General features: G+C 65.2%; 41 protein-coding genes and 1 other annotated feature. Of the genes, 26 read left to right on the top strand and 15 right to left on the bottom strand.

Annotation, left to right across the window (positions count from 1 at the left end):
* The 5 genes from C7455_RS20455 to pobA form a co-directional block, all read right to left on the bottom strand.
* A partial coding sequence (locus C7455_RS20455; protein WP_146199944.1) for a 3-keto-5-aminohexanoate cleavage protein occupies positions 1 to 92 on the bottom strand: 92 nt, incomplete at its 3' end.
* A gap of 1 nt (position 93) precedes the next feature.
* Positions 94 to 711, bottom strand: coding sequence for a protocatechuate 3,4-dioxygenase subunit alpha (gene pcaG / locus C7455_RS06990; protein WP_109666804.1), 618 nt, complete (start codon positions 709 to 711; stop codon positions 94 to 96).
* A 1-nt stretch (position 712) separates the two neighbouring features.
* Positions 713 to 1,438 carry a protocatechuate 3,4-dioxygenase subunit beta gene (pcaH, locus tag C7455_RS06985; RefSeq protein ID WP_109666802.1) on the bottom strand — a complete coding sequence of 242 codons (726 nt, stop codon included), beginning with the start codon at positions 1,436 to 1,438 and terminating at the stop codon, positions 713 to 715.
* The gene (gene pcaC / locus C7455_RS06980; protein ID WP_109666800.1) at positions 1,435 to 1,815 is read right to left on the bottom strand and encodes a 4-carboxymuconolactone decarboxylase; all 381 of its coding nucleotides are present in this window, start codon (positions 1,813 to 1,815) and stop codon (positions 1,435 to 1,437) included. The genes pcaH and pcaC overlap by 4 nt, the downstream gene beginning before the upstream one ends.
* Positions 1,816 to 1,837: 22 nt before the next feature.
* The gene (pobA, locus tag C7455_RS06975; protein WP_109666798.1) at positions 1,838 to 3,007 is read right to left on the bottom strand and encodes a 4-hydroxybenzoate 3-monooxygenase; all 1,170 of its coding nucleotides are present in this window, start codon (positions 3,005 to 3,007) and stop codon (positions 1,838 to 1,840) included.
* Positions 3,008 to 3,191: 184 nt separating this feature from the next.
* Between pobA and C7455_RS06970 the strand changes: the two genes are divergently transcribed.
* The gene (locus C7455_RS06970; protein ID WP_109666797.1) at positions 3,192 to 4,112 is read left to right on the top strand and encodes a C40 family peptidase; all 921 of its coding nucleotides are present in this window, start codon (positions 3,192 to 3,194) and stop codon (positions 4,110 to 4,112) included.
* Positions 4,113 to 4,351: 239 nt separating this feature from the next.
* Here the strand turns inward: C7455_RS06970 and C7455_RS06965 are convergent, their stop codons facing one another.
* From C7455_RS06965 to C7455_RS06950, 4 genes are all read right to left on the bottom strand, one after another.
* Positions 4,352 to 5,356 carry a DUF3179 domain-containing protein gene (locus tag C7455_RS06965; protein ID WP_109666795.1) on the bottom strand — a complete coding sequence of 335 codons (1,005 nt, stop codon included), beginning with the start codon at positions 5,354 to 5,356 and terminating at the stop codon, positions 4,352 to 4,354.
* Between the two features lie 96 nt (positions 5,357 to 5,452).
* Complete coding sequence (locus tag C7455_RS06960) at positions 5,453 to 5,905, bottom strand: hypothetical protein (protein ID WP_109666793.1); 453 nt, start codon at positions 5,903 to 5,905, stop codon at positions 5,453 to 5,455.
* 70 nt (positions 5,906 to 5,975) lie between these two features.
* Complete coding sequence (locus C7455_RS06955) at positions 5,976 to 6,830, bottom strand: universal stress protein (protein ID WP_211315458.1); 855 nt, start codon at positions 6,828 to 6,830, stop codon at positions 5,976 to 5,978.
* A 10-nt stretch (positions 6,831 to 6,840) separates the two neighbouring features.
* Positions 6,841 to 8,331 (bottom strand): SulP family inorganic anion transporter, encoded by a 1,491-nt coding sequence (locus C7455_RS06950; RefSeq protein WP_109666789.1) that lies wholly within the window; start codon positions 8,329 to 8,331, stop codon positions 6,841 to 6,843.
* Between the two features lie 67 nt (positions 8,332 to 8,398).
* Positions 8,399 to 8,457, bottom strand: a sequence feature (sul1 is cis-regulatory element that is thought to sense ions involved in sulfur or methionine metabolism; They are found in Alphaproteobacteria).
* A 128-nt stretch (positions 8,458 to 8,585) separates the two neighbouring features.
* On the opposite strand from C7455_RS06950, the gene C7455_RS06945 reads away from it, so the two are divergent.
* The 6 genes from C7455_RS06945 to C7455_RS06920 all read left to right on the top strand — a co-directional run bounded on the left by C7455_RS06945 (position 8,586) and on the right by C7455_RS06920 (position 15,616).
* A complete protein-coding gene (locus C7455_RS06945) occupies positions 8,586 to 9,353 on the top strand; it encodes an SDR family NAD(P)-dependent oxidoreductase (RefSeq protein WP_109666869.1) in 768 nt (255 codons plus the stop codon).
* Complete coding sequence (locus tag C7455_RS06940; protein WP_109666787.1) at positions 9,350 to 10,627, top strand: flavin-dependent oxidoreductase; 1,278 nt, start codon at positions 9,350 to 9,352, stop codon at positions 10,625 to 10,627. Before C7455_RS06945 ends, C7455_RS06940 begins: the two co-directional genes overlap by 4 nt.
* A 126-nt stretch (positions 10,628 to 10,753) precedes the next feature.
* Positions 10,754 to 11,752 (top strand): Gfo/Idh/MocA family protein, encoded by a 999-nt coding sequence (locus C7455_RS06935; RefSeq protein WP_109666785.1) that lies wholly within the window; start codon positions 10,754 to 10,756, stop codon positions 11,750 to 11,752.
* Positions 11,753 to 11,756: 4 nt separating this feature from the next.
* Entirely contained in the window at positions 11,757 to 13,328 is a 1,572-nt protein-coding gene (locus C7455_RS06930; RefSeq protein ID WP_109666783.1) for an acyl CoA:acetate/3-ketoacid CoA transferase, read from the top strand.
* Positions 13,325 to 14,092, top strand: coding sequence for an enoyl-CoA hydratase/isomerase family protein (locus C7455_RS06925; RefSeq protein ID WP_109666782.1), 768 nt, complete (start codon positions 13,325 to 13,327; stop codon positions 14,090 to 14,092). Before C7455_RS06930 ends, C7455_RS06925 begins: the two co-directional genes overlap by 4 nt.
* Positions 14,093 to 14,095: 3 nt before the next feature.
* On the top strand, positions 14,096 to 15,616 hold the full coding sequence (locus tag C7455_RS06920; protein WP_109666780.1) for an aldehyde dehydrogenase family protein: 1,521 nt from the start codon (positions 14,096 to 14,098) through the stop codon (positions 15,614 to 15,616).
* 2 nt (positions 15,617 to 15,618) lie between these two features.
* Here C7455_RS06920 and C7455_RS06915 read toward each other — a convergent pair whose 3' ends face one another.
* Complete coding sequence (locus C7455_RS06915; protein ID WP_109666779.1) at positions 15,619 to 16,647, bottom strand: LacI family transcriptional regulator; 1,029 nt, start codon at positions 16,645 to 16,647, stop codon at positions 15,619 to 15,621.
* Positions 16,648 to 16,886: 239 nt separating this feature from the next.
* Between C7455_RS06915 and C7455_RS06910 the strand changes: the two genes are divergently transcribed.
* The 12 genes from C7455_RS06910 to C7455_RS06855 all read left to right on the top strand — a co-directional run bounded on the left by C7455_RS06910 (position 16,887) and on the right by C7455_RS06855 (position 29,824).
* Complete coding sequence (locus tag C7455_RS06910) at positions 16,887 to 18,137, top strand: ABC transporter substrate-binding protein (protein ID WP_425450629.1); 1,251 nt, start codon at positions 16,887 to 16,889, stop codon at positions 18,135 to 18,137.
* Positions 18,138 to 18,233: 96 nt separating this feature from the next.
* Positions 18,234 to 19,133 (top strand): carbohydrate ABC transporter permease, encoded by a 900-nt coding sequence (locus C7455_RS06905; RefSeq protein WP_109666777.1) that lies wholly within the window; start codon positions 18,234 to 18,236, stop codon positions 19,131 to 19,133.
* The gene (locus C7455_RS06900) at positions 19,133 to 20,014 is read left to right on the top strand and encodes a carbohydrate ABC transporter permease (RefSeq protein WP_109666775.1); all 882 of its coding nucleotides are present in this window, start codon (positions 19,133 to 19,135) and stop codon (positions 20,012 to 20,014) included. Before C7455_RS06905 ends, C7455_RS06900 begins: the two co-directional genes overlap by 1 nt.
* Before the next feature lie 103 nt (positions 20,015 to 20,117).
* Positions 20,118 to 21,233 carry an ABC transporter ATP-binding protein gene (locus C7455_RS06895; protein WP_109666774.1) on the top strand — a complete coding sequence of 372 codons (1,116 nt, stop codon included), beginning with the start codon at positions 20,118 to 20,120 and terminating at the stop codon, positions 21,231 to 21,233.
* A gap of 99 nt (positions 21,234 to 21,332) precedes the next feature.
* A complete protein-coding gene (locus C7455_RS06890; protein WP_109666772.1) occupies positions 21,333 to 22,808 on the top strand; it encodes an FAD-dependent oxidoreductase in 1,476 nt (491 codons plus the stop codon).
* Complete coding sequence (locus C7455_RS06885; RefSeq protein ID WP_109666770.1) at positions 22,805 to 23,545, top strand: 3-ketoacyl-ACP reductase; 741 nt, start codon at positions 22,805 to 22,807, stop codon at positions 23,543 to 23,545. The genes C7455_RS06890 and C7455_RS06885 overlap by 4 nt, the downstream gene beginning before the upstream one ends.
* Positions 23,546 to 23,554: 9 nt before the next feature.
* Complete coding sequence (locus tag C7455_RS06880; protein WP_109666769.1) at positions 23,555 to 25,141, top strand: GMC family oxidoreductase; 1,587 nt, start codon at positions 23,555 to 23,557, stop codon at positions 25,139 to 25,141.
* Between the two features lies 1 nt (position 25,142).
* Positions 25,143 to 26,306: a dihydrodipicolinate synthase family protein gene (locus C7455_RS06875; protein ID WP_109666767.1), complete on the top strand. Its 1,164-nt coding sequence runs from the start codon at positions 25,143 to 25,145 to the stop codon at positions 26,304 to 26,306.
* A gap of 9 nt (positions 26,307 to 26,315) precedes the next feature.
* Positions 26,316 to 27,329: a LacI family DNA-binding transcriptional regulator gene (locus C7455_RS06870; RefSeq protein WP_109666766.1), complete on the top strand. Its 1,014-nt coding sequence runs from the start codon at positions 26,316 to 26,318 to the stop codon at positions 27,327 to 27,329.
* Positions 27,330 to 27,352: 23 nt separating this feature from the next.
* On the top strand, positions 27,353 to 28,558 hold the full coding sequence (locus tag C7455_RS06865; protein WP_109666865.1) for a glycerate kinase type-2 family protein: 1,206 nt from the start codon (positions 27,353 to 27,355) through the stop codon (positions 28,556 to 28,558).
* A 3-nt stretch (positions 28,559 to 28,561) separates the two neighbouring features.
* The gene (locus C7455_RS06860; protein ID WP_109666764.1) at positions 28,562 to 28,870 is read left to right on the top strand and encodes a Dabb family protein; all 309 of its coding nucleotides are present in this window, start codon (positions 28,562 to 28,564) and stop codon (positions 28,868 to 28,870) included.
* Positions 28,871 to 28,930: 60 nt separating this feature from the next.
* Positions 28,931 to 29,824 (top strand): glycosyltransferase family protein, encoded by an 894-nt coding sequence (locus tag C7455_RS06855; RefSeq protein WP_109666763.1) that lies wholly within the window; start codon positions 28,931 to 28,933, stop codon positions 29,822 to 29,824.
* 4 nt (positions 29,825 to 29,828) lie between these two features.
* On the opposite strand, the gene C7455_RS06850 is transcribed toward C7455_RS06855, so the two are convergent.
* The gene (locus C7455_RS06850) at positions 29,829 to 31,046 is read right to left on the bottom strand and encodes a PP2C family protein-serine/threonine phosphatase (RefSeq protein ID WP_245904248.1); all 1,218 of its coding nucleotides are present in this window, start codon (positions 31,044 to 31,046) and stop codon (positions 29,829 to 29,831) included.
* Positions 31,047 to 31,259: 213 nt separating this feature from the next.
* Between C7455_RS06850 and C7455_RS06845 the strand changes: the two genes are divergently transcribed.
* On the top strand, positions 31,260 to 31,586 hold the full coding sequence (locus C7455_RS06845; RefSeq protein ID WP_109666760.1) for an Hpt domain-containing protein: 327 nt from the start codon (positions 31,260 to 31,262) through the stop codon (positions 31,584 to 31,586).
* 6 nt (positions 31,587 to 31,592) lie between these two features.
* Here C7455_RS06845 and ilvA read toward each other — a convergent pair whose 3' ends face one another.
* On the bottom strand, positions 31,593 to 32,840 hold the full coding sequence (gene ilvA / locus C7455_RS06840; RefSeq protein ID WP_109666758.1) for a threonine ammonia-lyase IlvA: 1,248 nt from the start codon (positions 32,838 to 32,840) through the stop codon (positions 31,593 to 31,595).
* Positions 32,841 to 32,879: 39 nt separating this feature from the next.
* Positions 32,880 to 33,668, bottom strand: coding sequence for a hypothetical protein (locus C7455_RS06835; RefSeq protein WP_109666756.1), 789 nt, complete (start codon positions 33,666 to 33,668; stop codon positions 32,880 to 32,882).
* Between the two features lie 83 nt (positions 33,669 to 33,751).
* Here C7455_RS06835 and C7455_RS06830 point away from each other — a divergent pair, with 83 nt between their 5' ends.
* Positions 33,752 to 34,978, top strand: coding sequence for an argininosuccinate synthase (locus C7455_RS06830; protein WP_109666755.1), 1,227 nt, complete (start codon positions 33,752 to 33,754; stop codon positions 34,976 to 34,978).
* An 11-nt stretch (positions 34,979 to 34,989) separates the two neighbouring features.
* Here the strand turns inward: C7455_RS06830 and smc are convergent, their stop codons facing one another.
* Positions 34,990 to 38,445, bottom strand: a complete 3,456-nt coding sequence (smc, locus tag C7455_RS06825; RefSeq protein WP_109666753.1) for a chromosome segregation protein SMC — start codon at positions 38,443 to 38,445, stop codon at positions 34,990 to 34,992.
* Positions 38,446 to 38,793: 348 nt separating this feature from the next.
* Between smc and rsfS the strand changes: the two genes are divergently transcribed.
* Positions 38,794 to 39,183, top strand: a complete 390-nt coding sequence (rsfS, locus tag C7455_RS06820; protein WP_245904254.1) for a ribosome silencing factor — start codon at positions 38,794 to 38,796, stop codon at positions 39,181 to 39,183.
* A 12-nt stretch (positions 39,184 to 39,195) separates the two neighbouring features.
* Positions 39,196 to 39,666 (top strand): 23S rRNA (pseudouridine(1915)-N(3))-methyltransferase RlmH, encoded by a 471-nt coding sequence (rlmH, locus tag C7455_RS06815; protein ID WP_109666750.1) that lies wholly within the window; start codon positions 39,196 to 39,198, stop codon positions 39,664 to 39,666.
* On the opposite strand, the gene C7455_RS06810 is transcribed toward rlmH, so the two are convergent.
* Positions 39,663 to 40,433, bottom strand: coding sequence for an ABC transporter permease (locus tag C7455_RS06810; protein WP_245904247.1), 771 nt, complete (start codon positions 40,431 to 40,433; stop codon positions 39,663 to 39,665). The genes rlmH and C7455_RS06810 overlap by 4 nt on opposite strands.
* 281 nt (positions 40,434 to 40,714) lie before the next feature.
* Here C7455_RS06810 and C7455_RS06805 point away from each other — a divergent pair, with 281 nt between their 5' ends.
* From C7455_RS06805 to C7455_RS20600, 3 genes are all read left to right on the top strand, one after another.
* Positions 40,715 to 41,905, top strand: a complete 1,191-nt coding sequence (locus C7455_RS06805; protein WP_109666749.1) for a KpsE/RkpR family capsule polysaccharide export protein — start codon at positions 40,715 to 40,717, stop codon at positions 41,903 to 41,905.
* A gap of 12 nt (positions 41,906 to 41,917) precedes the next feature.
* Positions 41,918 to 42,571, top strand: a complete 654-nt coding sequence (locus tag C7455_RS06800) for an ABC transporter ATP-binding protein (RefSeq protein WP_109666747.1) — start codon at positions 41,918 to 41,920, stop codon at positions 42,569 to 42,571.
* Between the two features lie 144 nt (positions 42,572 to 42,715).
* Positions 42,716 to 44,501 (top strand): M10 family metallopeptidase C-terminal domain-containing protein (locus tag C7455_RS20600; RefSeq protein ID WP_170119016.1); only part of this gene is annotated, 1,786 nt, incomplete at its 3' end.

Raw genomic sequence — 44,501 nt, 5'->3', positions numbered from 1 at the left:
TGTTCCGAAACCGTGATCGGAACCGCCGGATTGTTCGCTTTTGTCGGAAGCGAGCCGGTGATGGCAACGCAGATGATGCAAGGGTTGGTCATGTCAGATCTCGAAAAAGACGGTTTCTTGGTCGCCTTGGATGCGGATGTCGAAACGGTAGACTGCTTTGTCGTCACGGTCAGCCCGACGGGCGATCAGGGTAGGCCTGCGCCTTTCCCACTCGATGCCGTTGAGAATCGGGTCGGCGGCGTTGGCCGCGCCTTCGTCCTCGAAATAGAGCCGCGTGTGCAGTCCAAGATTGATGCCGCGCGCGACGATCCAAAGGCTGATGTGCGGGGCCTGAACGGTGCCATTGCGGCCTGGTACCGGGCCGGGCTTGACCGTGTCAAAGCCCCACTGGCCCGTGTCGAAATCGGTGATGACCCGGCCCCATCCGCGAAAGCCGTCCTCGACCTTGCCGCCGCCCTCGGGATGGGCGTAGTGGCCCGCGGCATTGGCCTGCCACGCCTCCAGCAGCACATCCTTGATCGGGCTGCCCGTGCCGTCGATCACCAGCCCCTCGACGCGGATGCGCTGACCGGCAGCGTTGGGTCCGGCAATGTCCCAACCCAGTTCACGCTCGTAAATGTCGAAGCCGGCCGCACCCGGTGCCAGCCCTATATGGACATAGGGGCCGGCGGTCTGGGATGGGGTTTCCTTGAGATAGGGAAGGTGAGGCATCTCAGTTTCCTTCCAATTTGTTTTCAAAGAGCGTCGAGCGCCGCCCGCGCAGCACGATGTCGAAGCGGTAGGCGATGCTGTCCAGCGGAATCGAGGCGTTCATGTCGAGCCGGGCGATGAGCGCGTTCACGGCGTCGGTGTCGGGGATCGTCTGCACGATGGGGCAGAGTGGGATCAGCGGATCACCCTCGAAATAGAGCTGGGTGATCAGGCGCTGCGAAAAGGATGCGCCGAAGACGCTGAGATGGATGTGGGCGGGGCGCCAGTTGTTGATCTGGTTGCGCCATGGGTAGGCACCGGGCTTGATGGTGCGGAAGAAGTAATGGCCATCGGCATCGCTGATCGTGCGCCCGCAGCCGCCGAAATTGGGGTCGACGGGGGCAAGATAGGTGTCCTTCTTGTGGCGATAACGCCCGCCTGCATTGGCCTGCCACAGTTCCACCAAGGTATGGGGCACGGGGCGCGCGTTTTCATCCAAGACCCGGCCGTGCAAGATGATCCTCTCGCCGATGGGATCGCCGGTGGTGGCGTAATTGCGGATCAGGTCATGGTCGAGCGGACCGATATCGGAATGACCGAAGGTCGGCCCGGTGATTTCGCTGACCGTCTGCTCGAGGCTGATCCGCGCAAGCCGCGGGCTGCGTGCGACGGAGGTCTTGTATGCGGGCGTCAGCGCGGGCGGATGCCGGTTCAGGTCGCGCTGGTAGTATTCGGCGGGCGGCTTCATCGCTGATCCTCCATCTCGGCCAGTGTCGCCTTGGCCAGCTTGATCGCGTGGTTGGCCTTGGGCACGCCCGCGTAGATCGCCACATGCAAGAAGGCCTGCATGATGTCATCGGGGCTGGCCCCGGTGCGGGCGGTGGCGCGGATGTGCATAGGGATCTCGTCGAAATTGCCGGTCGCGGCAAGCAGCGCCAGCGTCAGCATCGACCGCTCTCGCAGGCTGATCGTGTCATCGGACCAGACCGTGCCCCAGGCGCCTTCGGTGATCAATGTCTGGAAGGGCGTATCGAAATCGGTCCTTGCGGCCTCGGCACGGTCGACATGGGCATCGCCCAGAACCGCGCGACGGGTCTTCATGCCTTGGGTGTAGCGGTCGGTCATGGGCAGGGTCCTTTCAGCCGTCTCAATAGGGTAGGCCCACATAGTTTTCCGCCATCGCCCGTTGGGCGGCGCAGTTGGAGCGCAGGAATTCCAGCTCGGCCACCTGAATGCGCAGGTCGAACTCGGACTGGTCGGGGTAGCGGTGCATGAGCGACGAGAACCACCAGCTGAATCGTTCCACTTTCCACACGCGGGCCAGCGCCTTGGCACAATAGCTGTCGATGCCGTCGGTCGACCCGTTCTCGTAGAACTGGCGCAAACCGGTGTAGAGATACCGGACATCGGAGGCGGCGGTGTTCAGCCCCTTGGCCCCCGTGGGCGGCACGATATGGGCCGCATCGCCGCACAGGAACAACCGGCCCCAGCGCATCGGCTCGGTCACGAAGGAGCGCAGGGGAGCGATGGATTTCTCGATCGAGGGGCCGGTCACGAGGCGGTCGGCCTGATCACTGGGAATGCGGCGCTTGAGTTCTCGCCAAAACGCGTCATCGGTCCAGTCCTCGGACCTGTCGCTGAGCGAACACTGGATGTAGTAACGGCTCAGGTTCTCGTTGCGCATCGAACACAGCGCAAAGCCACGAGGGGAATTGGCGTAGATCAGTTCCGCGTTCACCGGCGGGGTCTCGGACAGGATGCCAAGCCAGCCGAAGGGATAGACCTTCTCGTATTCGCGTCGCGCGCTCAGCGGAATGGCCTGACGGCTGACACCATGGAACCCGTCGCAGCCGGCAATGAAATCGCAGTCGATGCGGCGCGCCTCGCCCGCGACATTGTAAGTGACATGGGGCGCGTCGCTGTCGGCCTCGTGGATCGTCACATCCTCGACGTTGAATTCGATCACGCCGCCCGCCACCTCGCGCGCGGCGTAGAGATCGCGGGTCACCTCGGTCTGGCCATAGACGATGACGGGGGTGCCGGTCAGCGCGCTGAAATCAATGCGGAACATCTCGTCGCCGTAGGCGATCAGCGCGCCATGATGGGCGTGCCCTTCGGCGTGCAGGCGGTCGGCGCATCCGGCCTCTTCCATCAGGCGCACGAGACCTTGTTCCAGAACGCCTGCACGGATGCGGGACAGGACGTAATCCTTGGTCTTGCGTTCAAGCACGACACTGTCGATGCCGCGCTTGTGCAAAAGCTGCGCCAGCAACAGGCCCGAGGGCCCGCCGCCAATGATGGCGACCTGTGTGCGCATGATGTCCCTCTCCCTTGAGGGCATCCTAGGACGGTCGCCCGGGATGGGAAAGGTGCGCGTTGTGGGGCCGAGCGCTTCACCCGGCGATCACGCGCGGTCACGACTTGGCGCGTCGCACACAGATGAGTGGACGGCCCGGGGGCGGTGGCGTTTCCCTGATGGCAGACGGGTCGGAGACAGGTCCATGACACACACGAACGACACCTTGCTGGATCGCGCGCTGGACCGGATCGGGCATCGCCTTGCGGCCAAACTGAACGCGCCGGGATCGGGTTACAAGCCGTTCACACCGTCCGATACGGAGACGCTGTGCCGGGTCATGCGGCCGGGCGACGTGCTGTTGGTGGAGGGGGGCGAGCGGGTGTCGACTGCGATCAAATATCTGACGCAATCGACCTGGTCGCATGCGGCGATGTTCGTGGGCGCACATCTGCCCGACCCGGGGCCGGGCGGTGTGCGGCACCAGCTCGTCGAGGTGAACCTTGGCTACGGCTGCGTGTCGGCGCCGGTGTCGAAATACGCCAGCCACAACACGCGCATCTGCCGGGCCGTAGGCTTGTCGGACGAGGAGCGGCGGGCGGTGGCGCGGTTCATGATCGCCAAGATCGGCTTGAAATACGACCTGCGAAATGTTTTCGACCTTGCGCGGTATTTCCTGCCTACCCCGCCGGTGCCGGTGCGCTGGCGACGGCGGATGCTGGCGCTGGGGTCGGGGGATGCCACGCGGGCGATCTGTTCCTCGCTGATCGCGCAGGCGTTCCAGTCAGTGCGCTATCCGATCCTGCCCGATGTGATGCGCGCCGAAGGGTCGGAGGCGGGGCGGGCCGAGATCCTGCACATCCGGCACCATTCACTGTTCGCACCGCGCGATTTCGACCTGTCACCCTATTTCGAGATCGTGAAACCCCATATTGCAGGCGGGTTCGATCACCGGTCGTTGGTCTGGGCCTCAGCGACGCAGGACCCGCGCGGCGAGGACGGTCAGAACGACGGTCGCAGACCCGGCGAGGACGAACCAGCCGAGATACCACAAGCGTCCGGCCAGCGCGTCGCTTGCGAAGGAGGCGACGAAGCTCTGCTTTCCGAAATGCGCTGCAAGGGCTGAGGCGACCAGCGCCATCGCCGCGACCAGCCCGAGGCGACCTGCGCCCACCCCCAGCGCCCGCAACGCGCCGTAAAGCGCGAGCCCCCCCGCGGTACCGACCAGGCCGGACTGGATCGCCCACCAGGGATGCGCGCCAAGCGCCGCGGTCGCACCCGCCAGCGTGGCCGCAGCGAGGAGGAAACCGGCGGTGGCGGCAATGGCGATCTCAGTCTGGGGGGCGCGGGTCGTGGCCATGGCGGTCAGTTCCCCAGCATCCAGCGCCCGTTCGGGTGGAAGGCGTGGAAAGCGAAGGCGAAGGGAATGTCATGCGCCACGTCGCGTCCCGCGCCGTCGCGAACGCGGACATTGCCGACCTCGCGCCCGTCCCCGAGGTTGGAGGTGTCGAGCGCCGAGGCCTGTCCCACAGCCCATGTCAGGGTCACGCCCGCCTCGGTGATCGTGCCTTCGCGTGAAAGGCGGGTCATCGGCCAGGCGCGGTCGCCCACGCGCACCACGCGTTCCAGCGGGGGAATGCCATGCGGCGGGTCCTCGCCGGAATAGAGGAAGGGTCGGGTGGTGTCGTAGCTGCGATAGGGGTTGGTGCCATAGGCGCGGCGCCAGTCGGGTTCCCCCATCACCAGCCCGTCGGGGTGGGCTGTGCGAAAGGCGGCCCAGCTTTCCATCCATGCGGGCAACTGGGTCAGCTCGCGCCCGGTCATGGCGCCTGCGATCCCCTGCCCGGTCGCCTGCTGCCACCAGCTTTCGGTCTGGTGGTCGTACATGATCATGTCGGAATGCCGCAAAAGGCCCGAGACGCCGAAGGTATGGGCCTGCCCGCCCAGCCGCGCGTCGAAGACCATGCCGGTGTTGCACAGCGGGCAGAAAGTGACGGCTACGGGCAGGCCATCGACCACGTCGTTCACAATCTCATGCCACATCAGGTAGCGGATCGGATAGGCGCGGGCGGGGCCATTCGCGGGCTGGTAGGTCAGCACCGGCTCGCGGTCGTGGAGCGCCCGCTCCCTGCTTGCCGGACCGAATGTGGGGTCCAGGATCGCGGGGATGCCGTCGCGCGGAGGGCCGCCCGAGATCACCTCGGTCAGGTCGACAGCGAGACGGGTGAAATCGGTCTGGGGCCAATCACCGGCGAAACGGTTGGTCTGCGCCGGGGCAGCGGCTGCCACCAGGGATAGGGCCAGCGCGAGGGCGGCGCGGTGCAGGACGGGCAAGGCGGCGGCCCTGCGGCCGGGTCTGGGTGTCAACATGGACGATCCTCCTGCGCGAAAGGATAACAGGCCGCGCGCAGGGTGGGCCGCAGTTTTTGCCCGGTTCAAGCAGGTGTGACGCGCCGTGTGGTCGCGTTATTGCAAGGTCGCGTCGATCTCGATGACGGTGCGACCATCCTCGCTGGTCACGCCCGCGACGATCTTGGCGTTGCTGATGCCCCGGCCTGAGAACTCGATCGACCGTTCCAGCAGATCGTCGGCACCTTGGTCTATCGGAAAGCCCCCGTCGCGCAGCGCCGCTTCCCATGCCTCGAACAGGGCATCAACATCGGCACCCGTGGAAAACGAGAACATGCGCACGGTCGACCCGATCTCCCGATCCGTCAGCAAAGTGGCGTCGGCAGGGACTTCGAGGACCGGAGGAACCCAATCCTGCGTCCACGCCTCGATACGGTCCTGCGCCTGCAGCAAGGCTGTGGCGGACAATACGAGGATGGCGGCAAGAAGTCCGTCGCGCCAAGGCAGGAGACGGATCAGACGGGATAGGGAGCGGAACGGGTTGGCGGGCAAGGCTTGGGCATATGTCATGACGCATAGGCTAACGCGTCAGCGGCTGAGGTCAAACCTTTCGGCACAGTCTTGCCTGCCGCGGCGGCGTTCAGCGCATCAGCACAACAGGCACCTTGCACGACCGGACCATTTCCGTGGTGGTCGAGCCGATCACAAGGCTGCGGATGCGCGAATGGCCATAGGCGCCCATCACCAACATGTCGAAGCCTTCGGTATCCACGAGTTTGCCCAGAACATCGTCGGGCCGACCTTCGACAATGCGGGTGTCTGCGGTTATCCCTGCGGCCTTGAGCAGCGCCCGCGCATCTTCAAGGCCCTTGCGGGTCTCGGGGGTGTCGGGGCCCACGGTCACCACCGTCACCGACAGACCCGAAAACAGGGGGCTGCGGGCGATATGGTCGACCGCCTTCATCGCGGACCGGCCACCATCATAGGCGACCAGCACCTTTTCGATAGGTCGGAAGGCGCGCGAGGCGACGAAAACCGGCCGGTGTGCGGCGCGAACGATACGTTCGAGGTTGGACCCCAGATGGCCCTTGGCGAAATCCGCATCCTCGCCCCGCTTGCCGATCAAGATGACGCGGGCGTCCTCCTCGATCTCGGCGATGGCTTCGACCACGTCGCCATGGCGCAGTCGGGTGGTGATCTCGGTCACGCCGTCCTGATCGACGATGGCGCGCGCATCTTCAAGGATGGCGCGGCCCCGTTGGCCGACCAGCTTGGCGCGCTGCGCATCCAGATCGGCCAGTTCTTGCAACAAGGCCGTGCGCGCGCCCAGCCGGATGGACCCCGACAAGTCGCGGTTGCCCGTTCCCTCGGCCCGGCCCAGCACATGGACCAGTTCCACCGGGGCGCCGGTTGCTTTCGAGATCCACGCGGCATGGTGGCAGACGCTTTCGGAATAGACCGACCCGTCGATCAGCGCGATGATCTTGCCTGTCATTTCCGTCATCTCAATGCTCCATCAGCTTGTCCATGGCGCCCGGCTTGTCATGGGTGGCCAGCTTGTCGACCAGCGTTTCCGTGGCTTCGTTCATGCCCACCACCTCGACCTCGGCCCCGTCGCGGCGGAATTTCAGGATCGCCATATCAAGCGCTTGAACCGATGAGATGTCCCAGATATGGGCCCGGCTGACGTCGATCACGACGCGCTCGGGCGCCTCCTTGAAGTCGAAGGCGTTCATGAAATCCTCGACCGAACCGTAAAATAGCTGCCCCTCGACATGGTAGGTGCGCAGGCGGCCATCGGGGCTGATCACGGACCGGACGGTGAAAAGCTGCGCGATCTTCGCCGCGAAGAAGATGCCCGACAAAAGCACGCCGACCAGCACCCCGATGGCGAGGTTGTGGGTCCAGACCACGGTGGCAACCGTCGCCAGCATGACGATGGAGGACGACCGGGGATGCACCGCAAGGTTCGTGATCGAGGACCATGAAAAGGTGCCGATCGACACCATGATCATTATCGCGACCAGTGCGGGCATGGGGATGATGCTGACCAGATCGCCCAGACCGACGACGAGGATCAGCAAGAACACGCCCGCGACAAAGCACGACAGCCGCCCGCGCCCGCCCGATTTCACGTTGATGATCGACTGCCCGATCATGGCGCAACCCGCCATGCCGCCGATGAAGCCGGTGGCGGTGTTGGCCAGCCCCTGCCCCACGCATTCCTGATTGCGGTTCGATTTCGTGTCGGTCAGGTCGTCGACGATGTTTTGCGTCATCAGGCTTTCCAGAAGGCCCACAACGGCGACGGCGACGGAATAGGGAAAGATGATCTGCAACGTCTCGAAATTCAGCGGGATGTCGGGGATCAGGAAGACCGGCAGCGTGTCGGGCAGCGCGCCCATGTCGCCCACGGTGCGCACGTCTAGGCCCATGGCAACCGTCAGCGCGGTCAGCACCACAATTGTGACAAGCGGCGAGGGGATCGCCTTGGTGAGCAGCGGAAACAGGTAGATGATGGCAAGCCCCGCGGCCACCAGCAGATAGGTCAGCCATGTGACGTTGCGCGGATCAAGCTCGGGCAGTTGCGCCATGAAGATCAGGATGGCGAGCGCATTCACAAAGCCCGTCATCACCGATTTCGACACGTAGCGCATGACGAAGCCGAGCCGCAGGATGCCCATGGCGATCTGCAGGAGACCTGCGAGGACCGTTGCTGCCAGCAGGTATTGCAGCCCGTGATCGCGCACCAGCGTGACCATCAGGACGGCGGTGGCAGCGGTGGCCGCCGAGATCATGCCGGGCCGTCCGCCCGCGATGGCGGTGATGACCGCAATAGAGAAGCTGGCGTAAAGCCCGACCTTGGGGTCGACGCCTGCGATGATGGAAAAGGCGATGGCCTCAGGGATGAGGGCCAGCGCCACGACAAGACCCGCCAGAAGATCAGCGCGTATACTGCCGAGCCACTGGGCGCGGTATGCGTCGAAAGACATCATGGAATGTTTGTCCGAACCCGACCGCTTATTTCTGCGCGGCCAGCGTGCGAGAGGCACGTTTGGTCATCGTGGTCCGGCGGATCGGCGGCCGGAAGAGCCACCCGGGAGGCAAGGCCCGGGTCCATGTTCGCTGCATTGCGGAATAGGACCAAATGCAGGAAAGGGCAACCTTGTGGTTTTGTCACCTGCCCGCAAAGGCTTGTGGGATGCGCGCGGAGGGCACAGAAACGGCCAGCAGCAAACGGGGTTTTGGGATGCAGGATTGGGCAGGCATGGCAGCCATCGTGACCGGCGGGGCCTCAGGATTGGGTGCGGCGACTGCGGCGCGACTGGCGGCAGGCGGTCTGAAGGTCGCAATCTTCGATCTCGACACGGCGCGCGGGGCGGCACAAGCTGGCGCTCTGGGGGGCATGTTTGCCGCGGTCGACGTGTCGGACACGGCGTCGGTCGCGGCGGGGATCGACGCCGTGGAGGCGGCCTTTGGCGTGCCCCGGGTGCTTGTGAACTGCGCGGGCATCGGGCCTGCGGCCAAGACCGTGTCCCGCGGGGCGGCACATGATGCCGGGCTCTTCGACAGGGTTGTCAGGATCAATCTGATCGGCACGTTCAATTGCGCGTCCCAAGTAGCTGCGCGCATGGTTGCGGCGGACCCCATGGACGGCGATGGCGCGCGGGGCGTGATCGTGAACACCGCCTCGGTCGCGGCCTATGACGGGCAGATCGGGCAGGTCGCCTATGCCGCGTCCAAGGGGGGTATCGTGGGCATGACCCTGCCGATGGCGCGCGATCTGGCCGACAAGGGGATAAGGGTCTGCACCATTGCGCCGGGCCTGTTCCTGACGCCGCTGTTGCAGGGCCTGCCCGCCGAGGTGCAGGCCTCGCTCGGCGCGCAGGTGCCGTTCCCCTCACGGCTGGGCGACCCGGATGAGTATGCCGCGATGGTCGAGCATATCACCCGCAACCCGATGTTGAACGGCGAGGTCATCCGGCTGGACGGCGCGATCCGGATGGCCCCGCGATGACGGTCGGCCCGGTCCTGATCTTGGGCGGCGGTATCGCCGGCCTGACCATGGCACTGACGCTGCACCAGATCGGCGTGCCGTTTCATGTCTTCGAATCCAGCCGCGAGATGAAGCCGCTGGGGGTGGGGATCAACCTGCAACCCAATGCCGTGCGCGAACCGATCGACCTTGGCATCACCGAGAGCGATCTGAACACTGTCGGCCTGCCCGCGTTGGAATGGGCGCTGGTGGGCTTGAACGGGCGCGAGGTGCATGCCGAGCCGCGCGGGCGGGCTGCGGGCTATCACTGGCCGCAATATGCCGTGCATCGCGGACGTTTTCACATGCTGCTTTATCACCGCCTGCTGGACCGGGCGGGGCGGGAGTGCATCACGCTAGGGGCGCGGGTGACCGGCTATCGCCAAGACGCGGGCGGTGTGATTGCCGAGGTGTCGCGTGCCGATGGCATGACCGCGCAGGTCAAGGGCGCGCTGCTGCTGGGCGCGGACGGCATCCATTCGCGCATCCGCGCGCAGATGCACCCCGATCAGCCGCCGATCAACTGGGGCGGCGCAGTGATGTGGCGCGGCACGGTCCGGGCAAGGCCGTTGCGGACCGCGTCGTCCTTTGTGGGTTTGGGAACGCACCGGCACCGGATGGTGATCTACCCGATCACGCCGGTGGGGCCCGACGGCACCGCGCTGGTCAACTGGATCGCCGAGGTGACGGTCGACAATTCCGGCGGTTGGCCCGATGACGCATGGTTCCGCCCCGTGGAGGTCGCTGATTTCGTTCATCATTTTGAGGGCTTCCGCTACGACTGGCTCGACGTGCCCGCGATGCTGAAAGCCGCCGATTGCGCCTATGAAAACCCGATGATCGACCGCGATCCGGTGGCGACATGGGTAGATGGCCAGGTGGCGCTGATGGGCGATGCGGCGCATGCGATGTATCCGACCGGGTCGAACGGGGCGAGCCAGGCGATCGTGGATGCCCGCGTGATCGGGGCCAAGATGCTGGCGCATGGTGCGACACCCGATGCGCTTGCGGCCTATGATGCGCAATTGTGTGGTCCGGTGTCGGAACTGGTGTTGCGTAACCGGGGCGCCGGGCCGTTCGGCCTTCTGAGCTTGCTCGACGAACGGTGCGGCGGCGTGTTCGAGGACATCGAGAGCATCCTGCCCGAGACCGAGCGGCGCGATTACATGGCCGGATACAAGGCGGCCGCCGGGTTCGCCATCGACACCCTGAACGCCGCCCCGCCGACCATCCCGCCCGGTGCGCGCGTCGCCTGATACTGCATCGCCTGTGGCCGAAAGTCTGCCCGGACCCTGTTGACAGGGGAATTGGATCGTTCCAAAAAGCCCGTAGACAAGTGATCGCCCCGAGTCGGGTGGTCAGAAGCAAGGGGAGGGACCCGGATGCGTTGGGGATTGATCGGCGCGAGCAACATCGCCGCAAACCACATGATCGGGGCCATCCGCGGAGCGGGCGGCGATATCCGCTCGGTCCTGAGTTCCTCGGGCGCGCGGGCGGCGGCCTATGCGGCGGAGCACGGCATCCCGCGAGGCTCGGACGATCTGGAGGCGCTGCTGGCCGCCGATGATCTGGAGGCCGTATATATCTCCACCACCAATGAAAAGCATTTCGTACAAGCCATGGCCGCCATCGCGGCGGGCAAGCATGTGCTGTGCGAAAAGCCTTTGGCGATGACCGTGGGCGATGCCGTGACCATGGTGCGCGCGGCACAGACCGCTGGCGTGGTCTTTGCCACCAACCACCATCTGCGCAACGCAGGCTCGCATCTGGCGATCCGCGCGGCGTTGCAGGCTGGGCGCATCGGCGATGTGTTGAGTGTGCGGGTGTTCCATGCTGTCCATCTGCCGCCCTTCCTTCGGGGTTGGCGCATCGACAACCCCGCCGCTGGCGGCGGGGTGATCCCCGATATCGTGGTGCATGACGCGGATACCGTGCGCTTCCATCTGGGTGAGGACCCGGTGGAGGTCGTGGCGATGTCCGGTGCGTCGGGCATGGGCAAGGGGGTGGAGGACAGCTGCATGTCGGTCTGGACCATGCCGTCGGGTGCGATGGTCATGGCGCATGAGAGCTTTACCCATGCTTTCGCCAAGACCGGGTTCGAGCTGCATGGCACCAAAGGGTCGATCGTCGCGCGAAATGTGATGACGCAAGCGCCAGTGGGCGAGATCTTGCTGCGCACGGGGTCGGGGGAAGAGGCGTTGAGTTTCTCCGATCACAACCTCTACGGGCGCGCGGTGGGGCTTTTCAACGATGCTTGCGCGGGCAACGGGCGGCCTGCGGCCGATGGCATCGACGGGGTCAAATCGCTGGCTGTCGCCGCCGCGGTGGCCGATGCCGCCGCGACCGGGCAGCGCACGGCCGTGAATTACGGGGGCATCTGACGCCATGGGCAAGCATGTCACCGCCACCGAGGCTGTCGCGCGCATCCCTGACGGGGCGGTCGTCACGGTGTCGTCGTCCTCGGCTTTGGGCTGCCCCGATGCGGTGCTGAAGGCGCTGGGCGAGAGGTTCGCGACCGAGGGGCATCCCCGCGGGCTGACCACGCTGCACCCGATCGCGGCGGGGGACATGTATGGCGTGAAAGGCGTGGATCACATCGCCAAGGACGGGCTGCTGGACCGCATCATCGCGGGCAGCTATCCGTCCGGACCCTCGTCGTTGCCGATGCCCGAGATCTGGAAAATGGTCGTAGAGGACCGCGTCGCGGCATACAATGTGCCATCCGGCATCATGTTCGACATGCACCGCGACGTGGCGGCACGGCGGGCAGGAGTTTTCACAAAGGTGGGGCTTCAGACCTTCGTCGATCCAGTCCGCGAGGGCTGTGCCATGAATGCGCGGGGGGCTGCGGCGCCCATCGTGGAGCGACAGGAATTCGGAGGCGAGACGTGGCTGCATTTCCCCAACATCGTGCCGCAGATCGCCATCATCCGCGCCACCACCGCCGATGAGCGCGGCAACCTGACCTATGAGCACGAGGGCGCCTATCTGGGCGCGCTGGATCAGGCCATTGCCGTGCGCAACCACGGCGGGCTGATCATTGCGCAGGTCAAGCGGATGACGGCAGCAGGGTCCTTGCGCCCGCATGACGTGCATGTGCCGGGGCATCTGGTGGACCTGATCGTGGTGGACCCCGACCAGAAGCAGACGACCGAAACACTCTATGATCCGGCCATCTCGGGCGAGATCATGCGGCCATGGGACAGTTTTTCGCTGGCAGAACATAGCGTCGAAAAGATCATCGCGCGGCGCGCGGCGATGGAATTGCGGCGCGGCCAGACAGCCAATCTGGGCTTCGGCATTTCCGCCATGGTACCGCGCATTCTTCTGGAAGAAGGTCATGCGCAGGCGGTTACATGGGCGATCGAGCAGGGTGCCGTTGGGGGCATGCCGCTGACCGGCTTTGCCTTTGGCTGCGCGTCGAATGCCGATGCCTTCGTCCCCTCGCCCAACCAGTTCACCTATTTTCAGGGCGGCGGCTTTGACCTGACCTTCCTCTCCTTCCTTGAGGTCGATGTGGAAGGGAATGTGAATGTCTCGAAGCTGGGGAAAAAGCCCTATCTGACCGCGGGCTGCGGTGGCTTCGTCGACATCACGGCGCATGCGAAAAAGATCGTGTTTTCCGGCTATTTCGAGGCCGGGGCGGAGCTGGACTTGAGCGACACCGGCCTCAGGGTCGCCAAGCCCGGCAAATTCACCAAGATGGTGGAACAGGTCGAACACGTGACCTTCTCAGGGGCACGCGCGGTCGAGCAGGGGCAGGATGTGATCTATGTCACCGAGCGCTGCGTGATCCGGTTGACCGCTCAGGGCCTTGTGGCGACCGAGATCATGCCGGGGATGGACCCCGCGCGCGACATCGTGGCGGCAAGCCATGGCCGTGTTGCCGTGGCCGAGAACGCCACGGCCCTGCCCCTGTCGATCCTGCGCGATGCGCCCATGGGGCTGACCCTGTGAGCGGGGTGCATCTGTCCGTCGAAGGGGCGCTGGCGCGGCTGACGCTGGACAATCCGGCCAAGCTGAACGCCTTCACCCCCGCGATGCTGGCGCAGTTGGACGCGCATTGCGCTACGCTGGAGCGCAGCGCCGATGTGATGTGCGTGCTTGTCCAAGCGACTGGGGACCGCGCCTTTTGCGCAGGTGCCGACATTGCCGAATGGGCACCGCTGTCGCCGTTCGAATTCGCGCGAAACTGGGTGCGCGAGGGGCATCGGGTGTTTGACCGGCTGGCGCGGCTGTCGAAGCCCACCATCGCCGTCCTGCAGGCCCATGCCTTTGGCGGCGGGCTGGAACTGGCGGCGTGCTGCGACATCCGGGTGATGGCGCCGGGGGCAACGCTTGCCCTGCCCGAGGCGCAGGTGGGCATTGTGCCGGGTTGGTCCGGCACGCAGCGTCTGGCGCGGCTGCTGCCGGAACCTGTCTTGAAGGAAATGGCGCTGTTCGGGCGGCGGCTGGACGCAGGCCGCGCCCATGCCTTGGGCTTTGTCGCCGAGGTGGCCGACGACCCGCTGACTGTCGCCGAAGGGATCGCGGCGGGCATGGCCAACGCCTCGCCCCGCGCGGTCGAGGTCGCGAAATACCAGATCCATGCAGGCGTCGGCGAAGACCCATCCGCCATGATCGAGGCGCTGGGCGCGGGCATGATCGGCGCCAGCGCCGACAAGGCCGAGGGCGTCGCGGCATTCGCCGCCAAACGCAAACCCGAATTTCCCGGAACATGACCCATGCCTGACCTGACCGTCATTCCCGCCACCAACGCCGCGTTGCCCGACGCGCCGGTCGCCCTGCAGCACTGGATCGGCGGTGTATGGCTGGACAGCGCCGATGGCGCGACCAGCGAACGCCGCTCGCCTGCGCATGGGGTCGCAGTGTCGGTCGCGGCCAAGGGTGGCAGGCCAGAGGCCGAAGCCGCGATTGCGGCGGCACGCGCTGCATTCGATGCGGGCGCATGGTCGCGGTCGTCGGGCAAGGACAGGGCGACATTGCTCCTGCGCGTCGCCGATCTGATCGACCGCGACCGGGCGGCGATTGCCCGTCACGAAGTGCTGGAATCGGGCAAGCCGATCACGCAGGCCATGGCCGAGATCGAGGGCGCGGCGGATCTGTGGCGCTATGCGGCTGCGCTGGCGCGTACGATGCATGGCGATAGCCACAACAGCCTTGGCCCCGACATGCTGGGGCTGGTGCTGAAGGAACCCATCGGGGTCGTGTCGCTGATCTGCCCGTGGAATTTCCCGTTTCTCATCGTGTCGCAAAAACTGCCCTTTGCGCTTGCTGCGGGCTGCACGGCGGTGGTGAAACCCTCGGAACTGACGCCGGGCACCACCGTGATGCTCGGGCATCTGCTAGAAGAATCTGGGCTGCCCGCAGGCGTGTGCAACATCGTGCTGGGCTACGGCGACCCGGTGGGCGCGGTGCTGTCGACCGATCCCCGTGTGGACATGGTGTCCTTCACCGGATCGACCGGCGTGGGCAAGCGGATAGCCGCAGCGGCCAGTGCGACGCTGAAAAAGGTGTCGCTCGAACTGGGCGGCAAGAACCCGCAGGTCGTGTTCCCCGATGCGGATCTGGATCAGGCGGCCGATGCCATCGCCTTTGGCGTCTATTTCAACGCGGGCGAATGCTGCAATTCGGGCAGCCGGATCATCGTGCATGCGGATGTGGCGGACGCGCTGGTGGCCAAGGTCGCGGCGCTGAGCCGCCGCGTGCCCTTTGGCGATCCGCTGGACCCGCGCACGCAGGTGGGCGCGATCATCAGCTCTGAGCATCTGGCCAAGATCGACGGCTATGTGCGGGGCGCGGTGGCGGCGGGCGCGCATGTGGCCTTGGGCGGCGCCGCGCTTGAGGTGGGCGGGCTTGGCGGGCAGTTCTACCAGCCGACCATCGTGACCGGGGTCACCCCCGACATGGCCATCGCCCGCGAGGAGGTGTTCGGCCCGGTCCTGTCGGTGCTGACCTTCCGCACGTTCGACGAGGCCATCGCGCTGGCCAATTCTGCCGCCTACGGGCTTTCGGCGGGGGTCTGGAGCCGCGATGTCTCCACCTGCCTCGATTTCGCGCGCAAGGTGCAGGCGGGAACGGTCTGGACCAACACCTGGATGGACGGGTTCGCGGAACTGCCCTTCGGCGGGTTCAAGGAAAGCGGTCAGGGCCGCGAACTGGGCCGCTACGGGCTGGAGGAGTTTCTGGAGGTCAAGACCGTGCAGATGCGCATCGGGCAGACCCGGGGGACATGGGTCGCATGATCTCACGCCACCGGATCGGGCTGGAACAGGCGGTTGAGCGTCTCGGGCGGCGCACCCGCCATGCGGCCCAGCAGCATTTCCGCCATGGCTCGACCGGTGGCGCGCAGATCCTCGAATACGGTGTCGATGCGGGGGCGGATGTTGTCGAAGATCGGCGAGGCGCGTTTTGCCACGATATCGGCATCGATCCCATGCACCGCGCCGGTATCGGCCAGCGCGGCCAGCGCCACCAGCGCCGTCACCTCGCCGACGCAGACATACCCGTCTGGCGGGTTCGGGCCGTGGCGAGCAGCGGTCAGGGCGGCGGCAATTGCGGCGGTCGGGCTGTCGAGGGTCACGCCCGGAACGATCTCATGGTAGATCCCTGCCGCGCGGGCGGCCGAGACGAAGCCGTAGCGCAGATGCTGGGTGAAGGTGAACTGGTCACCCGGCAGGACCATGCAGATCCGCCTGCGCCCTTTGGCGGCCAGATGGGCGACGGCGGCGCGGGCAAAGGCCTCGTTGTCGAAATCCACCCATGGATGCGGCGCGCTGAATTCCGTGCGGCCATGGCTGACGAAGGGGAAATCGGCCTCCATCAACAGGCGGACGCGGGGGTCGAAGGCCTCGGTCCGGGTGAACAGCAACCCATCGGCGAGGTTGTTGCGCAGGATCGTGCGGACGGGCGCAAGCCGGTCGTCGCCGGGCTGGTCGGGCACGACCGTCACGGAATAGCCGGTGCCGACAAGCGTCTCGGTAATGCCGGTCAGGAACTCGTGGGTGAAGCCAAGAAACTCGTGTTCCGTGTTGAGCAGGAGCGAGATGACCTGCGTGCGGCCCGTGCGCAGGCGGCGCGCGGCACGGTCGGGGATGTAGCCCAGCCGTTCGGCAGCGGCAGCGACCGTCGCGCGCGTCTTGACGGCGATTCGCGGATCATCGGCCAAGGCGCGCGACACGGTCGCCACCGAGAACCCCGTGACGTGAGCCAAGGTGCGCAGCGTGGGCCTTTCGCCCTGCCCATGCAGGGCGGCAAGGGGGCTGTCATGGGTCATGGGTCACTGCGGCAGCTTATTTCCGTCGCGGTCATATTGACCGACATTTCAAACGTTTCAACAAGAATTCCGTTGCATCTGAAAATGCTGCGGCGCGGAAAAATGCTGCGTTTGCAGGAAGTTTGTTGAAATTTCGTGAGCTTGAACAGGAAATTTCCAGTTGACGGATGAAGGATTTATAACGTTTTAATTCTGCAGAGCCCGTCAAGGGCGTTGGTCACCAAGGGAGGAACCTAACCATGACCATGATGAAGAAACTCTACATGTCGGCCGCTGTGCTGGCGCTGTCGACCGCGACGGTCACAGCGCAAGAGGTGGAAGTGCTGCATTGGTGGACTTCGGGCGGCGAAGCTGCCGCCGTGGGCACGCTGCGCGACACGCTGGCCGCGGGTGGCATCGGCTGGCAGGACATGCCGGTCGCAGGTGGCGGCGGTTCGGATGCCATGACCGTGCTGCGCGCCCGCGTCACCGCAGGCAACCCGCCGACCGCCGTGCAGATGCTGGGCTTCTCGATTCAGGATTGGGCGGCCGAGGGCGCGCTGGCCAACCTTGATGCGCTGGCCGCCGAACAGGGCTGGGCCGATGTGGTGCCCGCCGCCCTTCAGGCGTTTTCGACCTATGAGGGCAGCTGGGTTGCCGCACCCGTCAACGTTCACTCGACCAACTGGGTCTGGGCCAACACCGCCCTGATGGCGGAACTGGGCATCGAACAGCCGACCAGCTGGGACGAATTCGTCGCCGCGATGCAAGCCGCGCAGGATGCGGGCTACACCGCGCTCGCCCATGGTGGCCAAGCCTGGCAGGATGCGACGGTGTTCGAATCCATGGTGATGGGCGTCGGCAGTCCGGAGTTCTATCAGGCGTCGATGGTCGATCTGGACCCTGAGGCGCTGGGATCGGCCACCATGGTCGAGGCGTTCCAGCGTATGGAAACGCTGCGCGGGTTCGTCGATGACAACTTCTCGGGCCGCGACTGGAACCTCGCGTCGGCCATGGTCATCAACGGCGAGGCGCTGTTCCAGATCATGGGCGATTGGGCCAAGGGCGAATTCGTCAATGCGGGCATGACGGCCGGCAACGAGTTCCAGTGCTTCCGCGTGCCGGGCACCGAAGGCACCGTGACCTTCAACTCGGACCAGTTCGCCATGTTCAACGTGTCGGATGCCTCGGCTCAGGCCTCGCAGTTGGCCATGGCCAGCGCCGTGATGAGCCCCGAGTTCCAGGTGACCTTCAACCTCGTCAAGGGCTCGGTGCCCGCGCGCACCGACATCCCTTCGGATGCCTTTGACGCCTGCGGACAGCTTGGCATGGCGCAACTGGCCGAAGCCGCGGCAAGCGGTGGCCTGTTCGGGTCGATGGCGCATGGCCACGCCAACAACCCGTCGATCCAGAACGCGATGTATGACGTGATCACCGCGCATTTCAACGGCGAGTACGACGCCGAGACCGCGGCAGCCGAACTCGTCACCGCCGTCGAGATCGCGCAGTAACCTGCGCAGACGCGACCGGCCCTGCCGCGCGCAGGGCCGGTCCATATTCCGGGCCTGCGGGTCTCGGGTCAGTCACCAAAAAGGGGGGAGGGGGCCATGGCCGCAACGACCGACACGGGCGTGGATTTCCGCACACGCCTTCAGACATGGCTGCCCAAGCTGGTGCTGTCGCCATCCCTCGCCGTGATGCTGATCTTCGTCTACGGCTTCATCGCTTTCACGATCTACCTCAGCTTCACCGACAGCCGGATGCTGCCGTCCTACAACTGGGTGGGCTGGGACAACTACGAACGCCTTTTCCGCGTGCGTGAATGGAACATCGCGCTAACCAATCTTGCGATCTTCGCCTCGCTCTACATCATCATCTGTACGCTGATCGGCCTGACGCTGGCCATCTTGCTCGACCAGAAGATTCGCGGCGAAGGCGTGCTGCGCCCGATCTTCCTTTACCCCATGGCGCTGTCCTTCATCGTGACCGGCACGGCGTGGAAATGGATGCTCGACCCCGCCATCGGGCTTGAGAACACGATGAACCTCTGGGGGTGGGAAAGTTTCACCTTCAACTGGATCAAGGACCGCGAGATGGCGATCTACACCATCGTCATCGCCGCGGTCTGGCAATCCTCGGGCTTTGTCATGGCGATGTTCCTTGCCGGCCTGCGCGGCATCGACAACGAGATCCTCAAGGCCGCGCAGATGGATGGCGCATCGAATTTCCAGATGTATCGCCGGATCATCCTGCCGCAATTGCGCCCGGCCTTTTTGTCGGCCTTCGTGATCCTGAGCCATCTGGCGATCAAGTCCTATGACCTTGTCATCGCCCTGACCGGCGGCGGGCCGGGCAATGCCACGGCGCTGCCCGCGACCTTCATGTATTCCTACACCTTCACGCGCAACCAGATGGGCATCGGTGCTGCCTCGGCGGTCATCATGCTGATGACCATTGCCGCGATCATGGTACCCTACCTCTACGCCGAACTGCGGGAGAAGAAGTGATGGCTGCTGCCTCGACTGAAAACGCCATGCGGTCCTCCGGCTTTGCGAGGGTGCTGATCTACCTGATCTTGATCCTCTTCGCGCTGTTCTACCTGCTGCCCTTCGGCATCATGCTGATCAACTCGCTCAAGCCTCTGTCCGAGATCACGGGCGGCAACATGATCGCCCTGCCCCGTGACTGGACCATCGCACCTTGGCTGTCAGCCTGGTCGACGGCGCAGATCGGGGTCGAGCCAACCGGTCTGCGCCCCTATTTCATCAATTCGATCGTGATGGCTGTGCCCGCCGTGCTGCTGTCCACCATCGTGGGTGCGCTGAACGGATATGTCCTGACCAAGTGGCATTTCCGGGGTGCAACGATCATCTTCGGGCTCTTGCTGTTTTCGTGCTTCATCCCGTTCCAGATCGTGCTGATCCCGATGGCGCGCATCCTTGGGATACTCGACATTGCGGGCACCACGCCGGGGCTGATCTTGGTGCATTTCGTCTACGGGATCGGGTTCACCACGCTTTATTTCCGCAACTACTATGCTGCCTTTCCGACGGAACTGGTGCGGGCGGCGCAAATCGACGGGGCGGGGTTCTTTCAGATCTTCTGGCGGATCATGTTGCCGTCGTCGGGGCCGATCATCGCGGTCAGCTTCATCTGGCAGTTCACCAACATCTGGAACGACTTCCTGTTCGGGGCTTCCTTTGCCAGCGGGGGTGGTGCGCCCATGACGGTGGCGCTGAACAACCTTGTCAACTCGTCCACGGGGGTGCGCGAATACAACGTGCATTTCGCAGGCGCCATCATGGCCGCCGCCCCCACGCTTCTCGTCTACATCGTCGCTGGTCGCTATTTCGTACGCGGTCTGATGGCCGGCTCGGTCAAGGGGTAAGGAATGGTTTTGTGTAACAAAATTAAAGGCGCCAGTGGCGCGTTTCAAATTCCGAACGCGCGGAGCACCTGCACCGCGCCGGGCAATCCGGAGGATTGAAGCCATGGGCTTTCTGGATATCAACAACGTCACCAAGTCCTACGGCGCGGTCGAAGTTCTGCACAAGGTCGACATCTCGGTCGAGGAAGGCGAGTTTCTGGTGCTGGTCGGCCCGTCCGGCTGCGGCAAGTCCACCCTTCTGAACATGATCGCGGGGCTGGAGGGAATTTCCTCAGGCGAGATCAAGATCAAGGACCGGGTGATGAACGGCGTCCACCCGTCGCGGCGCAACATCGCGATGGTATTCCAGTCCTACGCGCTCTACCCCAACATGACAGTTGGCCAGAACATCACCTTTGGCCTCGAGATGCATGGCACGCCCAAGCCCGAGCGCGACAAGGCGATGGCCGACGTGGCCAAGCTGCTGCAGATCGAAAACCTGCTGACGCGCAAGCCCGGCCAATTGTCGGGCGGCCAGCGCCAGCGGGTCGCGATGGGCCGGGCGCTGGTGCGCAACCCCGATGTGTTCTTGTTCGACGAACCGCTGTCGAACCTTGACGCCAAGCTGCGGGTCGACATGCGGACCGAGATCAAGAAGCTGCACCAGAAGCTGGGCACCACCATCGTCTACGTCACCCACGACCAGATCGAGGCGATGACGCTGAGCACGCGGATTGCGGTAATGTACAACGGCTATGTTCAGCAGTTGGGAACACCCAAGGAGATCTACGACAACCCCGCCAACCTGTTCGTGGCAACCTTCATGGGCAGCCCTGCGATGAATGTGCTGACCGTCAGGCTTGAGGATCGCAACGGCGCGCTACACGCGCTGACCACCGGCGCCGACGGGCAAGAGCGGGCACTGAGGATCGATAATGCGTCTGCCGCCTATGCCGCCTACAAGGGGCGCGAGGTGATCCTTGGCATCCGCCCCGAGGCGATCACCGACCCCGAAGGCGCCGACCGCAACGCGCGCAACATTCAGGCGCTGACGAACACGGTGGGCGTGACGGAACCGGCGGGGGCCGATACCTTCGTGACCATGACGCTGGCCGGCAAGGATTGCATCGCGCGGATGCGGGCCGATGCAGATGTGCGCTCGGGCCAGCCGTTTGATTTCGCGGTGAACATGGACAAGGCCGTCTTGTTCGATCCCAAGACCGAGGATCGCATCGCCTGACACCACGCCCGCGCGCCGGATGGCAGCGGGCGTCTCTTTATGCTGGAATTGGAACGATCCAAAAGTTATGAGAGAGACAGTGAAAAGGATCGTGGGCGGATGAGCGACGCCGACATCATCATCGTCGGCTCCGGCATGGGCGGGGCGACGCTGGCCGCCGGGCTGGCGCCGTCGGGAATGCGCGTGCTCATCCTCGAGCGGGGGGAACGTCTGGCCGATTGCCCTGAGGCGCGCGACCCGGTGGCGATCTTCGGGCGCGGGCATTTCCGGCCCCGCGAGAATTGGCTGACGCCCGAGGGCGTGCCGTTCAACCCCGGCAACTATGCCTTCGTTGGCGGCAATTCAAAGTTCTACGGCGCCGTGATGCTGCGCTACCGCGAAGCCGATTTCGCGCCGATCCGGCACATCGGCGGCACGACGCCCGGCTGGCCCTTTCCCTATGCCACGCTTGCACCCTGGTATGACCGGGCCGAGGCGCTTTATCAGGTACGGGGCGATGCGGGCCCTGACCCCACCGAGCCCGCCCATGGCGCGCCCTATCCCTTCGGTCCGGTGCCGCACGAACCGGCGATTGCCGATCTGGACCGGCGATTGCGGGCCGCGGGCCTTCACCCCGCGCCGCTGCCGCTGGCCGTGGACCTCGACCGTTGGCTGGCGCGGTCAGCGACGCCTTGGGACGCGTTTCCCGACACCACGGGCGGCAAGCTCGATGCCGAAACGGCGGCGCTGGCGCTGGCTTTGCGTCACCCCAATGTGCAGCTGCAGACCGGCGTGACGGTGGAACGGCTGGAGACGGAGGGGGGGCGGATCACCCGCCTGCTGACCAGTGCGGGGCCGATGACGGCGCCGCGCGTCGTGCTGGCGGCGGGCGCGGTGATGACGGCGGCGCTGCTCCTGCGCTCGGCCGATGCGGACCACCAGCGGGGGGTGGCGAACGGCTCCGATCAGGTCGGGCGGAACTTCATGAACCACAACGCCTCGGCCGTGCTGGCGCTGTCGGGGCGGCGGAACCGCTCGGTCTATCAAAAGACGCTGCAGATCAACGACTGGTACCTGACCGGCGGGCCGCAGGGCGAACCGCTGGGCAATGTGCAGCTTCTGGGTCGGGTTTCGGCACCCATCCTTGCGGCGCAGGCCGGGTTGCCAGGGCCTGTGGCAAAAGTGATCGCAGACCGTGCCATCGACTTCTACGCCATGTCCGAGGATCTGCCCGATCCCGAAAGCCGCGTGACGGTAAAGGGTGACGCCATCGTGCTCGATTGGCGGCGGTCGAACTGGGATGCGCATCTGGCCTTGGTGGCCGCCTTGAAACAGGCGCTGCGCCGCGCGGGATTTCCGGTTGTTCTGGCCAAGGCCTTTGACCGTACGACACCCTCGCATCAATGCGGGACGGCGAGGCTGGGCGATGATCCGACGGCAAGCGTAACGAACACGTTCGGGCGCTGCCACGATCACCCAAATCTCTGGATCTGCGACGCCTCCCTGTTGCCGACATCCGCGGCGGTGAACCCGTCGCTGACCATCGCGGCGCTGGCGCTGAGGCAGGCCGACCGGATCGCACAGGAGGCGACATGAAACGCGCGTTGATCACTGGGGGACAACAAGGCATCGGGCTGGGCATCGCCGAGGCCCTGCACACGGCGGGGTGGCAGGTGGCGCTGGCCGCCGAGGTCGTACCCGACTCAGAGGTGGTTCAGGCCGCACTGGCCGCGATGCCGGGGGCGACCTATCACCGGCATGATCTGGCGGATGTCTCGTCAGTCGCCGCATTGATGGACGCGGTAGGGCCGGTGACGACGCTTGTGTCTAATGCGGGCGTTCCGGCGATGGTGCGGGGCGATCTGCTGGACATGAGCGTCGAGAGCTTCGACCGCTGCATCAGCGTCAACCTGCGCGGGGCCATGTTTCTTGCACAAGAAGCGGCGCGGCGGATGCTTGCCCTGCCAGCCGATCCCTATCGCGCGATCTGTTTCATCACCTCGGTCAGCGCCAGCATGGTCTCGCCCGACCGGGCGGAATACTGCATCTCCAAGTCAGGCGCGGCGATGATGGCGCAGGCCTTTGCGGCCCGCCTTGCGCCTGATGGTATCGGAGTCTTCGACATTCGCCCCGGCATCATCGCCACACCGATGACGGCGCCCGTGCGCGACCGCTATGACGCGCGCATCGCCGACGGCCTTGTGCCGGCCCGCCGCTGGGGTAGGCCCGCTGATATCGCGCAGACCATCGTGCCGCTAGTGCGCGGCGATTTCGCCTTTGCCACCGGTACCGTCATCCCCGTCGATGGCGGGCTGTCCATCCACCGGCTCTGAGGGAGCACCATGGCCGAAGGCTACGACTACATCATCATCGGCGGCGGCAGCGCGGGCTGCGTGCTTGCGGGCCGGCTGTCCGAGGACCCGGCCACGCGTGTCCTGCTGCTGGAGGCGGGCGGGCGCGACCGGCATCCGTTCTATCACCTGCCCGCAGGCTTCGCCAAGATGACCAAGGGCATCGGCTCCTGGGGTTGGGAGACAGTGGCGCAGCGGCACATGAAGGGGCGCGTCTTCAACTACACACAGGCCAAGGTGATGGGCGGCGGATCGGCGATCAACGCGCAGATCTACACGCGGGGAAATGCGCAAGATTACGACGAATGGCGGCAGATGGGCTGTGACGGCTGGGGCTACGAGGACGTGCTGCCCTATTTCCGCAAGGCCGAGGATAACGACACCCACGACAACCGCTACCACGGCAAGGGGGGCCCAATGGGCGTATCACAACCCAGCGCCCCCTTGCCCATCTGCGAGGCCTATTTCGAAGCGGCGAAGGCGCTGGGCATCCCGCGGAACATGGACGTGACCGGCGAAACGCAGGACGGCGTGGCCTTTTACCAGCTGACGCAAAGGCACGCGCGCCGGTCATCTGCCGCGATGGCCTATGTGACGCCGAACCTTGGCCGCGCGAACCTGACGCTGCGGACCGGCGCGCAGGTGCGGCGGATCACGGTGGAGGCCGGTCGCGCAACGGGGGTGGAGCTGGTGGACGGCACGCGGATCACGGCGACGCAGGAGGTGCTCTTGGCTTCGGGTGCCATCGGTTCGCCGCGCCTGTTGCAGCTGTCCGGGATCGGGCCAGCAGATCATCTGCAAGATCTGGGCATCCCCATCGTGCTGGACCAGCCGCAGGTGGGGGCGAACCTGCAAGACCACCTCGACCTCTATTGCATCGTGGAACTCAGCGGGCCGCACAGCTATGATCGCTACGCGAAACCGCACATGGCCGCGCTGGCGGGGCTGCAGTATCTGTTGACGCGCAAGGGGCCGGTGGCGTCCTCGCTGTTTGAAACCGGCGGGTTCTGGTATGCTGATTCCGATGCCCGATCCCCCGACATCCAGTTTCATCTTGGCCTTGGCACCGGGATCGAAAAGGGCGTGGCGGTGATGCCGCAAGGGGGCGTGACGCTGAATTCCTGCTACCTGCGCCCCCGGTCACGCGGCACTGTCCGGCTGGCGTCCAGCGATCCGGCCAAGGCCCCGCTGATCGACCCCAACTACCTGCAAGATGCCCGCGACCGCGAGATGTCCATTCGCGGGCTCAAGCTGACGCAGGAGATCATGGGACAGACGCCACTTGCCAAATTCGTCAAGGCCGAACGCCTGCCGGGACCGGATGTGCGGACCGATCAGGAGTATTTCGATTTCATCTGCGAACATTCCAAGACCTCGCACCATTGCGCAGGGACCTGCCGCATGGGGTCGGACCCGGCGGCGGTGGTCGACACCCGCCTGCGCTTCAACGGGATCGACCGGCTGCGTGTGGTGGACAATTCCATCATGCCGACCGTGATTTCCTCCAACACCAATGCCGCAGCGATCATGATCGGCGAAAAGGCCGCCGACATGATCCGCCAAGACGCGAGAGGCTGAGATGTGGCTTCCGACCTATGACAAAACGCTCGAGGACTATCGCCTGACCGGCGAGCCTTTGATGCCGCGCGCGCCCTCTGTCACGCTGACCCGCACGGCCTTTGCCGCCGCCCATGTGATCAGCGACCCCTTGGCCGAACGCGACCCGTGGCAGGGCCGCCCGGCGGTGGATTGGGACGCGACATTGGCCTTTCGCCGGAGCCTCTGGGATCAGGGGCTGGGGCTGGCCGAGGCGATGGATACCGCGCAGCGCGGCATGGGTGTGGATTGGGCGACGGCCAAGGAATTGATCGTGCGCACCATGCGGGAGGCCAAGGCCCACCCGATGCGTCCGCGCGTGGCCTGTGGGGCGGGGACGGATCATGTGGCGCTGGTAGAGTTGACCAGCACCGACGCGATCATCGCGGCCTACCGCACGCAGATGGCGGCGATCGAGGCGGCAGGAGGGCAGATCATCTTGATGGCCACCCGCGCGCTGCCCGCGATCAAGGCGGGGCCGGAGGACTATGCCCGGGTTTATGATATTCTTATACAAGATTTAAAGGAACCGGTCGTCCTGCACTGGCTGGGCGCCATGTTCGACCCGGCCCTGACCGGATATTGGGGCGCGGCAGATATCGAGACGGCGAACAGCGTGGTTCTCGACCTCATCAACCGCCACGCGCCCAAGATCGACGGCATCAAGATCAGCCTGCTGGATCAAGCGCATGAAGAGGCGTTTCGCGCGAAACTGCCCGCGGGTGTGCGCCTCTATACCGGCGACGATTTCAACTATGCCGCACTGATCGAGGGGGACGGCACGCATCATTCCCACGCGCTTCTGGGCATCTTCGCCGCCATCGCGCCCGCCGCCGCGCAGGCGTTGGAGGCCTTGGCCAAGGGCGACAGCGCGACCTATCATGCGCTTCTGGCCCCCACCGTGCCGCTGAGCCGCGAGATTTTCAAACCGCCGACGCAATACTACAAGGCAGGCATCGCATTCTTGAGCTGGCTGAACGGCACGCAGCGGCATTTCATCATGCCCGCGGGCTTCCAGTCTTCGCGCGAGATCACGCATTACGCGCAGGTCTACCGACTGGCCGATCAGGCGCGTCTGTTGCAAAACCCCGACCTTGCCGAAGGTCGCATGCGAACGCTCTTGGCCTTGCACGGCATCGGAGGCTAACCTGCCGGCATGATCCGCCGCCCCACCATCCTCGATGTCGCCGCCCGCGCGGGCGTGTCGAAATCCACCGTCTCGCTGGTTCTTCAGGGCTCAAAACAGGTGCGCCCGGAAACGCGGGAGGCGGTAGAGAAGGCGATGGCCGAAATCGGCTATGTCTACAACCGCGCGGCGGCAAATCTGCGCTCGGCCTCGGTCGGGTTGGTGGGGCTGGTCATCAACGACCTGCGCAATCCGTTCTTCACCGAATTCGCCACCAGCCTGCAGATGGCGCTGGCCGCCGAGGGCTATGCGACCGTCATCGCCAATTCCGACGAGGATGCGGAGCTGCAGGCCAAACTGGTCGGCTCGATGATTGAACACGGCGTGTCGGCGCTGGTGATCTCGCCCGCATATGGCGCAGCGAGCGATACCTTCGACCAGCTGGCCCGCACCGGCCTGCCGGTGTTGCAGGTGCTGCGCAAGATGGATGAGCGGACCAGCATCTTTCCCTTTGCCAGTTTCGACTATGCCAGCGGAAGCGCCAAGGCGACGCGGCACCTTCTGGAACAGGGTGCGGCCAGCGTCGCCTTTGTCGGTGGTCTTCCGGGCCGGGCGATCACGCGCGAGCGCAAATCGGGCTGGCGCGAGGTGCTCAAGGCCGAGGGGATCGAGGAAATCGCGCTGCACGGCAAATCCAGCCGCGCTTTCGGGATGCAGGCGGCGGATCAATTGATGGCCGACTACCCAGACGTGGACGCCGCGCTGTGTTTCAACGACCTTGTGGCGCTGGGTCTGATGGCGGGATTTGCCCGCGCGGAGCGGCCTGTCGGCAGCGGGTTCCACGTCGTGGGCTTCGACGATATCGAGGAAGCAGCGCAAAGTTGGCCACAGTTGTCCTCGGTCGCATGCGATATCTCAGGGTTCGCCCGCGATACCGCCGCGCGCCTGCTGCACTGGATGGTCGAGGGTCAGAGGCCCGAGCCCGAGTTTCGCAGCCCGGTCCGGCTGATCTCCCGTGCCTCAAGCTTGGGGCCGACCGAGTGACGCCGCCCGACCTGCTGCGCGCGATGTTCGACCGTGCGGTCGCCGTCGCCGACCCGATGCAGAGCCTTGCCGCAAGCCTGCCACCCAAGCCTGATGGCAGGGTGATCGTCATCGGCGCGGGCAAGGCTAGTGCCCGGATGGCCGAGGCAGTGGAGGCCGCATGGGGACCCTGTGAGGGGCTGGTGATCACGCGCTACGGCTACGGGCGACCCTGCGCGGGGATCGAGATCGTTGAGGCGGCGCACCCCGTGCCCGATGCCGTGGGCGTGGCCGCGACAAGGCGGATTCTCGACCTGCTTGCGGGCCTTGGTGAGGGGGATTTCGTTCTCGCGCTGATCTCGGGCGGCGGCTCGGCGCTTTTGTGCGCGCCGGCGGATGGCATCGCGCTGGCGGAAAAACAGGCGCTGACGCAGGCGCTCTTGGCCTCGGGCGCGCCGATCGGGGATATCAACGGCATCCGCAAGGAAATCTCGGCCGTCAAGGGCGGAAGGCTGGCCGCCACCGCCCATCCGGCGCGGATGCTGGCGCTGATGATCTCCGACGTGCCGGGGGACGATCCGGGCGATATCGCCTCGGGCCCCACCGTGGGCCACCGCGGCGATGCGGCGCGCGCGCTGGCCACTCTGGCGCGGTGGGGGGTGGTGCCGCCCGCGTCCATCGCCGCTTTCCTGACAGCCGGGGGCGACCCGCTGCCGCCTGACGATCCGCGCCTCGCCCGCGTGAAGAACGTCATCTATGCCGCGCCAGCACAATCGCTGGCGGCCGCTGCCGATCTGGCGCGGGCCGCTGGCTATGACGTCGACATCCTTGGCGACGCGTTGGAAGGTGAGGCCCGCGAGGTGGCCATGACTCATGCCGCGCTGGCAAGGGCCGCGAAGGGACCGCGCGTGATCTTGTCGGGCGGCGAATTGACGGTAACGCGGCGCGGTGATGGCGTGGGCGGGCCGAACGCGGAATATGCGCTAGCGCTGGCCATCGCTTTGGATGGCGCGCCGGGCATCCATGCCATTGCCTGCGATACGGATGGCGTTGATGGCGCAGCCGAGGTCGCCGGGGCGGTGATCGGGCCTGATACGCTCGGGCAGGCGGCCGGGCTGAGCGTCGATCCTACAGAGGCGCTGGCCCGCAACGATGCCCATAATTTCTTCTATAAAATTAAGGGGCAGGTGGTGACCGGCCCCACCCTCACCAACGTCAACGATTTCCGCGCCATCCTAATCGAGGGGTAAGCCATGCTGCATCATATCGTCTTGATGGAACCCGACAGTGACGCGGGCCTGCGCCGGATCGAGGCCGCCATGCCGATCCTTGTCGCTCTATGCGACGCGCTGCCCGGTGCGACCGGCTTTACCCATGGCCCGAACCGGGATTTCGAGCGGAAATCGGCGCGCTATGCCTATGGCTTTTCGGTGATCTTCAGCGACCGCGCGGCGCATCTCGCCTATGAGGCGCATCCAGAGCACCTCCGCGCGGGCGGCATGCTGGTCGCGGCCTGCCGAGGTGGGCACGAGGGGATTTTCGTTGCCGATCTGGAGGTCTGATCTGGCCAGCGCAGCGCTTTGCGGGCATGTTTCCGCGAAACCGGGCAGGACCACACAGGCATGACCGACACGCATATCTTTTTCGTCGCCGATGGCGCGCGGCTGGATTGGCAATCCTGGCTGCTGGCCGCAAGTCTGGCGCAGGCACACGCGGGGCAGCCGGGCGTGCACCTCTATGCCTATGCAGGCGCCGATTGGCTGCCGCAAATCGGCCCCGTCACCCGCGCGATCTATTCCGAGACCGGGGTCGAACTGCGCCCCCTGCCCCAAGCCCCCGAATGGGCAAAGCCCTACCCGCATGGCAACAAGATCGTGGCTGCGACCGACCGGCGGGGGGATGGGCGCGGGATTTTCCTCGACACCGACATGATCTGCCTGAAACCTTTGACAGCCTTGGCCGCCCTACCCGACACCCATGTCGCTGCAGCGCCCGAGGGGCGGCCGACATGGGGGCCCGACGACCGCTGGCAGCGCGCCTATGACCATTTCCGGCTGCCCCTGCCCGAGGCGCGCGTGCGCCTGCTGCGCGGCAAGCGGCCCGAGCATCTGCCCTATTTCAACGCAGGGCTCATAGCGATGCCCGAAGAGGTCGGGCCCGACGGCAAGCGCTTTGCCAACCATTGGCTGGAGACGGCGCTGGATTTCGACCACCGCTGCGCCATTGCGCAAAAGCGGCCATGGCTTGATCAGATCACCCTGCCGCTGACCATGGCCCGCTTTGGCTATACTGCGCATGTGCTGGACGAGACGTGGAACCACTCGCTTTCCCATCGCGGCGACAGCATCGTGGACACGCCGGACGTGCATATCCTGCATTATCACCGCTGCATGTTCCTTGAGGCGGCACCGCAATGGCCAGGCATCTTGTCGCGCTTCTTCGATCTGGTGCCGAAAGCGCATCATGCCGCCGCCCGCGATGGCCTACGGGAGCTTGGACTGACCGTTGGTCTGTGACGGCTCAGCCGGTTCTGTCCGGCCCGACATAGTCGATGACCACCACAGAGGCGTCATCGCCCAGAGTGTCGGTGCCCGCGAACCGCGCCAGCCCGTCTTCCAATGCGCCAAGGAAGGCAGGGCCGCGCAGATCGGCGTGCTCCGCCACCAACCGCGCCAAACCGTCTTCATCAAGCGTTTCCCCTTCAGCATTGACGCATTCGGTCAGGCCATCAGAATAGATCAGCATCCGGTCGCCCGACCCCAATCCGACGTCGAAACTGGAATAGACGGCTTCGCGCACCAGACCGATCGGCAGGCCACCCTCCCCCACGGTTTCGACCCGGCCATCGGCGCGCAGGACCAGCGGGTGCGGGTGACCCGCCTGCACCATCCGCATCCGACCGGTGCATAGGTTGAGAAAGCCGAGGCACAAGGTGAAGTACCGGTCGCTGCGGATCTCGCTCAGGATCATCTTGTTGAGCCTTGCGGCGGCCATGTCGGGCGACAGGGGGCGCAGGCTGCCATCCTCCATCCGGGTGAGAGCGATGTTCTGATCGGGCGTCGCGGCGCTCAGGATGCCCGAGACCCGCGCCGCGATCATCGCCGACGCGACGCCATGGCCCGAGACATCAAGGCCGAAGGCACCGATCACTGTGTCGTTGACCGGGAAACAGCCCACCATGTCACCCCCGATGGGTCCCGACGCCTTGAGCCACAGCGACACCTCGACCGGGCCGAAACGGCGGAAGCGGTCCTGCATCTGAGCCTGCTGCAGGCGACGCGCCTCCTCCAGATCCTGGTCAAGCGCCGCGTAGAGTGTCCGGATCTCGCCCAGCGCATCGGTCAGCAGGCGGTTCTTGTCCATCACCTCACGCTGCATGGCCACGATGCGTGCGCCGGCGTTCAAGCGGGCGCGCAACTCGGGCGCGCGCACAGGCTTGGTCAGGAAGTCGTCGGCCCCGGCCTCCAACCCTTCGGTCAGCGCACCCTCTTCGGATTTGGAGGTCAGCAAGATGACATAGGCGTAGCCGTCGCGTCGCATGCCACGCAGGCGGCGGCAGAAATCGGGGCCGGTGAGGCCGGGCATCATCCAGTCGCTGATGATCAGGCCGATCGACGGGTCGCAGGCCACATCCAACGCCGCCAGAGCGCTGTCGCATTCCACCACGTCATGCCCCCAGCGGCGCAAGAGCGCGGCCAACATCATGCGTTGGGCGCGGCTGTCCTCAATCACCAGCACCCTCTCGGGGGGGGCGGGGGGCGCGTCGGCAGGCCAACTGGATCTGTCGGGTCGGTGCAACATGGGGTCATCAGTCCGAAGGATCGCACCGCTATGCGCGTCATGTCTTAACGGGCCGTGAAACGGAAAATCCGATCTATCGCAGGGCCTGCCCGCAAGGTCGCGTTAAGTCTTTGGCGACACTCTGGACGTATCGGGAAGGAGATTGCGACCATGATTGACTGGACCCGCCTGAACGGCCTGCGCGCCGATATCGGGGAAGAGGATTTCGCCGATGTCGCCATGATCTTCGTGGCCGAGATCACAGAACATCTCGACCGTCTCGCCGAATATCCGGCCAATGCCACGGCCGCCGATTTCCACTTTCTGCGCGGCAGTGCGGCCAACATGGGTTTTGTCGCAATGGTCGACGCCTGCCGCCGGGCCGAGGCCGCCTGCGTGGCCGGGGCCCCGCCTGACCTTGCCGCCGTTGCCGACAGCTTTGCCGCCTCGCTCGGCGCCATTGCGGCCGACATTCCCGGCATCGCCGATGCGGCCTGAGGCCTGTCAGATCAGGAAATCGGCCAGCACTTCATCGCCGGTGATGTCGCGGAACCCGAACCCGCGAGAGGTGACACGCGTGATCATCGCGTCGAAATTGGCAGGATCATCGGTTTCAATCCCGATCAGCACAGAGCCGAAATTGCGGCTGTTCTTCTTGAGATATTCGAACCGGGCGATGTTGTCGCCCGGCCCCAACAGGTCGAGGAAATCGCGCAAGGCGCCCGGACGCTGCGGCAGGCGCAAGATGAAGTACTTCTTGAGCCCCTGCCAGTTCTGCGCCCGTTCCTTGACCTCTGGCAAACGCTCGAAATCGAAATTCCCGCCCGAGGTGACGCAGACCACCGTCTGGCCCGCGATCTGGTCACGCATCTGCGCCAGCACGTCGACCGACAGGGCACCGGCGGGTTCCAGAACGATCCCCTCGATGTTGAGCATTTCCTGAATGGTCACACAAATGCGGTTTTCAGGCGCGATCAGCACGTCGCGCGGATCAAGTTTGCGCAGAACCTCAAAGGTCTTGTCGCCGATCCGGGCCACAGCTGCGCCATCGACAAAGGTATCGGTGATGGGGATGGTCTGCGGCGCGCCTGTCCTCAAGGCCGCGGTCAGGCTGGCACCGCCCGCTGGTTCCACCAGCGTCAGATGGGTTTGCGCCCCCACCGCATCGAGGTAGGAGAGCATGCCGGCCGACAGCCCGCCGCCGCCCACCGGCAGGATAAGGCGGTCGGGCGCGCGCCCCATCTCGTCCATCATCTCGACGGCGACAGAAGCCTGCCCCTCGATCACATCCGGGTCGTCGAAGGGCGACAGGAAATGCGCGCCAGAGGCCGCGCAATCCGCCTTGGCTGCGGCCAGCGTCTCGTCGAAAAAATCGCCGGTCAGCACGATCTCGACCGTGCCGGCCCCGAAGGTTCTGGTCTTCAGGATCTTCTGCTCGGGCGTGGTCACGGGCATGTAGATGCGCCCCGTCACCCCGAAATGCGCGCAGACAAAGGCCACGCCCTGCGCATGATTGCCTGCGCTGGCGCACACGAAACGGGTGGCCCCCGGATCGGCAGTTCGGATCTTGCGCATGGCGTTGAAGGCGCCGCGCAGCTTGTAGGAGCGGACGGGCGACAGATCCTCGCGCTTGAGCCAGATATCGGCACCAAACCGTTCGGACAGGTGCAGGTTGCGCTGCAACGGCGTGGGCGGGAACAGGTCCCGCAAGGCGCGGGTCGCGGCCCGGGCGTGATCGGCGAAATCGGTCATGCCGCCCGGCGTGCCCCAAAGCCCCCGCGCTGTCCAGTGTCAGTTGAGCTGCCGCCCTTCGACGAGATTGCCGTAGAGCGTGGTCATCAGGGCAAGGTTGAGCAGAACCTGCACCCAGGACAGGACGCCGTACAGCACTTGACCGGGCAAGGACAGGACCATCTGGTCCTGCATCACGCCAAACATCTCGACCATGACAGTCTGCCCGAAGATCACCATGACAAGTTGCTGGATAACGCCCACGACCAGCGCGACCACGATCAGCGGCAAAAAGATCTGGCTGGCGACAGGGCGCGTGACCGCCCAGCTTTCACCGATCGTCATCCGCTCGCCCAAGGCAGCAGCCGGCAACACGAGGCCAATTCGCGTGGCGACCCACGAGGCGCCGAAGACCAGACCGATGCCAAGCGCGATGGCCACCCCAACCGATTGGGTGATGGCCGCCACTATGCCCACCACGATCCCGCCCCCCAGAACGGCCAGCATCACCACCACACCCACGATGAAAGCGCGCCCGAAATAAGCACCGATCCGGTCACCGCGCCAGACCGGCAGAAAACCGTTGCCGGTTTCCTCGAGCAGGACATAACGGTGCCAGCCGACGGCCGCCCAGCAATAGGCCACCACGGCAAAGATCACGAGGAAAAGGCCGCCAAGGATGACGCCGCCGCCCGGCGCCTCCGACATTTCGGCGGGATTACCGACGCCCAGAAACAAAAACCCTACAAATGGAACCAAAAACAGCGCCAGCGTCAGTTGCGCCGCCTGCCTGAGATTGCCGAAAACCTGCTGCACGACGTGCCGCAACAACTGATACCCGTAATCCATCGCACCCTCCGGTCACCTTGCCCCGAGATTGAAAACCCGGTATCGCCCGCGCGGTCAATCCTGAACGCGATGGAGCCCGCCCGATGTCTGCACCCAAGAAGGTCGTTCTTGCCTATTCCGGCGGTCTCGACACCTCGATCATCCTGAAATGGCTGCAGACGGAATATGGCTGCGAGGTGGTGACCTTCACCGCCGACCTCGGCCAGGGCGAAGAACTGGAACCGGCGCGGGAAAAGGCGCTGATGCTGGGGATCAAGCCCGAGAACATCCACATCCTCGACCTGCGCGAGGAATTCGTGCGCGATTTCGTTTTCCCGATGTTCCGCGCCAATGCGCTTTACGAAGGGATGTATCTGCTGGGCACCTCGATCGCGCGGCCGCTGATCGCCAAGTATCTGGCCGAGATCGCGGCACAAACCGGGGCCGATGCCGTCTCGCACGGGGCGACCGGCAAGGGCAACGATCAGGTGCGGTTCGAACTGGGTGTGGCGGCGCTGGAGCCCAACCTGCGGGTGATCGCGCCTTGGCGGGAATGGGACCTGTCCAGCCGCACCAAGCTGCTGGAATTTGCCGAGCAAAACCAGATCCCCATCGCCAAGAACAAGCGCGGCGAGGCGCCGTTCTCGGTCGATGCGAACCTGCTGCACACCTCATCCGAGGGGCGTGTGCTTGAGGATCCGGGGGTCGAAGCACCGGATTATGTCGCCAGCCGGATCGTGGCGGTCGAGGATGCGCCCGACAAACCCGAATTCATCGAGGTGACGTTCGAGCGCGGCGATGCGGTCGCTATCGACGGCACACCGATGTCGCCCGCCACCATCCTGACCAAGCTGAATGAGCTGGGCGCCAAGCACGGCATCGGGATGCTGGATTTCGTGGAAAACCGCTTTGTCGGGATGAAGTCGCGCGGCGTCTACGAGACCCCCGGTGGCACCATTCTGCTGGAAGCGCATCGCGGCATCGAACAGATCACGCTGGATTCAGGTGCGGGGCATCTGAAGGATTCAATCATGCCGCGCTATGCGGAACTGATCTACAACGGCTTTTGGTTCTCGCCCGAGCGGCTGATGCTTCAAGCCCTGATTGACGCCTCGCAAGAGCATGTCAGCGGCACCGTGCGGCTCAAGCTCTACAAGGGCGTCGCGCGGACCGTCGCGCGCTGGTCCGATCACAGCCTCTATTCCGAGGCGCATGTGACCTTCGAGGAAGACGCCGGCGCCTATGACCAGAAGGATGCGGAGGGCTTTATCCAGCTCAACGCTCTGCGTCTGCGGCTGATCGCGGCGCGCAACCGGCGGCTCAAGGGGTAAGGGCTGGTCGCTCAGGCGACCAGCTGCTCGGCCTTTTTCAAATCGACCGACACCAGTTGCGACACGCCCTGTTCGCCCATGGTGACGCCGAACAGGCGGTCCATCCGGGCCATCGTCACGGCATGGTGGGTGATGACCAGAAACCGCGTCGCGGTCTGGCGCGTCATCTCATCCAGCAGGTCGCAAAACCGCGTGACGTTGGCATCATCCAGCGGCGCGTCGACCTCATCGAGCACGCAGATCGGCGCGGGATTGGCCAGAAACACTGCAAAGATCAGCGCCAGCGCGGTCAGGGTCTGTTCGCCCCCTGACAAGAGCGACAGCGTCGACAGCTTCTTGCCCGGCGGCTGGCACAGGATTTCCAGCCCCGCCTCCAGAGGATCGTCGGATTCCACCAGCACCAGCCGCGCCTCGCCACCGCCGAACAGATGGGTGAAGAGCCGGGCGAAGCTGATATTGACCGCGTCGAAGGCTTTCAGCAGCCGCTCGCGCCCCTCACGGTTCAGGCTTGAGATACCGGTGCGCAGCTTGGCGATGGCCTGTTCCAGATCGCTCTTTTCCGCGGCCAGCGTGTCATGTTCCGTCTGCACTTCGGCCGCGTCTTCCTCGGCGCGCAGGTTCACCGCGCCCAGCGCGTCGCGCTGACGGCGCAGACGGTGTACATCGGCTTCTATCGCGTCCGACGGCCGGACAGGGTCGGGCAGGTCGCCAAGACTGTCGCGCAGACCCTCCGGCGTCGTCTCAAGCTCTTCGCCGATCCGCTGGGCGGCTGCCTCGACCGTTTCGCGCGCGGCGTCGCGGCGCGCCTCGGCCCCTGCGCGGGCTTCGCGCGCCTCGGAGGCGGTGCGCTCTGCATCGCGTTCCATGACCACGGCAGCGCGGAGCGCGCCTTCAGCGGCAGACAGCGCATCGGCGGCAGTGGCCTTGCGCAGCTCGGCGGTGGTGATCTTTTCGGCCAGACCCAACCGGCGCGCAGCCAGATCGCCGGGTTTGCTCCGCGCCTCGAGCAGTTGCGCCTCGGTCTCCGCCTTGCGGCTCTGCAATTCGGCCAGACGGGTGGCGGCACTGTCGAGCCGCTTTTGCCAGCTTGCGCTGTCATCGACGATCTTGGCCACACGGGCCACGCGCCGTTCGCCCTCGCGCTTGAGCTCGTCATGGGCGGTGCGCCGCGCCATCATCGTCATCCGCGACGCCTCGACCGTCGTCCGGATATCGTCGAGCCGGGCGCGGGCGGTGCCCAGATCCTCCAACTCGGCCATCGCGCCTTCGGCGCGGGCCAGTTCGGTCTCGGCGGCCTTGGCCTCGTCGCCATGGCGGGCGGCGGCGGCCTGCAGCGTTTCAAGCTTGCCCTGCACCACGCTGCGGTCTGCCTCGACCCGGCTGAGCGTGCGGGACGCATCGGCCAGCCGCGTGTCGGCATCGCGCCGCGCGGCACGGGCGGCGCGGTCGGCTTCGGTCAGATCGGACAGACGGCGGGCCAGCGTCTCATGCGCGGCGCGGGTGCCTGCGGCGATATTGGCGGCATCCAGCGCCTCGGCCCGCAATTCGGACAGGCGGTTGACCTGTTCCAGCCTGCGCGCGGCGGTCGATACGGCATCGGCGGCGGCGACGGCATAGCCATCCCAACGCCACAGATCGCCCTGAGCGCTGACAAGGCGCTGACCGGGGCGCAGCAGCGCTTGCAGACGGGCACCGTCGGCACGGTCGACAAGACCGATTTGCGACAGGCGGCGGGCCAGCACATCGGGGCCGCTGGCGACCTCGGTGATCGGGCGCGCGCCGGCGGGCAAGGCCGCTACCGAGTCATAAGAGTCCAGCTTGGTCCAGCCGGTACCGCCGGCGGCCGTAGACACGCCCGCCTTTAGATCATCGGACAGCGCGGCACCCAGCGCGGCCTCGAACCCCTTGGCCACCGTGATCTGGTCGAGGATCTGGTCGCCCTGCCCGCGTTCGCGGTCGAGCAGTCGGTTCAGCGCCGTCACCTCGGCCTCGAGCGTGCCGGCGCGCCCTTCGGCATCGGCGCGGGCGGCGCGCGCCTCGGCCTCGGCACTCTGGGCGGTGGCACGCGCAGTCTCGGTCTCGGTCAGGGTCTCTTCGGCGCGCGTGGCCAGATCGCGGGCGGCGGTCAGCGCCTCATCGGCTGTGGTGACGTCGCGGGTCAGGGCCGACAGGCGCAACGCGGCCTCCTCCGCGTTGCGCGACGCGGTTTCGGCCTCGGTCGCATGGCGGGCGCGGGCCTTTTGCGCCTCGGTCACGCGACGCTCGGCCGATTGGTGGCGGGCTGACAGGCGGGCGGCTTCTTCGGTGGCGTCGGCCAGATCCTGTTCGCGGGCGCGCAGAACGGTCGCGGCCTCCTCGGCGGCGGCAAGAGCGGCAGCAAGCCGATCCTCGTGGCCTTGCCCCTCGGCACTCAGGCTGGCGCGTTCCTCCTCCAGCCGGGCGATGGTCTCGCCCGCGTCGGCGTTCAACGCGCCCTCTCGGTCGATGTCGCGGGTCAATTGGTCAAGCCGCGCCTCCAGCGTCGTCACCGCAGCCTCGGCCCGGGCGATGTCGCTGTCGAGATTGTCACGCTCCAGCGTCAGGCGCTGCAGGATCGCTCCGGCAATGGCCTCTTCCTCGCGGAGCGGCGGCAAACGCGCCTCGGCGGTCTCGCGCGCGGTGGCAGCGGCGCGGGCGGCGGTCTCGGCCCGTGCGGCGCCTCCCAGCGCCTCGCGCAGCACGGCCTCGGCGCGTTCGACCCCGTCTTGCGCGTCACGCCAGCGCAGCCACAACAGCAGCCCCTCGGCCTGCCGCAGCTCGGCCCCGATCTCGCGGTAGCGCTGCGCCTGCTTGGCCTGCCGCGCCAGAGTGCTGAGTTGGCTGGCCAGTTGCTCCAACACGTCATCGACGCGGGCAAGGTTGGTTTCCGCCCCCTTGAGCTTCAATTCGGCCTCATGCCGACGCTGATACAGACCCGAGATCCCCGCCGCTTCCTCAAGGATGCGCCGCCGCGCCTTGGGCCGCGCGTTGATCAACTCGGAAATCTGTCCCTGCCGCACCAACGCGGGCGAATGCGCGCCGGTCGAGGCATCGGCGAACAGCATCTGCACGTCACGCGCGCGCACATCCTTGCCGTTGAGCTTGTAGGCCGATCCGGCGTCGCGCGTGATGCGGCGCGTGATGTCGAGCGTGTCGGCATCGTTGAACCCGGCGGGCGCCAGCCGTTCGGAATTGTCCAGTTGCAGAACGACCTCGGCGAAATTGCGCGCGCCGCGCTTGCCGGAACCGTTGAAGATCACGTCCTCCATCCCGTCGCCGCGCATCGCCGAGGCGCGGTTTTCGCCCATTACCCAGCGCAAGGCTTCCAGCAGGTTGGACTTGCCGCAGCCATTGGGGCCGACGACGCCCGTCAGACCGTCCCGGATCACCAGATCGGTCGGGTCCACGAAGCTCTTGAAGCCGTTCAGCCGCAGCCGGGTGAATCGCATGCGCAGGGTCCTTGTGTTGATCCGTCGCCTTGGACCGGCATCCTACCCCTACCCCTGCGGCGCGAGTCAACTACACGCCACCGGATATCGGTATGTTCTCGGCCTTATCCCCAAGATATATGCAATATTCCCAGCCATGGATGAGATTGGCGTCACAAATCACAGATTTCGCGGCTGGACGGCACCTGTGACACAGGGCAGGTGGCAGGCTTGGCGGCTTGTGCCGAAACAGAGCGCACCGACATTGAGATTTTGACTGCGGGATGCTATTTTGGAAGCATTCCGGCGCCGGGATCGCACAGGCGCATGTACCAGGAGGATACCGTCCTGACCGGACAAACCCATGCGATGGCTCAGACCATTGCCCCCCGCGCCGCCCTTGCGGCCGACGACGATGCGCCGACCAGCGAAGCGCTGCTTGAGCGGATCATGAACTCACTCGATGACGACAAGGCCGAAGAGGTCGTGCAGATCAGCCTGCACGGCAAATCCTCGATCGCCGATTACATGGTGGTGGCTTCGGGCCGATCCTCGCGTCAGGTGGCGGCGATTTCCGAAAACCTTGCAGACCGGCTGAAGCAGGAATTCGGCCTGCCCTGCAAGATGGAAGGAAAGGACACCGGCGACTGGGTGCTGATCGACGCGGGCGACGTGATCGTCCATGTCTTCCGCCCCGAAGTGCGAGAGTTCTACCAGCTCGAAAAGATGTGGATGCCGACGGGCAGCACTGCACAATAGCGGCAACGCTGCATGCGGGTCCATATTTGCGCCGTCGGGCGCCTTCGCGGCGGGCCCGAGCGTGCGCTTGCCGATGATTACCTGACACGCTTCGACCGGACAGGCCGCGCGATGGGACTGACCTCGGGTGGCGTCATTGAGGTGGAGGACCGCAAGGGCGGCGGCATGGCGGCCGAAGCCGATCTTCTGCGCCGCGCGATTCCCCGGGGCGCTGCTATTTGGGTACTGGACGAGCGCGGTCAAATGCTGACCTCCCCCGACTTCGCCGACCGGTTGGCGGGCTTGCGCGATGCGGGGCAACCCGATCTTGCGATCTGCATCGGCGGCGCGGACGGTCTTGCCCGCGAACTGGTCGCGGAGGCGGGCTTGGCGATCTCGCTGGGACGCATGGTCTGGCCGCACATGCTGGTGCGCGCGATGCTGTCGGAACAATTGTACCGTGCAGCCTCGATCCTTGCGGGCGGGCCTTATCATCGCGCCTAGCGGTTGAGGATGTCCTGATAGTGCCGGCGCAACAAGACTAGCCCCAGAGCCAGCGGGATCAGGATCCACGCCACGACGAGCGGGATCGAGATGTAATCGGGCGCGTAGGTCGGATAGACGCCGGTGCGGAACAGGCCGGTCAGATGGATCCACGGGGTATACCACAAGATATCCTGAACGGCCGACGGCATGTTCTCGTAGATGAAGATCACGCCGGCCGCGAGGAACAGGGGCCGTGTCGCAATCCCCCAGAGCTGCCCCCAGACAGGGAAGAGCCCCGTGAGAAGGCAGTTCAGCGTCCCCAAGCTCAGACCCACAGCCGCCGACAGCAAGGTCGCAAGAACCATGGGCCACATTGTCAAGGTGGCCGAGGCAGGTGTGAACTGCAGCACACCGAAGAAGACGAGAATGATCACCATGAAATTGGTGAGAAAATTCAGGATGAAGCGCGCAAGAATGGCGTCGACCCAAGACACCGCGGGATACATCAAGAGCGGCTTGGAGAAGTTGATCGCACCCTGAACTTGCCCGGCGATGTTGTTGAACAGCGAAAAGACGAGATAGCCGGACGCGTAGAAAAGAATAAAGGAATTGCCCAGCGGTGGAGAGCGCAGAAGGATGGCAAAAACAACCGACATCACGATCAACGCTCCCAAGGGCTCGAGGATCGCCCAGACATAGCCACCCGGCGTGCGGCCATACCGCGTCGACATCTCGCGCAGCATCAGAGCCAGAACGGCGCGCGAGCTTGCGAAGGACCGTGTCACCGCTGGGGCGGCACCGACCGGCGCGCGCGTGAAAGGTGTGTCGGAGGGTGTCAGCGTCGGCTCCAATCTGCTGGCCTTGACCAGACCGATTATGTATGACGAGGCGAGCAAGTTCAAACGACAAGAGCAGGGCCGCGCCCTTGGCCGACGCAGCAGGACCCCAGAAAGCGACACCCGGTCAGGGTCAGCCGGCGCCTTCGGTGCCTTCGGCTGTTTCCATTGCCGCATCTGCAGCACCTGCACTTGCGTCGGCGGCCAAACCTGCTGTTGGCCCGGCTGCCGTGACCGCCGCGAAGCCCGTGGTGACCGACACGGCCAAGCCCCAAAAGCCGGTGTTCAAACCCGTGGCGCGCCCGGCGCGCTTGCGGCGGCGTCACTATGGGTTGGTGCTGTCCTTTTTGCTGCTCGTCGTGGTTCCGGTCTTCTGCATCGCGGCCTACCTCTACAGCTTCGCGCAGGATCAGTACGCCTCGAACGCAGGCTTCACAGTGCGGGCCGACGAGGCGGGTTCCGCGACCGATCTTCTGGGAGGATTGGCCAGTTTCGCCGGTGCCAATGCGACATCGGACGGCGACATCCTGTTCGAGTTCATCACCAGCCGCGAGATGGTGCAGCGCCTGAGAGCGCGCCTGGATCTGGTCGCGCATTACGCAGCGCCCCATGATGTGGACCCTGTGTTTTCCTTGACGCCCGACGCCTCGATGGAAGATCTGGTGGACCATTGGCAACGGGTCGTTCGCGTGTCCTACACCCAGAGCAGCGGGTTGATCGATCTGGAGGTTCTGGCCTTCGACCCGGTGACGGCGCAGACCATCGCTTTGGCCATTGTGGAGGAGAGCCAGAGCCTCATCAACGAGTTGAACGAACAGGCGCGCGCCGATGCGATGCGCTTTGCCGAATCCGACCTCGAGGCGGCCATCGTCCGCCTGCGCACCGCCCGCGAGGCGTTGACCGCGTTCCGCACCCGCACCCAGATCGTCGACCCGGAAAGCGACCTTCAGGGACGGACAGGAGTGCTGAACAATCTGCAACAGCAGCTTGCCGAGGCGTTGATCGACTTCGACCTGCTGTCGGAGAACACCACCAATCCAAACGACCCGCGTCTGGTGCAGGCCGCACGCCGGATCGAGGTGATCCGCGAACGTATCCGGCAGGAACGCGAGAATTTCGTCACGGACGATGTCGGGATCGGCGGCGAGGATTACCCGACCCTGATGGCGCAGTTCGAGGGGTTGACCGTCGACCGCGAATTCGCCGAGCAGAGCTACCGCGCCGCCCTGACCGCCGTCGACGTCGCACGCACCAATTCCGCACGGCAAAGCCGCTATCTCGCGGTCTACATCCGCCCCAGCCTGCCCGAAAGCGCAGGCTTCCCCAAGCGGGAATCGATCATCGCGCTGGCCTTGCTGTTCCTGACGCTTGGCTGGGCCATCATGGCGTTGGTCTACTACAGCATCCGCGACCGGCAGTAAGAGGTCGGGGCGATGATCCGCTTCGAAAATCTGACCAAGGGTTTCGACGTCAACGGTCAGCGAAAGCTGGTGATCGACAACCTGAACCTGACGCTGGCGACGGGCCAATCCCTTGCCCTTCTTGGGCGCAACGGCGCCGGAAAATCGACCCTGATGCAGATCATCGCGGGAAACATGCGGCCCGATGCCGGGCGCATCGTGACAGATGGCACCATCTCATGGCCGGTCGGTCTCGCGGGTGCTGTCCACCCGAACCTGAGCGGAGCCCAGAACACCCGCTTCATCGCCCGTGTCTATGGTGTGGATACCGAGGAGCTTGTCGATTTCGTTCAGGATTTCGCAGAGCTCGGACCACATTTCTTCATGGAGGTCAGAACCTATTCGGCCGGCATGCGGTCGCGGCTGAATTTCGGCCTGTCGATGGGAATCAAGTTCGATACCTACCTGATCGACGAGGTGACCGGCGCGGGCGATGCCTCGTTCAGAGCGCGCAGCGTAGCCTTGTTTCACGAGCGCATGTCGACATCGGACGCGATCATGGTGAACCACAACCTTAGCGAGCTCAAGGAATTCTGTGACGCGGCGCTGGTGCTGGAACACGGCAAACTGACTTATTTCGAGGATCTTGACGCCGCGATCGAGGTGCACAAGCAGAACATGACCTGACAGGCCACAACCCAAGGCTGCAAGTCAGGGTAAACGAGACGAGGCAAATCCCCCGGAATTTCCCCGTCCTGACCACAATTCCACCCCGTCCAGACCGGACCCGCCGACCAGTTTCCTCCGCGAGGAATGGTGGCGGGGGTCAACATGCATCAACTGGTGATCGAAAACACGACGTCGACTGGCCAGTCGGCGCTGGACCACGGCATCACGGATCTGGTCGTCCATCAGACGCCGAACGGGGCGGTTCTCTATTCGAGCTCAGGACCCAATGGAGGGCTGACCGCCCACGCGATCGGCACGGACGGAAGCCTGACACTGCTCGACTTCGCCCTTTACCATGGCAGTTTCGCGTCCGGAGTGCTCGACAGGCTGTCGATCATCAGCACCACCGACGGCGTGCGGATGGTCGTGGCCAGTAACGGCGATGGACGATTGACCGCCTATCAGCTGGGCGCCGATGGCAGCATCAACGGCTTTGGTGCGATCAACGGCCTTGCCAGCACGGATTCCGCCCTTCTGACGCTGGGCCAATGGGGCAGCGACATGCTGTTTCTGGCCAATGAGGGACAGGCTTCGATCGAGGGCTACGCCATCACGGGCTCGAACCAGCTGAGCCAACAGTTCGCATTCAGCAATACGCAGGCGAGCTATACCCAATCGGTCTTCGCGCTGGAAACCGTGACGCTGGGCGGCGTTGATTTCCTGTTGGGCGCCAGCGAGACCGAAAGGGGCGTCTCGGCCTACCGGATCGGGGCACAGGGCCTTGTCGCGACCGGAAACCTGGGCGTCGACGAAGGTATCGGGATCATGGTGCCGACAGCCCTTGCCACAGCCGAGATCGGGGGGCGGGCCTTCGTCCTGCTCGGGTCGGCCCCTGGTGATGGGCTGGGCCAATCAGCGGCGATCACCGTGATGGAACTGCGGGCCGACGGCAGCCTTTGGCCTTCCGATCATGTCGTCGATACCCTGCACACCCGCTTCGGCCTGATCCAGAGCCTCGAGGTCATCACCGCGAACGGCTTTACCTATGTCTTCGCGGCGGGCGGCGATGACGGGCTGACCCTGTTCATCCTGCTGCCCAACGGGCGGCTCCAACTTGTCGACGTGATGACCGACACCTTCGGCATCGGGCTGGAGAATGTCACCTCCATCGCCAGCGCACAGACCGCCAATCGACTGCATCTCTTCGTGTCTTCGGAAATCAGCGCGGGGATCACGGAACTGTCGATCGACACGTCGCGCAACGGGATGATCGTGATTGCAGGCGACGGCGGCGAGACGCTGGCGGGTAGCGCACGCAACGACATCCTCATCGGCGGGGCGGGCAACGATCTGCTGATCGGGTCCTTCGGCGATGACATCATCGAAGACGGGGCGGGCAGCGACACGCTGACGGGCGGCGGCGGGCGCGACATCTTCGTGTTGCGCGCCGATGGCGAGATGGACGTGATCACCGATTTCGAACCGGGGCGCGACCGGCTTGACCTGTCGGACTGGCCCTTTCTCTACGACCCCACGCTGCTGACAATCACATCCACGGCCAGCGGGGCCATCGTAACCTGGCGCAACGAGACACTGGTGATCCACACGCTAAACGGGACCAGCCTGTCGGCAGCCGAGATTCACCGGGCCGTCATCGCATCCCCGACGCGAACGCCAACCTTTATCGAGGAGCCTGAGCCGCCGCCTCAACCGCCGCCACCACAGCCGCCCGCACCACAGCCGCCCGCACCCCAACCGCCTGCGCCGCAACCGCCGCCATCCGCGCCCTTGTACGGCACACCAAACGCCGACTTGCTTCAGGGCGGGAGCGCGAATGACACGATCTTCGGCCAAGCGGGCAATGACACCATCTTCGGCGGGCTCGGAAATGACAGCGTCCTCGGCGGATTGGGCAATGACCTGCTCCATGGCGACGCCGGAAACGACA

The sequence above is a fragment of the Roseicyclus mahoneyensis genome (assembly GCF_003148775.1).
GTDB classification, from domain to species: Bacteria; Pseudomonadota; Alphaproteobacteria; order Rhodobacterales; family Rhodobacteraceae; genus Roseicyclus; species Roseicyclus mahoneyensis.
Note: the sequence above shows the minus strand (reverse complement) of the source record. Positions and strands in the feature narration are given on the sequence as shown.

Coding starts and splice junctions, on each gene's coding strand:
- C7455_RS06955 (WP_211315458.1), bottom strand. CDS start 6,830: ATGACAGGCAAGATCATCGCGCTGATCGACGGGTCGGTCTATTCCGAA.
- C7455_RS06945 (WP_109666869.1), top strand. CDS start 8,586: ATGCAGGATTGGGCAGGCATGGCAGCCATCGTGACCGGCGGGGCCTCA.
- C7455_RS06855 (WP_109666763.1), top strand. CDS start 28,931: ATGACCGACACGCATATCTTTTTCGTCGCCGATGGCGCGCGGCTGGAT.
- C7455_RS06965 (WP_109666795.1), bottom strand. CDS start 5,356: ATGTTGACACCCAGACCCGGCCGCAGGGCCGCCGCCTTGCCCGTCCTG.
- C7455_RS06865 (WP_109666865.1), top strand. CDS start 27,353: ATGTTCGACCGTGCGGTCGCCGTCGCCGACCCGATGCAGAGCCTTGCC.
- C7455_RS06950 (WP_109666789.1), bottom strand. CDS start 8,331: ATGATGTCTTTCGACGCATACCGCGCCCAGTGGCTCGGCAGTATACGC.
- rsfS (WP_245904254.1), top strand. CDS start 38,794: ATGGCTCAGACCATTGCCCCCCGCGCCGCCCTTGCGGCCGACGACGAT.
- C7455_RS06935 (WP_109666785.1), top strand. CDS start 10,754: ATGCGTTGGGGATTGATCGGCGCGAGCAACATCGCCGCAAACCACATG.
- C7455_RS06800 (WP_109666747.1), top strand. CDS start 41,918: ATGATCCGCTTCGAAAATCTGACCAAGGGTTTCGACGTCAACGGTCAG.
- C7455_RS06885 (WP_109666770.1), top strand. CDS start 22,805: ATGAAACGCGCGTTGATCACTGGGGGACAACAAGGCATCGGGCTGGGC.
- C7455_RS06830 (WP_109666755.1), top strand. CDS start 33,752: ATGTCTGCACCCAAGAAGGTCGTTCTTGCCTATTCCGGCGGTCTCGAC.
- C7455_RS06835 (WP_109666756.1), bottom strand. CDS start 33,668: ATGGATTACGGGTATCAGTTGTTGCGGCACGTCGTGCAGCAGGTTTTC.
- rlmH (WP_109666750.1), top strand. CDS start 39,196: ATGCGGGTCCATATTTGCGCCGTCGGGCGCCTTCGCGGCGGGCCCGAG.
- C7455_RS06920 (WP_109666780.1), top strand. CDS start 14,096: ATGCCTGACCTGACCGTCATTCCCGCCACCAACGCCGCGTTGCCCGAC.
- C7455_RS06960 (WP_109666793.1), bottom strand. CDS start 5,905: ATGACATATGCCCAAGCCTTGCCCGCCAACCCGTTCCGCTCCCTATCC.
- C7455_RS06845 (WP_109666760.1), top strand. CDS start 31,260: ATGATTGACTGGACCCGCCTGAACGGCCTGCGCGCCGATATCGGGGAA.
- pcaC (WP_109666800.1), bottom strand. CDS start 1,815: ATGACCGACCGCTACACCCAAGGCATGAAGACCCGTCGCGCGGTTCTG.
- C7455_RS06915 (WP_109666779.1), bottom strand. CDS start 16,647: ATGACCCATGACAGCCCCCTTGCCGCCCTGCATGGGCAGGGCGAAAGG.
- ilvA (WP_109666758.1), bottom strand. CDS start 32,840: ATGACCGATTTCGCCGATCACGCCCGGGCCGCGACCCGCGCCTTGCGG.
- C7455_RS06860 (WP_109666764.1), top strand. CDS start 28,562: ATGCTGCATCATATCGTCTTGATGGAACCCGACAGTGACGCGGGCCTG.
- pcaG (WP_109666804.1), bottom strand. CDS start 711: ATGCCTCACCTTCCCTATCTCAAGGAAACCCCATCCCAGACCGCCGGC.
- C7455_RS06880 (WP_109666769.1), top strand. CDS start 23,555: ATGGCCGAAGGCTACGACTACATCATCATCGGCGGCGGCAGCGCGGGC.
- C7455_RS06905 (WP_109666777.1), top strand. CDS start 18,234: ATGGCCGCAACGACCGACACGGGCGTGGATTTCCGCACACGCCTTCAG.
- C7455_RS06930 (WP_109666783.1), top strand. CDS start 11,757: ATGGGCAAGCATGTCACCGCCACCGAGGCTGTCGCGCGCATCCCTGAC.
- pobA (WP_109666798.1), bottom strand. CDS start 3,007: ATGCGCACACAGGTCGCCATCATTGGCGGCGGGCCCTCGGGCCTGTTG.
- C7455_RS06895 (WP_109666774.1), top strand. CDS start 20,118: ATGGGCTTTCTGGATATCAACAACGTCACCAAGTCCTACGGCGCGGTC.
- smc (WP_109666753.1), bottom strand. CDS start 38,445: ATGCGATTCACCCGGCTGCGGCTGAACGGCTTCAAGAGCTTCGTGGAC.
- C7455_RS06900 (WP_109666775.1), top strand. CDS start 19,133: ATGGCTGCTGCCTCGACTGAAAACGCCATGCGGTCCTCCGGCTTTGCG.
- C7455_RS06875 (WP_109666767.1), top strand. CDS start 25,143: ATGTGGCTTCCGACCTATGACAAAACGCTCGAGGACTATCGCCTGACC.
- C7455_RS06910 (WP_425450629.1), top strand. CDS start 16,887: ATGACCATGATGAAGAAACTCTACATGTCGGCCGCTGTGCTGGCGCTG.
- C7455_RS06870 (WP_109666766.1), top strand. CDS start 26,316: ATGATCCGCCGCCCCACCATCCTCGATGTCGCCGCCCGCGCGGGCGTG.
- C7455_RS06940 (WP_109666787.1), top strand. CDS start 9,350: ATGACGGTCGGCCCGGTCCTGATCTTGGGCGGCGGTATCGCCGGCCTG.
- pcaH (WP_109666802.1), bottom strand. CDS start 1,438: ATGAAGCCGCCCGCCGAATACTACCAGCGCGACCTGAACCGGCATCCG.
- C7455_RS06890 (WP_109666772.1), top strand. CDS start 21,333: ATGAGCGACGCCGACATCATCATCGTCGGCTCCGGCATGGGCGGGGCG.
- C7455_RS06970 (WP_109666797.1), top strand. CDS start 3,192: ATGACACACACGAACGACACCTTGCTGGATCGCGCGCTGGACCGGATC.